The organism is Streptomyces sp. NPDC002463 (genome assembly GCF_042889835.1).
GTDB lineage: Bacteria > Actinomycetota > Actinomycetes > Streptomycetales > Streptomycetaceae > Streptomyces > Streptomyces nymphaeiformis.
In genome coordinates, this window is record NZ_JBIARL010000007.1 from 281,227 (window position 1) to 336,110 (window position 54,884).

At 72.0% G+C, this 54,884-nt stretch carries 53 protein-coding genes, 5 tRNA genes and 1 other RNA gene (1 of these 59 running past the window's edge); 20 read left to right on the forward strand and 39 right to left on the reverse strand.

The genetic code is table 11. From position 1 onward, the window contains the following. Positions 1–288 precede the first annotated feature (288 nt). The gene (locus ACFYX3_RS16965; RefSeq protein ID WP_389013736.1) at positions 289–783 is read left to right on the forward strand and encodes a hypothetical protein; all 495 of its coding nucleotides are present in this window, start codon (positions 289–291) and stop codon (positions 781–783) included. Between the two features lie 49 nt (positions 784–832). After that, positions 833–1,324, forward strand: a complete 492-nt coding sequence (locus ACFYX3_RS16970) for a hypothetical protein (RefSeq protein WP_389013739.1) — start codon at positions 833–835, stop codon at positions 1,322–1,324. Positions 1,325–1,387: 63 nt separating this feature from the next. On the opposite strand, the gene ACFYX3_RS16975 is transcribed toward ACFYX3_RS16970, so the two are convergent. The 9 genes from ACFYX3_RS16975 to ACFYX3_RS17015 all read right to left on the reverse strand — a co-directional run bounded on the left by ACFYX3_RS16975 (position 1,388) and on the right by ACFYX3_RS17015 (position 7,030). Further along, on the reverse strand, positions 1,388–2,173 hold the full coding sequence (locus tag ACFYX3_RS16975; RefSeq protein WP_389013742.1) for a hypothetical protein: 786 nt from the start codon (positions 2,171–2,173) through the stop codon (positions 1,388–1,390). Between the two features lie 50 nt (positions 2,174–2,223). Then, positions 2,224–3,156, reverse strand: coding sequence for an RNA polymerase sigma factor SigF (locus ACFYX3_RS16980; protein ID WP_389013745.1), 933 nt, complete (start codon positions 3,154–3,156; stop codon positions 2,224–2,226). 235 nt (positions 3,157–3,391) lie between these two features. Further along, positions 3,392–4,237, reverse strand: a complete 846-nt coding sequence (locus tag ACFYX3_RS16985; protein ID WP_359512652.1) for an RNA polymerase sigma factor SigF — start codon at positions 4,235–4,237, stop codon at positions 3,392–3,394. Positions 4,238–4,457: 220 nt separating this feature from the next. Further along, on the reverse strand, positions 4,458–4,751 hold the full coding sequence (locus tag ACFYX3_RS16990; protein ID WP_056564863.1) for a Dabb family protein: 294 nt from the start codon (positions 4,749–4,751) through the stop codon (positions 4,458–4,460). A 9-nt stretch (positions 4,752–4,760) separates the two neighbouring features. Next, positions 4,761–4,925 (reverse strand): hypothetical protein, encoded by a 165-nt coding sequence (locus ACFYX3_RS16995; protein WP_181924568.1) that lies wholly within the window; start codon positions 4,923–4,925, stop codon positions 4,761–4,763. Positions 4,926–5,324: 399 nt separating this feature from the next. Further along, positions 5,325–5,409, reverse strand: a tRNA-Ser gene (locus tag ACFYX3_RS17000). A gap of 67 nt (positions 5,410–5,476) precedes the next feature. Continuing rightward, complete coding sequence (gene tadA, locus ACFYX3_RS17005; RefSeq protein WP_389013942.1) at positions 5,477–5,941, reverse strand: tRNA adenosine(34) deaminase TadA; 465 nt, start codon at positions 5,939–5,941, stop codon at positions 5,477–5,479. A gap of 125 nt (positions 5,942–6,066) precedes the next feature. Then, positions 6,067–6,603: a hypothetical protein gene (locus ACFYX3_RS17010; RefSeq protein WP_376593052.1), complete on the reverse strand. Its 537-nt coding sequence runs from the start codon at positions 6,601–6,603 to the stop codon at positions 6,067–6,069. A 217-nt stretch (positions 6,604–6,820) separates the two neighbouring features. Continuing rightward, a complete protein-coding gene (locus ACFYX3_RS17015) occupies positions 6,821–7,030 on the reverse strand; it encodes a hypothetical protein (protein ID WP_389013750.1) in 210 nt (69 codons plus the stop codon). A gap of 92 nt (positions 7,031–7,122) precedes the next feature. On the opposite strand from ACFYX3_RS17015, the gene upp reads away from it, so the two are divergent. Further along, entirely contained in the window at positions 7,123–7,758 is a 636-nt protein-coding gene (gene upp, locus ACFYX3_RS17020) for a uracil phosphoribosyltransferase (protein ID WP_352025374.1), read from the forward strand. A gap of 88 nt (positions 7,759–7,846) precedes the next feature. Here the strand turns inward: upp and ACFYX3_RS17025 are convergent, their stop codons facing one another. Both ACFYX3_RS17025 and ACFYX3_RS17030 read right to left on the reverse strand, forming a co-directional pair. After that, the gene (locus ACFYX3_RS17025; protein WP_389013753.1) at positions 7,847–8,473 is read right to left on the reverse strand and encodes a LytR C-terminal domain-containing protein; all 627 of its coding nucleotides are present in this window, start codon (positions 8,471–8,473) and stop codon (positions 7,847–7,849) included. 112 nt (positions 8,474–8,585) lie between these two features. After that, on the reverse strand, positions 8,586–8,882 hold the full coding sequence (locus ACFYX3_RS17030) for a type II toxin-antitoxin system VapB family antitoxin (RefSeq protein ID WP_030209440.1): 297 nt from the start codon (positions 8,880–8,882) through the stop codon (positions 8,586–8,588). 96 nt (positions 8,883–8,978) lie between these two features. Between ACFYX3_RS17030 and ACFYX3_RS17035 the strand changes: the two genes are divergently transcribed. Further along, complete coding sequence (locus ACFYX3_RS17035) at positions 8,979–10,574, forward strand: helicase HerA-like domain-containing protein (protein WP_389013756.1); 1,596 nt, start codon at positions 8,979–8,981, stop codon at positions 10,572–10,574. Here ACFYX3_RS17035 and ACFYX3_RS17040 read toward each other — a convergent pair whose 3' ends face one another. The 4 genes from ACFYX3_RS17040 to ACFYX3_RS17055 all read right to left on the reverse strand — a co-directional run bounded on the left by ACFYX3_RS17040 (position 10,575) and on the right by ACFYX3_RS17055 (position 14,853). Then, complete coding sequence (locus ACFYX3_RS17040) at positions 10,575–12,128, reverse strand: M28 family metallopeptidase (RefSeq protein WP_389013759.1); 1,554 nt, start codon at positions 12,126–12,128, stop codon at positions 10,575–10,577. Between the two features lie 221 nt (positions 12,129–12,349). After that, positions 12,350–13,285, reverse strand: coding sequence for a prolyl aminopeptidase (gene pip / locus ACFYX3_RS17045; protein ID WP_389013762.1), 936 nt, complete (start codon positions 13,283–13,285; stop codon positions 12,350–12,352). A gap of 53 nt (positions 13,286–13,338) precedes the next feature. Next, complete coding sequence (locus ACFYX3_RS17050; protein WP_389013765.1) at positions 13,339–13,908, reverse strand: RBBP9/YdeN family alpha/beta hydrolase; 570 nt, start codon at positions 13,906–13,908, stop codon at positions 13,339–13,341. A 306-nt stretch (positions 13,909–14,214) separates the two neighbouring features. After that, complete coding sequence (locus tag ACFYX3_RS17055) at positions 14,215–14,853, reverse strand: TetR/AcrR family transcriptional regulator (protein WP_184931186.1); 639 nt, start codon at positions 14,851–14,853, stop codon at positions 14,215–14,217. A 191-nt stretch (positions 14,854–15,044) separates the two neighbouring features. Between ACFYX3_RS17055 and wrbA the strand changes: the two genes are divergently transcribed. After that, the gene (wrbA, locus tag ACFYX3_RS17060; RefSeq protein WP_389013769.1) at positions 15,045–15,653 is read left to right on the forward strand and encodes an NAD(P)H:quinone oxidoreductase; all 609 of its coding nucleotides are present in this window, start codon (positions 15,045–15,047) and stop codon (positions 15,651–15,653) included. A 64-nt stretch (positions 15,654–15,717) separates the two neighbouring features. On the opposite strand, the gene ACFYX3_RS17065 is transcribed toward wrbA, so the two are convergent. Both ACFYX3_RS17065 and ACFYX3_RS17070 read right to left on the reverse strand, forming a co-directional pair. Beyond that, positions 15,718–16,005 (reverse strand): metal-sensitive transcriptional regulator, encoded by a 288-nt coding sequence (locus ACFYX3_RS17065; protein ID WP_030685455.1) that lies wholly within the window; start codon positions 16,003–16,005, stop codon positions 15,718–15,720. Between the two features lie 80 nt (positions 16,006–16,085). After that, the gene (locus ACFYX3_RS17070) at positions 16,086–16,718 is read right to left on the reverse strand and encodes a TetR/AcrR family transcriptional regulator (RefSeq protein ID WP_389013772.1); all 633 of its coding nucleotides are present in this window, start codon (positions 16,716–16,718) and stop codon (positions 16,086–16,088) included. A gap of 64 nt (positions 16,719–16,782) precedes the next feature. Here ACFYX3_RS17070 and ACFYX3_RS17075 point away from each other — a divergent pair, with 64 nt between their 5' ends. After that, positions 16,783–18,195, forward strand: coding sequence for a DHA2 family efflux MFS transporter permease subunit (locus ACFYX3_RS17075; protein ID WP_389013775.1), 1,413 nt, complete (start codon positions 16,783–16,785; stop codon positions 18,193–18,195). 30 nt (positions 18,196–18,225) lie between these two features. Here ACFYX3_RS17075 and ACFYX3_RS17080 read toward each other — a convergent pair whose 3' ends face one another. The 3 genes from ACFYX3_RS17080 to ACFYX3_RS17090 form a co-directional block, all read right to left on the reverse strand. After that, positions 18,226–18,642 (reverse strand): YciI family protein, encoded by a 417-nt coding sequence (locus tag ACFYX3_RS17080; protein ID WP_389013778.1) that lies wholly within the window; start codon positions 18,640–18,642, stop codon positions 18,226–18,228. A gap of 134 nt (positions 18,643–18,776) precedes the next feature. After that, positions 18,777–19,952: a winged helix DNA-binding domain-containing protein gene (locus tag ACFYX3_RS17085; RefSeq protein WP_389013781.1), complete on the reverse strand. Its 1,176-nt coding sequence runs from the start codon at positions 19,950–19,952 to the stop codon at positions 18,777–18,779. Between the two features lie 16 nt (positions 19,953–19,968). Next, positions 19,969–20,760 (reverse strand): alpha/beta fold hydrolase, encoded by a 792-nt coding sequence (locus tag ACFYX3_RS17090; RefSeq protein WP_382655774.1) that lies wholly within the window; start codon positions 20,758–20,760, stop codon positions 19,969–19,971. A gap of 185 nt (positions 20,761–20,945) precedes the next feature. On the opposite strand from ACFYX3_RS17090, the gene ACFYX3_RS17095 reads away from it, so the two are divergent. Continuing rightward, on the forward strand, positions 20,946–21,815 hold the full coding sequence (locus ACFYX3_RS17095) for a helix-turn-helix transcriptional regulator (RefSeq protein ID WP_376593037.1): 870 nt from the start codon (positions 20,946–20,948) through the stop codon (positions 21,813–21,815). A 215-nt stretch (positions 21,816–22,030) separates the two neighbouring features. On the opposite strand, the gene ACFYX3_RS17100 is transcribed toward ACFYX3_RS17095, so the two are convergent. The 3 genes from ACFYX3_RS17100 to ACFYX3_RS17110 are packed head-to-tail and all read right to left on the reverse strand — an operon-like array spanning position 22,031 to position 24,957. Beyond that, positions 22,031–23,092 carry an aldo/keto reductase gene (locus tag ACFYX3_RS17100; protein ID WP_389013786.1) on the reverse strand — a complete coding sequence of 354 codons (1,062 nt, stop codon included), beginning with the start codon at positions 23,090–23,092 and terminating at the stop codon, positions 22,031–22,033. A 9-nt stretch (positions 23,093–23,101) separates the two neighbouring features. Beyond that, positions 23,102–23,965 (reverse strand): alpha/beta fold hydrolase, encoded by an 864-nt coding sequence (locus ACFYX3_RS17105; protein ID WP_389013789.1) that lies wholly within the window; start codon positions 23,963–23,965, stop codon positions 23,102–23,104. Between the two features lie 14 nt (positions 23,966–23,979). Next, positions 23,980–24,957 carry a DUF5937 family protein gene (locus ACFYX3_RS17110; protein ID WP_389013792.1) on the reverse strand — a complete coding sequence of 326 codons (978 nt, stop codon included), beginning with the start codon at positions 24,955–24,957 and terminating at the stop codon, positions 23,980–23,982. A gap of 87 nt (positions 24,958–25,044) precedes the next feature. On the opposite strand from ACFYX3_RS17110, the gene ACFYX3_RS17115 reads away from it, so the two are divergent. Continuing rightward, positions 25,045–26,283, forward strand: a complete 1,239-nt coding sequence (locus ACFYX3_RS17115; protein WP_389013795.1) for an MFS transporter — start codon at positions 25,045–25,047, stop codon at positions 26,281–26,283. Positions 26,284–26,293: 10 nt separating this feature from the next. Here ACFYX3_RS17115 and ACFYX3_RS17120 read toward each other — a convergent pair whose 3' ends face one another. The 7 genes from ACFYX3_RS17120 to ACFYX3_RS17150 form a co-directional block, all read right to left on the reverse strand. Further along, positions 26,294–28,549 (reverse strand): FtsX-like permease family protein, encoded by a 2,256-nt coding sequence (locus ACFYX3_RS17120; protein ID WP_389013798.1) that lies wholly within the window; start codon positions 28,547–28,549, stop codon positions 26,294–26,296. Beyond that, positions 28,546–29,220 (reverse strand): ABC transporter ATP-binding protein, encoded by a 675-nt coding sequence (locus ACFYX3_RS17125; protein WP_389013801.1) that lies wholly within the window; start codon positions 29,218–29,220, stop codon positions 28,546–28,548. The genes ACFYX3_RS17120 and ACFYX3_RS17125 overlap by 4 nt, the downstream gene beginning before the upstream one ends. A gap of 56 nt (positions 29,221–29,276) precedes the next feature. Continuing rightward, positions 29,277–29,738: a hypothetical protein gene (locus tag ACFYX3_RS17130; protein WP_389013804.1), complete on the reverse strand. Its 462-nt coding sequence runs from the start codon at positions 29,736–29,738 to the stop codon at positions 29,277–29,279. A gap of 1,164 nt (positions 29,739–30,902) precedes the next feature. Continuing rightward, positions 30,903–31,325 carry a PIN domain nuclease gene (locus tag ACFYX3_RS17135; RefSeq protein WP_389013807.1) on the reverse strand — a complete coding sequence of 141 codons (423 nt, stop codon included), beginning with the start codon at positions 31,323–31,325 and terminating at the stop codon, positions 30,903–30,905. Then, positions 31,322–31,537, reverse strand: a complete 216-nt coding sequence (locus tag ACFYX3_RS17140) for a type II toxin-antitoxin system VapB family antitoxin (protein WP_389013810.1) — start codon at positions 31,535–31,537, stop codon at positions 31,322–31,324. Before ACFYX3_RS17140 ends, ACFYX3_RS17135 begins: the two co-directional genes overlap by 4 nt. A gap of 113 nt (positions 31,538–31,650) precedes the next feature. Next, a complete protein-coding gene (locus tag ACFYX3_RS17145; RefSeq protein WP_389013813.1) occupies positions 31,651–34,080 on the reverse strand; it encodes a helicase-associated domain-containing protein in 2,430 nt (809 codons plus the stop codon). A 278-nt stretch (positions 34,081–34,358) separates the two neighbouring features. Beyond that, positions 34,359–34,443: transfer RNA gene (locus ACFYX3_RS17150), tRNA-Ser, on the reverse strand. Between the two features lie 118 nt (positions 34,444–34,561). Between ACFYX3_RS17150 and ffs the strand changes: the two genes are divergently transcribed. The 6 genes from ffs (at position 34,562) to ACFYX3_RS17180 (ending at position 43,330) form a co-directional block, all read left to right on the forward strand. Next, positions 34,562–34,660, forward strand: an RNA gene (ffs, locus tag ACFYX3_RS17155) — signal recognition particle sRNA small type. A 68-nt stretch (positions 34,661–34,728) separates the two neighbouring features. Further along, complete coding sequence (locus tag ACFYX3_RS17160) at positions 34,729–36,828, forward strand: DNA polymerase III subunit gamma and tau (RefSeq protein WP_389013816.1); 2,100 nt, start codon at positions 34,729–34,731, stop codon at positions 36,826–36,828. Between the two features lie 61 nt (positions 36,829–36,889). Further along, positions 36,890–38,143 carry a phosphoribosylamine--glycine ligase gene (gene purD / locus ACFYX3_RS17165; protein WP_382655755.1) on the forward strand — a complete coding sequence of 418 codons (1,254 nt, stop codon included), beginning with the start codon at positions 36,890–36,892 and terminating at the stop codon, positions 38,141–38,143. A 280-nt stretch (positions 38,144–38,423) separates the two neighbouring features. After that, positions 38,424–40,592 carry a hypothetical protein gene (locus tag ACFYX3_RS17170; RefSeq protein WP_389013820.1) on the forward strand — a complete coding sequence of 723 codons (2,169 nt, stop codon included), beginning with the start codon at positions 38,424–38,426 and terminating at the stop codon, positions 40,590–40,592. 196 nt (positions 40,593–40,788) lie between these two features. Then, complete coding sequence (locus ACFYX3_RS17175) at positions 40,789–42,249, forward strand: N,N-dimethylformamidase beta subunit family domain-containing protein (protein WP_376591724.1); 1,461 nt, start codon at positions 40,789–40,791, stop codon at positions 42,247–42,249. A 181-nt stretch (positions 42,250–42,430) separates the two neighbouring features. Continuing rightward, the gene (locus tag ACFYX3_RS17180) at positions 42,431–43,330 is read left to right on the forward strand and encodes a phosphoribosylaminoimidazolesuccinocarboxamide synthase (RefSeq protein WP_389013824.1); all 900 of its coding nucleotides are present in this window, start codon (positions 42,431–42,433) and stop codon (positions 43,328–43,330) included. Between the two features lie 43 nt (positions 43,331–43,373). On the opposite strand, the gene ACFYX3_RS17185 is transcribed toward ACFYX3_RS17180, so the two are convergent. From ACFYX3_RS17185 to ACFYX3_RS17220, 8 genes are all read right to left on the reverse strand, one after another. Further along, positions 43,374–43,449: transfer RNA gene (locus ACFYX3_RS17185), tRNA-Gly, on the reverse strand. A gap of 22 nt (positions 43,450–43,471) precedes the next feature. Further along, positions 43,472–44,080, reverse strand: coding sequence for a response regulator transcription factor (locus ACFYX3_RS17190; protein ID WP_352025351.1), 609 nt, complete (start codon positions 44,078–44,080; stop codon positions 43,472–43,474). A 64-nt stretch (positions 44,081–44,144) separates the two neighbouring features. Then, the gene (locus tag ACFYX3_RS17195; protein WP_389013827.1) at positions 44,145–45,401 is read right to left on the reverse strand and encodes a sensor histidine kinase; all 1,257 of its coding nucleotides are present in this window, start codon (positions 45,399–45,401) and stop codon (positions 44,145–44,147) included. A gap of 36 nt (positions 45,402–45,437) precedes the next feature. Next, positions 45,438–46,250, reverse strand: coding sequence for an ABC transporter permease (locus tag ACFYX3_RS17200; RefSeq protein ID WP_389013830.1), 813 nt, complete (start codon positions 46,248–46,250; stop codon positions 45,438–45,440). Then, complete coding sequence (locus ACFYX3_RS17205) at positions 46,247–47,182, reverse strand: ABC transporter ATP-binding protein (RefSeq protein WP_389013833.1); 936 nt, start codon at positions 47,180–47,182, stop codon at positions 46,247–46,249. Before ACFYX3_RS17205 ends, ACFYX3_RS17200 begins: the two co-directional genes overlap by 4 nt. A gap of 147 nt (positions 47,183–47,329) precedes the next feature. Next, positions 47,330–47,402: transfer RNA gene (locus ACFYX3_RS17210), tRNA-Gly, on the reverse strand. Positions 47,403–47,486: 84 nt separating this feature from the next. Continuing rightward, positions 47,487–47,558, reverse strand: a tRNA-Gly gene (locus tag ACFYX3_RS17215). A 135-nt stretch (positions 47,559–47,693) separates the two neighbouring features. Then, complete coding sequence (locus ACFYX3_RS17220; protein ID WP_389013836.1) at positions 47,694–48,035, reverse strand: Lsr2 family protein; 342 nt, start codon at positions 48,033–48,035, stop codon at positions 47,694–47,696. 365 nt (positions 48,036–48,400) lie between these two features. Here ACFYX3_RS17220 and purS point away from each other — a divergent pair, with 365 nt between their 5' ends. The 3 genes from purS to purL are packed head-to-tail and all read left to right on the forward strand — an operon-like array spanning position 48,401 to position 51,572. Then, positions 48,401–48,646, forward strand: a complete 246-nt coding sequence (gene purS, locus ACFYX3_RS17225; protein WP_017240564.1) for a phosphoribosylformylglycinamidine synthase subunit PurS — start codon at positions 48,401–48,403, stop codon at positions 48,644–48,646. Continuing rightward, positions 48,643–49,323 (forward strand): phosphoribosylformylglycinamidine synthase subunit PurQ, encoded by a 681-nt coding sequence (gene purQ, locus ACFYX3_RS17230; RefSeq protein ID WP_352025347.1) that lies wholly within the window; start codon positions 48,643–48,645, stop codon positions 49,321–49,323. The genes purS and purQ overlap by 4 nt, the downstream gene beginning before the upstream one ends. Continuing rightward, positions 49,323–51,572: a phosphoribosylformylglycinamidine synthase subunit PurL gene (purL, locus tag ACFYX3_RS17235; RefSeq protein ID WP_116159821.1), complete on the forward strand. Its 2,250-nt coding sequence runs from the start codon at positions 49,323–49,325 to the stop codon at positions 51,570–51,572. Before purQ ends, purL begins: the two co-directional genes overlap by 1 nt. 62 nt (positions 51,573–51,634) lie before the next feature. On the opposite strand, the gene ACFYX3_RS17240 is transcribed toward purL, so the two are convergent. Beyond that, positions 51,635–52,045 carry a nuclear transport factor 2 family protein gene (locus ACFYX3_RS17240; RefSeq protein ID WP_376591737.1) on the reverse strand — a complete coding sequence of 137 codons (411 nt, stop codon included), beginning with the start codon at positions 52,043–52,045 and terminating at the stop codon, positions 51,635–51,637. A gap of 65 nt (positions 52,046–52,110) precedes the next feature. On the opposite strand from ACFYX3_RS17240, the gene ACFYX3_RS17245 reads away from it, so the two are divergent. The 3 genes from ACFYX3_RS17245 to purF form a co-directional block, all read left to right on the forward strand. After that, positions 52,111–52,899, forward strand: a complete 789-nt coding sequence (locus ACFYX3_RS17245; RefSeq protein ID WP_389013842.1) for a sterol carrier family protein — start codon at positions 52,111–52,113, stop codon at positions 52,897–52,899. A gap of 39 nt (positions 52,900–52,938) precedes the next feature. Further along, the gene (locus ACFYX3_RS17250) at positions 52,939–53,748 is read left to right on the forward strand and encodes an META domain-containing protein (protein ID WP_389013845.1); all 810 of its coding nucleotides are present in this window, start codon (positions 52,939–52,941) and stop codon (positions 53,746–53,748) included. A gap of 216 nt (positions 53,749–53,964) precedes the next feature. Then, positions 53,965–54,884, forward strand: the 5' portion of a protein-coding gene (gene purF, locus ACFYX3_RS17255; protein ID WP_376591743.1) for an amidophosphoribosyltransferase. 607 nt of this gene lie beyond the right edge of the window; 920 of the gene's 1,527 nt are visible here — the first part of the coding sequence; it begins with the start codon at positions 53,965–53,967; its stop codon lies off the right edge, out of view.

Genomic DNA, 54,884 nt, shown 5'->3' on the forward strand with positions numbered 1-54,884 from the left:
GCCTGCGCGGGGGGCGGGGCCCTTGCCCCCCCCCCCCCCCCCCGCGCCGGGCCCGGGCCCCCCCCCCCGGCCCCCGGGGGGGGGCCCCCCCGCCGCCCCCCCCCCCCGGCCCCGCCCCTTCTCCGTGATGTACGGGACCCGGCCCCGCCCGATCTGTCCGACAGTTTCGGAATCAACTGTTCCGGACGGTTCCGCCACCCTTTCTGCCTGGTCGGTCCTCGGTGGCCCGAGAAGGATGAGACGGCAGTTGCACGTACCACCAAGCCATATATATGGAAAGGGTGAAACATGCTTCACCGCATGCTGGCCGCCTCCGCGGCGGCCGTCTGCCTGCTCGGTGTCGGGACGGTGCAGGCCGATGCGGCGACCGCCGCTCCGGTCGCCCAGGCGCAGGCCGACCTTCCGCCGGGCTGCGGCACGGGCCAGGAGTTCGAAGGCTTCCGCCAGCAGATCGTCCGGCGCGCCTACTCCGAGGTCCGTCTGATCTGGAACTACTGCGCCGTGGACAAGAAGGCGACGGGTATGGCCTTCGACATCAACGGCGGCAAGGTGAACGCCGTGTGGATCGACAAGGCCGCCACGGGTCCCAACCCGACCAGCTGGACCGGCCCGTACAACAAGAAGTTCCGTACCACCTTCTCGTTCATCGGCACCGGCGGCGTCGCCTACGGCAGCGACTGGATGCGCACCTGTGCCGACGTGACGACGCCGGCGGGCGCCAAGGTCGTCGAGTGCACCAACTGGTACCAGCCGAGCACGATGTTCACGCCCGTCCCCGACTAGAGGGGCATGTGCACGTAACACCAAGCGATAGAGAGGGAAAGGGTAAAACATGCTTCACCGCATGCTGGCCGCCTCCGCGGCGGCCGTCTGCCTGCTCGGTGTCGGGACGGTGCAGGCCGATGCGGCGACCGCCGCTCCGGTCGCCCAGGCGCAGGCCGACCTTCCGCCGGGCTGCGGCATGGGAGGGGAGTTCGAAGGCTTCCGCCAGCAGATCGTCCGGCGCGCCTACTCCGAGACCCGCCTGATGTGGAACTACTGCAACCAGCCCGTCGGTGCGCTGGGCATTGCGTCGGGCGTCAACGGCGGCAAGGTGACCGCCGCGTGGATCGACAAGGCCGCCACGGGTCCCAACCCGACCAGCTGGACCGGCCCGTACGGCAAGAAGGCTTCCGCCACCTACGGGACCTTCACCGACTACGTCGCCTACGGCAGCGACTGGATGCGCACCTGTGCCGACGTGACGACGCCGGCGGGCGCCAAGGTCGTCGAGTGCACCAACTGGTACCAGCCGAGCACGATGTTCAAGCCCGTCCCCGACTAGAGGTCGCCTGACCGAAGGTCCTGTATGACGGCCGGCCGGATCCTCCGGCCGGCCGTTCGTGTGTCAGGACCAGGCCGCCGTGACCTGTCGGGTGTCGACGGTCATCCCGAGCGGGACCCGCCACGACTCCACGCAGACGGTGTACGTCTGCGTCCGCGCCGCCCCGGCGGCGATCGGTGCGGGAAGGGGCTGGTTGCTGGTGACCGTGCCCCAGTCGGTGCCGAGCAGGCCGATGACGTGGGTCGCGAACGTGACCGTGCCCGAGGTGGCGGGGGAGCCGCCGGTGTTGCGGAAGGTCACGGTGACCCGCTGGCACCAGCGCTTGTCGCCCGCGGCGAGGTCGGGCGTGGAGACGGTGAGCACGGCGGGGCCGGGCGCGGGGGTCGGCGTGGGCGACGACGGGGGCGTGCCGGTGCCGGGCGTCGTGGGGCCCGGTGTCGTGGAGGGGGTACGGGGCGGGGTGCCGCCGCCTCCCCGACCGGGCGCGGTCGTCGGGGCCGTACCGGATCCCGTGCCCGTGTTCGTACGGGAGGACCCGGGGGCTTCGGGGGTCCCGGAGGCCGCCGAGGTCCCCGATGGGCCCGGAGAAGCCCCGTTCCGGCCCGTGGGAGGCGCCCCGGGCAGCCCGGACGGCCCCGGGGACGGGGAGGACGTGCTGGACGTCGTCCCGCTCTCCGAGGGCTCCAGGGGGACCAGGGTGACCACGCCCGAAGGGGCGACCGCGCCCTTCGGGGAGGGGCCGGCGCCGACCGCCGCGTACCCCTCGCCGTCTCCTCCGCCGCCGCACGCGGTCAGCGCCCCGCCGAGGCAGAGCGCCACCGCCACGAGTCCCGGCTTCCTGCGCCACATGCGCCCCAGTCTGGCTGACGTTGCGTCAACAGGCCGGGGTTTTGCGGAAGTCAGTCCGAGATGAGGCCTTCGCGCAGCTGGGCGAGGGTGCGGGTGAGGAGTCGCGAGACGTGCATCTGGGAGATGCCGACCTCCTCGCCGATCTGCGACTGCGTCATGTTCGCGAAGAAGCGGAGCATGATGATCTGCCGCTCCCGGGGCGGGAGTTTGGCGAGCAGCGGCTTGAGCGACTCGCGGTACTCGACGCCTTCGAGGGCCGAGTCCTCGTAGCCGAGCCGGTCCGCGAGCGAACCCTCGCCGCCGTCGTCCTCGGGCGAGGGGGAGTCGAGCGAGGACGCGGTGTACGCGTTGCCGACGGCGAGGCCGTCGACGACGTCCTCCTCCGACACCCCGAGCACGGCGGCGAGTTCGGGCACGGTGGGTGAGCGGTCGAGCTTCTGCGCGAGCTCGTCGCTGGCCTTGGTGAGGGCGAGGCGCAGCTCCTGGAGGCGGCGCGGGACCCGCACCGACCACGAGGTGTCGCGGAAGAAGCGCTTGATCTCGCCGACGACGGTCGGCATCGCGAACGTCGGGAACTCCACGCCCCGTTCGCAGTCGAAGCGGTCGATCGCCTTGATCAGGCCGATGGTGCCGACCTGGACGATGTCCTCCATCGGCTCGTTGCGGGAGCGGAAGCGGGCCGCCGCGTACCGCACGAGCGGGAGGTTGAGCTCGATGAGGGTGTCGCGGACGTAGGTCCGCTCCGGGCTGTCGGCGGCGACGCCCTCGGCGTCGAGGGCGCGCAGCCGCAGGAAGAGGGAGCGCGAGAGGGTGCGGGTGTCGAGGGCGCCGGGGGAGACGACCATCGGCGGGGGCGCGGTCTCGGTGGTCTCAGCGGTGTTCACGGTCTCCGTGCTGTCGGTCGCGGTCGGCGCGGTCGTCTGCGCGGGCACGGGAACGGGCGTGAGCGTGAGCACCTTCGAGCTGCCCAGTTCTGTGGACATGCCACCCCCTTGAGGTCGCGGACGGTCGCGGTGGCCGCGACCATCTGAGGAACGCAGCCTCCACCTGAATACCGGCGGCGGGGCTGCGGCAAACTCGGTTCCAGCAGAATGTCACATGTCGGCAACACGCTGTAGTGACTTGTCGACACGGAGAGCTGACATTTCCGCAGGAAACAAGGGGTGTGGGGCATTTGGGCCGTGTGAGAACTGCTCCGAACCGGTCTACCCGTTCCGGTTACGCCTCGATCCTGTTTGCGGATCTCAAGCGGGCGAAGCTGCGGGCGAGGAGCCTTGACACGTGCATCTGGGAGACGCCGAGCTCCTGGCTGATCTGAGATTGGGTCAGGTTGCTGTAGTAGCGCAGCATCAGGATCCGCTGCTCGCGCTCGGGCAGCTGGACGAGCAGGTGCCGGACGAGGTCGCGGTGCTCGACGCCGGCCAGGGCGGGGTCCTCGTAGCCGAGCCGGTCGAGCAGTCCGGGCAGCCCGTCGCCCTCCTGCGCGGCCTCCAGGGAGGTGGCGTGGTACGAGCGGCCGGCCTCGATGCAGGCGAGCACCTCGTCCTCGCCGATCCGCAGCCGCTCGGCGATCTCCGCGGTCGTGGGGGAGCGGCCGTGGGCGGTCGTCAGGTCCTCGGTGGCGCCGTTCACCTGGACCCAGAGCTCGTGCAGCCGGCGCGGCACGTGCACGGTCCTGACGTTGTCGCGGAAGTACCGCTTGATCTCGCCCACGACGGTGGGCATCGCGAAGGTGGGGAACTGGACGCCCCGGTCGGGGTCGAAGCGGTCGATCGCGTTGATGAGGCCGATGGTGCCGACCTGGACGACGTCCTCCATCGGCTCGTTGCGGGAGCGGAAGCGGGCGGCCGCGTACCGCACGAGGGGCAGGTTGGCCTCGATGAGCGCCCCGCGCACGCGATGGTGCTCGGCGGTGCCCGGCTCCAGGTTCTTGAGCTCCCCGAAGAGCACCTGGGTGAGGGCCCGGGTGTCGGCGCCGCGCGTGCTCTGGGGCCGCGGACGCGGAGCCTCCGGCCCGGCCGCCTCGTGCTGGGGCGGGACCTGAGGTGCTGTACTGGCCGGCACGTTCACGCCACCCCTTTGGCTGGTCTTGCTGGTCGACTGGGCAACTGGGTCAACTACGGTCAACTCATCCGTCAAAAGCGGTCATAGCATCACAAGACATGTCCACTGTGTGCAAGCACCGCATAGTGACGTGTTGAGGGCATGTTGGCGGAAAAAGGGGAGGTCACGCACGGAAAAGGCCCCCCGCCGCGACGGCAGGGGGCCTCGGGGTGACGGAGGACTAGAAGGCGTAGTCCGCGATCACCCAGGTGGCGAACTCGCGCCACTGGGCGACACCGGCCTGGTGCGCGGGGTGGTCCAGGTAGCGCTGGAGCGCGTCCGTGTCCTCGACGGCCGAGTTGATGGCGAAGTCGTACGCGATCGGCCGGTCCGTGATGTTCCAGTCGCACTCCCAGAACCTCAGCTCCGGAATCTGCCCGCCGAGCGCGCGGAACGCCTCGACACCGGCGACCACACGCGGCTCGTCGCGCGAGACGCCGTCGTTGAGCTTGAAGAGGACCAGATGGCGGATCACGGTGGGCTCCTAATTGACGAGCTCGGTCATGAACTGGCCGACACCCTGGGCGGCGCTGGAAATGCCCTCGAACCCTACCTGGACCAGGTCGGCGGCCCGGGCGGGGGAGTTGACGATCGTGTACAGCACAAAGACCACGACCGCGTAGAGCGCGATCTTCTTCGCCTGCGCCATCTGTCCAGCCCTCCCCTGTTCCCCCGCCGTACGACCGCGCCACTCTAACCGAGGCCTTATGGACCAAGGGCCCGGAGATCCGGGCCTTTCGCCGTCCCCCGGAAGGGTGACGGCAGAGCAGTATGGATGTCGAGCCCGGCGGATCTGGCAGGAATCCGCGGGACTCGAAGGAACCGGACCGCACTGCGGGGTCCGCGCCGCGAGCTTCCCCCCTGACCGTGGCGCAGGACTTGTCGGCCGGTTCTCATCGGGGGGAGCGGCTTGTCCCCCCGATGCCGTTCCCCCCGTCCTACGTGAGAAGGCCCCGGCCGCGTGACGAGCGCGGCCGGGGCCTTTCCCGTACGGACCGGAGATACGCCGAAGGGCCCGGCGCTGATGCGCCGGGCCCTTCGATCGAAGCGGTAGCGGAGGGATTTGAACCCTCGGTGAGTTTCCCCACACTCGCTTTCGAGGCGAGCTCCTTCGGCCGCTCGGACACGCTACCGAGAGAGAGCTTAGCCGAAGTTGGCCCTGGCATGAAATCCGTATCGAAGACCAGGTCGGAGCAGGGGTCAGCGGCTGCGGAAGAAGGCCGTCAACTGGGCCGCGCACTCCTCGCCGAGGACGCCCTGGATCACCTCGGGGCGGTGGTTCAGCCGGCGGTCCCGCACGAGGTCCCAGAGCGAACCGGTCGCGCCCGCCTTCTCGTCGAGCGCTCCGAACACCACCCGCTCGACGCGCGACTGGACGAGTGCGCCGGCGCACATCACGCACGGCTCCAGGGTCACGACGAGCGTGCAGCCCGTCAGCCGCCACTCGCCGGTCGCCGCGGCCGCCCGGCGCAGGGCGAGCACCTCGGCGTGCGCGGTGGGGTCGCCGGTGGCCTCCCGCTCGTTGTGCGCGCGGGCGATCACCGTGCCGTCCGGGCCGAGCACGACCGCGCCGACCGGTACGTCACCGGCCGGCGCGGCCGCATCGGCCTCGGCGAGAGCGAGCCGCATGACGTCCCGCCAGGGGTCCCGCACGGGGTCCCCCATGGGTTCCTGTGCCGGCTCCCCCACGGGTTCCCGTACGGAGTCCCCCAGGGGGTCCTGCGCGGAGTCCCGTACGGGATCGCCCGGCGGCTCGGTCGTCGGCTCGGGTGCGGGTACCGCGGCTGCCACTAGCGGACGGCCTCCAGGACCTCGGCCGCACCCAGCGCGTCCGCGATCTCCGAGAGCGCGTCGGTGTCGAGGGCGAGCAGGTCCTCCGCCGACATCCCGAGGTCGGCCAGGATCAGCCGGTCGCCCACCGGGGCGGCAGGGACGGCCTCGGCGGCGACGGAGCCCGCCTCGTCGTCCTCGTCCGTGTCGGCGTCGAGCGGCTCCCCGTCCTCGGTGCCGTCCAGGTCCAGCTCGTCCAGGTCGTCGACCAGGTCGTCCAGGTCGTCGCCGAGGATCTCCCGGGTGAGCATCTCCCCGTACGAGGAACGGGCGGCGGCGGCCCCGTCCGAGACGTAGATGCGAGGGTCTTCCTCACCCTCGATCCGGACGATCCCGAACCACGCGTCCTCCTGCTCGATGAAGACGATCACCGTGTCGTCGTCCGAGGCCTCACGGGCGAGCTCGGCCAGATCCGACAGGGTCTCCACGTCGTCGAGCTCCGTGTCGCTCGCTTCCCACCCGTCTTCGGTGCGCGCGAGCAGTGCGGCGAAGTACACCTGACTCTCTCCCACTGATCAGAGGTGTGACGTTCCGGCGGCGCGAGCCTGATGCCCCGCCCAATCGGCATCGTGACAGAAACGTCGCCGTCAGGAGAGGTCTTCGGCTCTTGCGTCGTGCATCAGTCTGAACGACCCCGCGATCGGGTGGGCGTGCGACCCCGGCGCACGAGGGGGGCGCATGGCCGGTTAGCGCTGTCCCGCTCCCCGTATGGCCTCACCAGCGGAAGGTCCGCATGCGCATGGCCTGGCGCATCCGGGCGGCCCGGGCGCGCCGCGGCTGCACGCGCTCGCGCAGCGCCTTGGCCTCGTTGAGCTCACGGAGGAACTGGGCGCGGCGCCTGCGGCGCTCCGCGTCGGTCTCCGGTGCCGGCGTGCGGGCCGCCCCCTCGGCGGCTTCCCCGGCCGGTTCTTCCAGGTCGGGCATCGGCCACACCACCCCATCGCTGGGTCCCTGTGCCCCCACTCTGCCCCGGCGCCGTGGGTCGACGCCAGTGCTCGGCGGGCTACTGTTGAGTCATGCGTCTCCACGTCGTCGACCACCCCCTGGTCGCCCACAAGCTCACCACCCTGCGCGACAAGCGCACGGACTCCGCGACCTTCCGCCGTCTCGCCGACGAGCTGGTCACCCTGCTCGCCTACGAGGCCACCAGGGACGTGAGGACCGAGCAGGTCGACATCGAGACCCCCGTCACGCCCACGACCGGCGTGAAGCTGTCGCACCCGCGTCCGCTGGTGGTCCCGATCCTGCGCGCCGGGCTCGGCATGCTCGACGGCATGGTCCGGCTGCTCCCGACGGCCGAGGTCGGCTTCCTCGGCATGATCCGCAACGAGGAGACGCTGGAGGCGTCGACCTACGCGACGCGGATGCCGGAGGACCTCTCGGGCCGCCAGGTGTACGTCCTGGACCCGATGCTGGCGACCGGCGGCACGCTGGTCGCGGCGATCCAGGAGCTCATCCGGCGCGGCGCCGACGACGTGACCGCGGTCGTGCTCCTCGCCGCCCCGGAGGGCGTCGAGGTCATGGAGCGCGAGCTCGCGGGCACGCCGGTGACCGTCGTGACGGCCTCGGTCGACGAGCGCCTCAACGAGAACGGCTACATCGTCCCGGGCCTGGGCGACGCGGGCGACCGCATGTACGGCTCCGCCGAATAGGCAACAGCCGGCTCCGCCGAATAGGCAACAGCCGGCTCCGCCGAACAAGCAACAGCCGGGTCCGCGGAGCAGGACCTGACGACAGGACCTAACGGCAGGGCTTCACAGCGGGCGCGGGCTTGGTCAGGGCGACCAGGGCCGCGTCCGCCGTCGTCTTCGGGGACAGCGTCTTGAACGCGGTCCCGATGATCAGGTCCACGTCCGCCGTCGCCCGGGTGTCCGTCTTGGTCGTGGCGCCCGCGAGCTGGGTGCCGAGGACCGGGAGGACGCCCTTGGTGGCGGTGGGCGCGCCGAGCAGCAGGCCGGCGCCGGGGACCTTCTTGTCGTAGGCGGTCGGCGCGTTGCCCACCTTGCCGATCTTGAACCCGCGCTTCTTGAGCTCGTCCGCGGTCGTCTTGGCGAGCCCGCTGCGCGGGGTCGCGTTGTAGACGTTGACCGTGATCTGCGCGGGCTTGGGGAAGGCGGCGGGCGCGGGGGTCGGCTTGGGCGCGGGTTTGCAGTCGGCCTGCTTCCCGGCCGTCGTCTTCGTTCCCCCGTCGCCGGAGAAGACGTCGACGAGCTGGAGCGTTCCCCAGCCGGCCGCGCCGAGCACGACCACGGCGGCGGCGGACGCGAGGACGATCCTGCGCCGGCGGTGGGGGCGGCGCATGCGGGGGTAGACATCCCCCGTGATGCGGTACTTTCCGCCCATGCCGGGGGGAGTGAGCATGCTCATGAACGCAGCGTAATGCCGCCCGTCGGCGATGCCTACTTGATGATCATGTGATCGCGTCCGGATGGGGGCGAACTGACCCCGAAAGGCTCAGCCGGCCAGGGAGCTCGACGGCTCAGTCGAGTTCCAGGACGCGGGCGTGCAGCACCTGGCGCTGCTGGAGTGCCGCGCGGACGGCGCGGTGCAGTCCGTCCTCGAGGTAGAGGTCGCCCTGCCACTTCACGACGTGCGCGAAGAGGTCGCCGTAGAAGGTGGAGTCCTCGGCGAGCAGGGTCTCCAGGTCCAGCTGGCCCTTGGTGGTCACCAGCTGGTCGAGGCGGACCGGGCGCGGGGCGACGTCCGCCCACTGCCGGGTGCTTTCCCGGCCGTGGTCGGGATACGGCTTTCCGTTTCCGATGCGCTTGAAGATCACACGGAAAGCCTACCGGGCGAGCGGTCCCCGGCGCAGCCACGCGCGGGCAGTGGGATGCTGGTGCGAACCGTGACAAACCGGAATTGGGGTGCCGTCATGAGCGTCAGCGAGCAGCCGCCGGAGGCCGAAGCGACCGGGACGGCCCCCACCTCCCTGGCGGGGCCCGCCGCCGAGATCGCCGCCGGGTACGCCTTCGACGGACCCGCACTCGAACTGGGGGCCCTGCTCTGGGACGGCGTCTGTCACCCGGACGCGCGCATCCGCATCCCGCTGCCCGTGCTCAACCGGCACGGTCTGGTCGCCGGCGCGACCGGCACCGGCAAGACGAAGACGCTCCAGCTGATCGCCGAGCAGCTCTCGGCGAACGGCGTGCCCGTCTTCCTCGCCGACATCAAGGGCGACGTCTCCGGGGTCTCGGCCCCCGGCCAGGACGGCGCGAGGGTCCGGGAGCGTGCCGGGGAGGTGGGCCAGGACTGGCAGGCCCGCGGCTTCCCCTGCGAGTTCTACGGGCTCGGCGGCACCGGCCCCGGCATCCCGGTCCGCGCGACGGTCACCGGCTTCGGCCCCGTGCTGCTCTCCAAGGTGCTCCAGCTCAACCAGACGCAGGAGCAGTCGCTCGGCCTGATCTTCCACTACGCCGACTCCAAGGGCCTGGAGCTCGTCGACCTCAAGGACCTGCGGGCGGTGGTGGCCTTCCTGGTCTCGGACACGGGGAAGGCCGAGCTCAAGGGGATCGGCGGCCTGTCGACGGTGACGGCCGGGGTGATCCTGCGGTCGATCACGGCCTTCGAGCAGCAGGGCGCGGGGGGCTTCTTCGGGGAGCCGGAGTTCGACACGGCCGAGCTGCTGCGGACGGCGCCGGACGGGCGGGGGATCGTCTCGGTGCTGGAGCTGCCGGCGGTGCAGGACAAGCCGCAGCTGTTCTCGACGTTCCTGATGTGGATGCTGGCGGACCTGTTCGGCGACCTCCCGGAGGTCGGCGACCTGGAGAAGCCGAAGCTGGTGTTCTTCTTCGACGAGGCGCATCTGCTGTTCAGCGGGGCCTCGAAGGCGTTCCTGGAGTCGATCACGCAGACCGTGCGGTTGATCCGCTCGAAGGGCGTCGGGGTGTTCTTCGTGACGCAGACCCCGAAGGACGTCCCCTCGGACGTGCTCGCGCAGCTCGGCAACCGGGTGCAGCACGCGCTGCGCGCGTTCACCCCGGACGACGCGAAGGCCCTGAAGGCGACGGTGCGGACCTTCCCGAACTCGCCGTACGACCTGGAGGAGGTGCTGACCGGTCTCGGTACGGGCGAGGCGGTGATCACCGTACTGAGCGAGAAGGGCGCCCCGACCCCGGTGGCGGCGACCCGGCTGCGGGCCCCCGAGTCGCTGATGGGCCCGGTGGACGCGGCGGCCCTGGACGCGGCGGTGAAGGCCTCCCCGCTGTACGGGCGGTACGCGGAGGCCGTGGACCGGGAGTCGGCGTACGAGAAGCTGACCGCCGAGCAGCGGGCGGCGGAGGAGGCGGCGCTGGAGGCAGCGGCCGCCGAGGAGACGAGGGCCCCTCGGAAGAAGCAGAAGGAGGAGCCCTCGCTCGCCGAACAGGTGGTGGGCAGCGGGATCTTCAAGACCCTGGCCCGGTCGGTCGGCACCCAGCTGGGCCGGGAGATCAGCCGCTCACTGTTCGGGACGGCCCGCCGGAGGCGGTAGCTACTGCGTCACCTCGTCGTGGTCGCCGTGCAGGCCGCCGCCGCTGCCCGCGTCGCCCGTGGTCGGGGTGGAGACGACCGGCTTGCGCAGGGAGGAGATGTCGTGGGCGTAGGTGCCCACGGCGTTGGCGATGACGTCGATGTTGGCGTCGAAGGCCGTCATGTCGATGTTGTCGAGGTCGTCGCCCTCGGCGTGGTAGTTCACGTCGTAGGCGACGCCCGCCGTGCCGCCGAACTTGGCCGCCTGGGCGGGTGTCTTGATGCCCTCGGCGCCGGTGAAGGTGCCGCCGGCGGGGATGCCGACCTTGATGAAGGGGCCGTAGTCGGAGCGGCCGGTGAAGTCGGTGCCCTCGTGCGGGACTCCGCGCCGGTCCATGAAGTCGGTGATGTCGCGCTCCAGTTGGGCGGAGCCCTCGGGGCCCGCGTCGGCGCCGACGCCGTCCGAGTTGTCGCCGTCGTACACGAACAGGCCGTAGTTCGGCGAGGCGATCATGTCGAAGTTGAGATAGAGCTTGATCTCCTTCCGGCCGAGGTCCGAGAGGGTGTTGACGTAGTGCTCGGAGCCGAGGAGACCGACCTCCTCCGCCGACCACCAGGCGAAGCGGACCTTGTTGCGGACCTTGTCCTTGGACTTGGCGAGTTCCAGGGCGGTCTGCAGGAGGCCGGCGGAACCGGAGCCGTTGTCGTTGATGCCGGGGCCCGCGGTGACGGAGTCGAGGTGGGAGCCGAGCACCACGGTGTTGGCGGCGTTGCCGCCCCTGGTCTCCGCGATGACGTTGTTGGTGGTGCGCTTCTCCTGGAGCTGGCGGATCTCGAAGGAGAGCGAGACCGGGCCCTTGGCGAGGTCGGCGGCGAGCTGCGTGCCCTCGGCCAGGCTGATGCCGCCGGTGGGGATCCGCCCGGATTCGGGGGCGCCGAGGGTGCCGGAGAGGGCGCCGTCGACGTTGTTGTAGACGATCGCGCCGGCGGCGCCGGCCGCGGCGGCGTTCTGCTGCTTGATCGCGAAGGAGCAGACGCCGCGCTTGATCAGCGCGATCTTCCCGGTGAAGGCGCCGGAGGCGAAGTCGCCCGGCTCGCAGCCGGTGGAGCCGTCGGCGTCGACGGGCACGGCCGCGAGCTCGGCGGTGATGCCGCCGACGGGGGTGGACTTCGTGTACGTCATCGCCTTGATGCCGAGCGTCCGGGGCGCGGGTGCGAGGACGGAGGCCTTCTCTTCGAGCGTCTGGGTGTAGATGAAGTCGAACTGCTGGTACCGGACGTCGTATCCGGCCTTCTTGAGCTGCGTGTACACATAGGCGGCCGAGGCGTCGTGGCCGAGGGTGCCGGCGGCGCGGTTCCCGCCGGCGGAGTCGGCTATCGCCTGGAACTTCTGCAGGTGCCTGTAGGCGTCCTGGGCGGTGGTCTCGCGGACCAGCTTCTTCGCCAGCCGGGCGGCATCGCGGGCGGGTGCGGCCGTGGGGTCCTGGCCCGCGGTGGCGGGGGAGGCGAGGACCAGGGGGGTGGCGAGGGCGGCTGCGGCGAGGATGGCCGCGGCTCGGCGCTGGGATGCGTTCACAGAGGTCCCTTCCCGGTACGGACGAGGTTGAGGGGAAGTTAGCGATATCGGGGGCATGCTGTGAACAGATCTGTCGCAATTCCTGTCAGGTCGCACAGGAATGCAATGTGGAATTATCAATTCCCGCTCTGTCAGGCGTCTTTCGCGCCCTGGTCGCCTTGGTGGCGGCCTTCGTCTCCCGCTTGTGCGCCCGCACCTCCGTGAAGCGGTGCGCGGGTGCGTCAGCCCTTCGCGAAGCGGTCGAGGGCCGTCAGGATCAGCCTCCCGGTCTCCTCGCCGCCCAGGTGCCCCCGGCCCTCGACCACGTGCAGCTCGGCGTCCGGCCAGGCGCGGGCCAGCTCCCAGGCGGTGGTGAGCGGCCCGCCCATGTCGAGCCGGCCGTGGATCAGGACCCCGGGGATGCCGGCGAGCCGGTGCGCGTCGCGGATCAGCGCACCCTCCTCCAGCCAGGCGCCGTGCGCGAAGTAGTGCGAGCAGATCCGGACGAAGCCGAGCCGGGTGTCGTCGACCCGGTCGGTGTACGGGGTGCCCATGCCCTCCGGCGCGAGGACCGCGTCCTCCCAGGCGCACCAGTCGGCCGCCGCCTTCTCCCGTGCGGCACGGTCGGGGTGGTTCATGAGGGCCGCGTACGCCCCGACCAGGTCGTCCGCGTGGCCCGCGCCCGCCCGGAAGCGCTCGTGGGCCTCCGGGAAGAAGCGGCCGACGCCCTCGTACAGCCAGGCGGTCTCGGAGCGGCGGGTGGTCGTGACGGCGGCGATCACGATCTCCGACACGCGCTCGGGGTACGCCTCCGCGTACGCCAGGATCAGCGTGGAGCCCCAGGAGCCGCCGTACAGCAGCCACTTGTCGATCCCGAGGTGCTCCCGCAGCCGCTCCATGTCGGCCACCAGGTGCGCGGTGGTGTTCACGGACAGGTCGGCGGCCGGGTCGCTCGCGTGCGGGGTGGAGCGCCCGCAGCCCCGCTGGTCGAAGAGGACGAGCCGGTACGCCTCCGGGTCGAAGTACCGGCGGCTGCGCGGGGAGGATCCGGAGCCCGGCCCGCCGTGCACCACGAGCGCGGGCTTGCCGTCCGGGTTTCCGGAGACCTCCCAGTGGACGAGATTGCCGTCGCCCACGTCGAGCAGGCCCTGGTCGTACGGTGCGGTCTCGGGATGCATCCGGCCGACGCTACCGTGCTGGGGTGCCACGGGTCGCGGTGTTTTCCCGCCCTCTACGGCCTCGTGTTCGCCCGCACCCGCACGGCGGGGTCCTCGCACCATTCCAGGAGCGAGGGCCACTCCCCGTACCCCGAGTCGGGGTTGAGGTGCTCGCCGGCCGGTACGAGGTCCAGGTCGAGGCCGAGGGGGATGCCGTAGTGCAGGTCGGCGCCCTCGGGACAGTACGGGTCCCCGTCCCCGTACACGAGCCGTGCCTTGAGCCCCGCCTCCGTGAGGTCGAGGCCGTCGGCGAAGGCGGCGATCTCGGGGATCGAGGCGGTGACCTGCGGGGAGGGCGGGGAGACCAGGAGGACCCGGTCGGCGTCCGGCCGCCGGTCCCCGGCGTGCAGCCAGAGCAGCACCGACAGGCTGTGCGCGAGGACCACGAACTCGCCCTCGGCGGGGCGCCGCCCGTGCTCCTCCAGGGCGTCGAGCCACTCGCCGAGGACGGGCGCGTCGGGCGAGGGCAGCTGGGGGTAGCGGACCTCGTGGCCGCGCTCGCGCAGCTGCCCGGCGAGCCAGTGCTGCCAGTGGGCGGGCGGGCGGTGGTTCTGGAAGCCGTGCAGGATCAGATACGTGGTCATGGCAGGATCCTGCGACGGCGAGGGCCGCCGGTCCACCACCGTCCACGGAGCGGTCCAGGGCCCGTCTTTCGGATCATGCCGGGCTCGCGGGGCCTGGCACGCGCGCTCGCCGCGTCGTCGTCGGTCGGCAACTCCCCCGTAGCCCTTCGGGCACGGGAGGTGCCCCCGCCGCGTCGACTCCCTCCTCCGCCTTGCGATCGCGCTCGGCATCCGAAGGATGGATCAGGGAGCCGAGACGGAGCGATCGAAGCGAGTGCAGTGTGCCGGGCCCCGCTCCCTGATCCGGCCTGATCCGAAAGACAGGCCCTAACCCCGCAGGGTCAGCAGCTCCTTCACGCCCGCCTTGAGCCGGGCGGCCGACAGTTCCTGCTCGACCGTCAGGTGGTGCATGACGTCGGGCGAGAACGGCGCGAGCGCGAGGTGCGCGAGGAGGGTGCTGTCGCTGCCCGGCCTGAGCTGCCCGATGAGCAGGGCCATGTGCGTGTGCATCACCCGGTAGGCGCCGCTGTGGTAGCGGGCGCGGGGCGCGGCGGAGTGCGCCGCGAGCAGCAGGGCGCGCTGGGCGCCGACACGGTCGACGAGCGCGTCGAGGAAGGCGTCGAGCCGTTCGGCGGCGGGGGCGCCGGGGCCCAGCGGGGGAGGGCCGCTCATGTACGCCTCCTGGAACTGGCGCTCGCGGTCGTCGAGGAGCGCCCAGAGCAGCTGGGAGACGTCGCCGAAGCGGCGGTAGACGGTGCCGACGCCGATGCCGCTGGCGTGGGCGACCTGGTTCATGGTGACGGCGTCGGGGCCGTCCTCGGCGACGATCCGGGCGGCCGCGTCGAGGATCCTGCGCCGGTTGCGGGCCGCGTCGGCGCGCTCGGGGGCGGGCTCGTCGAGGGTGGGGAGCAGGCTGAGTACCGGCACCGCCGCCCTGTCTCCGGCCTGCGGGTTCTCCGTGCTCATCTGCCGACTCCTGTCCCTGAGCCCCGTTCCCCCGCGGTTCGTCTGCTGTCGCTTCCTGTAGTGAGCATACCCGTTCCCCTTGCGAACCGGATAGTGATCCGCTTAGGCTCGATGCAGCAAGGAAGCGGAAAGCATTCCGTTTCGCTCGGAAGTCTGGCACGTTCGGCAAGTTCGGCTGAGGAGAGTCCGCCATGTCCGTCAAGGTCGCCGTCATCTACTACTCGGCCACGGGTAGCGTCCACCAGCTCGCCCAGGCCGTCGCCGAGGGCGCCGAGAAGGCCGGTGCCGAGGTCCGCCTGCGCCGGGTGCCCGAGCTCGCCCCCGACGCCGCCATCGACGCGAACCCGGCCTGGCGCGCCCACGTGGACGCCACCGGCGACGTGGAGGTCGCGACCCTGGAGGACCTGGAGTGGGCGGACGCGTACGCGCTCGGCTCCCCGACCCGCTTCGGCAACGTGTCCGCGCAGCTGAAGCAGTACGTCGACACGACGGGCGGCCTCTGGCAGCGCGGCGTCATGGCGGACAAGCCCGCGACCGCCTTCACCAGCGCGCACAACGTCCACGGCGGCAACGAGTCGACGCTGCTCGCGCTCTACAACACCTTCCACCACTGGGGCTCGGTCATCGTCTCGCCCGGCTTCACCGACCCGGCGGTCTACGCGGCCGGCGGCAACCCCTACGGCACCGCGCACCCGGGTGCCAACGGCGCCCCGGCGGAGGAGGTCCTCGCGGCCGCCCGCTACCAGGGTCAGCGCCTGACCCGTATCGCCAAGCGCCTGAAGGGCCTGGCGGACGACTGACGGCCGGATGCGGAAGTACCCCCGGAGGCCTCGCCTCCGGGGGTACTTCCGCATCCGCCCCCGGCTAGGCCAGCGACAGGAACAGCTTCTCCAGGCGGGCCCGCATCGCCTCGGGGTCCTCGCCGTTCTTCCGCCCGCCCTCGATGTCGGTCAGGCACTGCTGGAGCCCGGTCGCGATGATCGCGAACCCGGCCCGGTCGAGGGCCCGGGAGGCGGCGGCCAGCTGTGTGACGACCTCCTCGCAGTCCCGTCCCTCCTCGATCATCCGGATCACACCGGAGATCTGGCCCTGGGCCCGGCGCAGCCGGTTCAGGACCGCCTTGAGCTCGGCGCCCGCGAGATCGAGTTCCATTGCCACTCCTCCACAGATACCCCAGGGGGTAAATTTACTCCCCGGCTCGGGGTCCCGTCGAAGACCAAGGATGACACCCGTCAGGGCGTGTAGCGGCGGAGGAACATCTCCACCCCGTCCACGACGAGCCGTTCGCTCAGCTCCTGGGTGAGTTCCGTCCCGTACTGCTCGAACACCATCTGCGGGAAGACGAGCAGCGAGTACAGCTGGAGCACCGCGACCTCCAGGTCCGGGATCACGAGCCGGCCCCGGTCGGCGAGGGCGCGCAGGGCGTCCGCGACGGCGGGATGGTGGCCGGCCGGGCCGTGCGCGCGCCAGGCGCGGCCGAGCTCGGGGAAGCGGTGGAGCTCGGTGGCGACGAGGGTGCGCAGGGCCCGGCCCTCCTCGTCGGCACGGACGGCCCGCGCCCAGGCGCGCCCGGCCTCGGTGAGGGCGGCGCGCAGGTCCTCGGCGTCGGCGAGGGCGGAGAGGTCGGGGCCGTCGGTCTCGCCGTGCAGCGGTTCGTCGAGGGCGCCGGCGACGACGGCGGTGAAGAGGGCTTCCTTGCTGCCGAAGTGGTTGTAGACGGTGACCTTGGAGACGCCCGCCTCGGCGGCGATGGCGTCCATGCCGACGCCGAAGCCCTCGCGGAGGAAGAGATCGCGGGCGGCCCGCACGACGGCCTGGCGCTTGCGCGCGGCGCGGGGGCCGGTGGGGGCGGGCTTGGGTTCCATGGCCGGAGCCTACCAAGCGAACTGTACTGTTGAGTTCAACTGTACTGTGCCGTACAGTTCAGTTATGGCCCTCGACACTGCCCTCGCAGACGTCCGTTCCCGCCGCTGGACCGCCCTCGCGCTGATCTGCGCGGCCCAGTTCATGCTGATCCTCGACGTCACCGTCGTGAACGTCGCCCTGCCCGCCGTCGCCGCCGACCTGGACCTCGGGCGCACCGCCCTGACCTGGGTCGTCACCGCGTACACCCTCTGCTTCGGCGGCCTGATGCTCCTGGGCGGACGCCTGGCGGACGCCCTGGGCGCCCGCCGGATGCTCCTCACCGGCCTGGCCCTCTTCACCGCCGCATCGCTGATGTGCGGCCTGGCCCCGAACGCCACGGTCCTCCTCTCCGGCCGCGTGGCCCAGGGCATCGGCGCCGCACTGCTCTCCCCGGCGGCACTCGCCCTCGTCACCCTCACCTTCCACGGCCCCGAACGGGCCCGGGCGCTCGGCGTCTGGGCGGCCGTCGGCGGCACCGGCTCCGCCGTCGGCGTCCTCCTCGGCGGCGCCCTCACGTCCGGCCCGGGCTGGCCGTGGATCTTCTACGTGAACGTCCCGACGGGCCTGGCACTCCTGGCCGTACTCCCGAAACTGCTCCCGAAGGACCCCGCGCCGACGGTCACCCGGCACCTGGACGTCCCGGGCGCCCTCCTCGTCACCACCGCCACCGGCGCGCTCGTCTACGGTCTCGTCCAGGCGGGCGACTCGGGCTGGACGGCCCCGGCGACCCTGCTGCCGCTCGTGGGCGCGGTCGTGCTCTACGCGACCTTCGCCACGGTGGAACGAAGGACCCGCACCCCGCTCATGGACCTGAGGATGCTGACCAGGCGCCCGGTCGTCGCGGGCTCCCTGCTCATGCTGGTCGCGACCGCGCTCCTGATCGCGTTCTTCTTCCTGGGCTCGATGCGGCTCCAGCACGTCGACGGCACGGACGCCTTCCGCACCGGACTCCTCTTCCTCCCGGTCGCCCTCACCACGGCGATCGGCGCACACCTCGGCTCCCACCTGGTCACGAAGGCCGGCCCGCGCGCCTGCGCCACCGGCGGCATGGCCCTGGCGGCCGCCGGCTGCGCGCCCCTCGCGTTCCTCGACCCCACCGCCGACCCGTGGACGACCCTCCTGCCGGCCCTGGCCACGGCGGCCCTGGGCCTGGGCGCGGTCTTCGTCACGGCGACCACGACGGCCCTCGGCCTGATCCCCGCGCACGAGGCCGGGCTCGCCTCCGGCATCGTCAACACCTTCCACGAGGTCGGCGGCACGATCGGCGTGGCCCTCGCCTCCACCCTCGCCCTCACCACCACACCCCCCACCCCGTCCGGCTTCACCACGGCCTTCACGGCCTGCGCCCTGACGGCCGCGGCGGCAGCCCTGACCTCCCCCTTCCTCATCCCCCGAGGCAGGCCCCACACGACCGGCGGGGCCCACGGGATGCACTGAGACCGGCCCGTGCGCGGGCCCGGCCACGACTCAGTCCTGGCTCGGGCCCGTCTCGTCGATCGGGCGGATGACCACCGGGTACTCCGGGGAGCCGGGCGGGACCGGGCAGCGGGCGACCTGGGCGGCGATCTCCGTGACGCGGTCCAGGGAGGCGCAGTCCAGGACCCAGTAGCCGGCGAGGACCTCCTTGGTCTCGGCGTACGGGCCGTCGGTGACGACCGGTTCGCCGTCGGCGCCCACCGTGACGAAGCGGGTCGTGGACGGGGCGGCGAGGCCCTGCGCGTCGACCATCTCGCCGCGCGCGGACACCTCCTCGTTGATCGCGTTCATGTGGTCGAACATCGCCTTGAGCTGCGTCTTGTCCCAGGAGGGGTACTGCGCGGTGCCGCGCCCCACCATCGCCTCGTAGTCGGCCTGCGCGCCCTGCACCATCACCAGGTACTTCATGACTCCTCCTCGCTCGTCGGGCTGTACTGCCTCTCGCAGCAGAGTCGGAGCCGGGGCACCGTTCTCGACACCGCGCGGGCGGAAACCGGGAAAAAGGGGGAATTCGCCCGATCGGCCGCCTGCGGGCGCAAGGCCTACCCCGCGCTGAGCTCCCGCTCCAGCGGTGTCCGGAAGCGGGGCGTCACCCGGACGTCACCCAGCCATCCGGTCAGCCGTTCCGTCTCCGCCGCGATCGCCCGCTCCGCCTCCGCGCCCGCGTCGGCGAGGAGCCGGTGGGCGATGGCGCCGTCCGGGCGCTGCGCCCAGCCGCCGACGATCCGGCCGTTCCACCACACCGTCGGCCCGATGTTCCCGCTGCGGTCGAAGAGCGCCGCCCGGTGGGCCGGGTCCAGGTACCAGTCGCGGGCCTGCCAGCCCATCGCCGTCGGGTCGAGCGCGGGCAGCAGCGCCGCCCACGGCTCCGGCTCCGGTACGGGCTCCACGTCGTCCGGCAGGACGTGACCCGTCCCCTCGTCCAGCGTCACCGGCAGCGCCCCGACCTCCGCGAGCGCCTTCCGCACGTCCGTGACCTTCCACCCCGTCCACCAGGTCAGATCCGCCTCGGTCGCCGGCCCGCACGACCCGAGCCAGTGCCGCATCAGCTCCGCCCGCGCCTCCGCAGGGTCCAGCGCGGGACGGGCCTCGGCGAGCGCCCACCGGAAGCGGCTCGACGTCCACGTCCCCTGCGGCCGGCCCCGTACGATCCGCCCCTCCATGCCGAGCACCCGCAGCACCCGGCTCGCCACCGACTGCACGCCCTCCTGGCGGGTGCCGGGTCCGTACACGTACGTCGACCTCAACCTCGGTACGGCCTCGCCGAGTTCGGCCCCCGTCGCCTCTCCCCGTACGGACAGCTCCGCGAGGACGAGACGCTCGGTCCCCTCGAGCCAGGCCCCGTCGAAGTCGCTGCCGGCCGCCAAGTGCTTGAGGAGCGTGGTCCGTTCGCGGACGGCGGCGGCCCGGGTCGTCGAGGCCTGGACGGCGGCGGCGAGGGAGGACGGGAGGACGAACACCGTGTGCCGCATGCCGTGCATCCGGACCAGCGCCCCGTCCTCGTACAGCGCCCGCTCCACCGCCCCGACCGGCTCGACGCCCCCGCGGAGCCGCGCCGCCACCGCGAGGAACACGCTCGCCGGATCCGTCCCGTGCAGCGCCACGAGCGCGCCCCCGACCTCCGCCGCCGACCCCGCCCGTACGCTCCCCGCCAGCCGGTGCCGCACCCCGAGCCGGGCCCGCCGCTCCGCCGCGTCGATGAACCTCGTGTCTCCCATGGGCCCCATGATGGCGTCAGGCGCCCAGGAACCCGGTCACCGTCTTCACGAACTCGTCCTCCTTCTCGAAGAACATGACGTGACCGGCGTCGATCTCCGCGTACGTGCTGCGGGCGATCGCCGCGTGCAGCTCCCGGCTGTTCTCCACCGGCACGGTGATGTCCTGCGTACCGCCGATGACCAGCGTCTCCGCCGTGATCCGGGGCAGCAGCGCGCGGATGTCGACCGTCAGGTCGAGCGCCACGTGCCGCAGGGTGCCCGGCGTGGGCGGCATGTTCGGGACGAGGGCCTCGACGCCCTCGCGGCCGATCGAGTTGAGGAAGCCGCGGCTGAACCCGGTCATCGTCACGCTCCGCCCGAAGCCCGCCGGGTCGAACTCGCCGAGCCGCTGCCACAGCGTGAACAGGTTCCGCAGGTACTCGTCGCCGTTCGTGTACGCCCATCCCGCGACCAGCACGAGCCGCTCGACCAGATCCGGGCGGAGGGCGGCGACGGCCGCGGACACCGGGGCGCCCATCGAGAACCCGAGGAGGTCGACCGGGCCGAGGCCCGCGTCCTCGATCACCGCGACGACCTGCGCGGCGAGCGTCTCGACGGTCAGCGCCCCGCCGTCGTCGACGGTCCGGTCGGCACCGGACAGGTCCAGGGTGATCACCCGGCGGTCCCCGGTGAAACGGGGCGCGGTCTGGCCCCAGTTGATGACGGCGCCGCCGGAACCGGTGCCGTGCACGAGGAGGAGCGCGGGCCCGGCGCCCGAGCCTTCGATGTCGTAGTGGACGCGGGCGGTGCCGACGGTGACGGTGGCCATGATCTCTGCTCCAGGCGGATCCGGGCTCCCCGGTGGGGAGGCGGTGGCTGACCCCGGCCGTTCCCCGGTGGGGAGGCGGTCGGTGGCTGACACCGAGGACTCTGCCGACCCCCGGAAGCGCCCGGGAGAGCCCTTCCGAGCCTGGGACCGCCGATCCCTGGATACGGCCGCCCGCACCCGGCACCATGATCGGCATGACGACCGACCGCACCGACCGCATCGACCGGCGCGAACTCGCCGACTTCCTGCGGCGTTCCCGCGAACGGGTCCGCCCCCAGGACGCGGGCCTCCCGGCCGGACCCCGGCGCCGTACGCCCGGACTGCGCCGCGAGGAGGTCGCCCAGCTCGCCGGCATGTCCGCCGACTACTACATCCGCCTGGAGCAGGCCCGCGGCCCGCAGCCCTCGCCGCAGATGCTCGCCGCGCTCGCCCGCGCGCTGCGCCTCGACAACGACGGGCGCGACCACCTCCACCTCCTCGCCGGCCACCGGCCGCCCGCCGGCGCCACGGCCGGCGACCACGTCGCCCCGGGCCTCCTCCACCTCCTGGACCAGCTGGAGACGACCCCCGCGCAGATCCTGAGCGACCTCGGGGACGTCCTCGCCCAGAACGCGATGGCCCAGTCCCTGCTCGGCGGGGTGTGCACGGTCTCGGAGCACGGGCGGAACGTGGTGTGGCGCTGGTTCGCCGACCCGGCGAACCGCGCCGCGTACCCGGCCGAGGAGCACGCGTACTACAGCCGCCTCCACGTCGCCGACCTGCGCGCCGCCGTCGGCCGCCGCTCCGGCGACCCGGCCTCCCTGCGCCTGGTGGAACGCCTGCGCGGGGCGAGCGAGGAGTTCACGGAGCTGTGGGAGCGGCACGAGGTGGCGGTCCGCCGGCACAGCCGGATGCGGGTCGCGCACCCGGTGATCGGCGCGGTCGACCTGGACTGCCAGGTGCTGCTCGCCCCGGAGGGCGAACAGCGCCTCGTGCTCTACACCCCGCCGCCGGGCACGGACGCGGGGGAGCGCCTGGCCCTGCTGCGGGTGGTGGGCACGGAGCAGTTCGCCTAGGGCCTGCCTTTCGGGTCAGGCCGGGCTCGCGGGGCCTGGCACGTGCGCTCGCCGCGTTGTCGTCGGTCGGCAACTCCCCCGTAGCCCTTCGGGCACGGGAGGTGCCCCCGCCGCGTCGACTCCCTCCTCCGCCTTGCAATCGCACGTACCAGGCCCCGCTCCCCGATCCGGCCTGATCCGAAAGACAGGCCCCAGCGGGCACTCGCCCAGCGCGCTCAGAGGGCGGCGGCGCGCTCCCCCAACGGCCGCCGCCGCAGCGCCGGATCGGTGAGGGCGGGAGGCCGCCAGACGCCGTCCGGCTGGTACAGGTTGGTCCCCGGCGGGACGATCGCGTCGATCCGGTCGAGGGCCTCGTCGGTGAGGACGACCGGCGCGCCCTTGAGGAGCCCTTCCAGCTGCTCCATCGTCCGGGGCCCGATGATCACGGACGTGACGGCCGGGTGGGCGGCGGCGAAGGCGATAGCGAGCTCGGGCAGGGAGCACCCGATCTCGTCGGCCAGCGCGACGAACTCCTCGACGGCGTCGAGCTTGGCGGCGTTGACGGGCAGCGAGGGGTCGAAGCGGTGCGGGGTGAGCGCGGCCCGCCCGCTGGTCAGGTCGATCGCCTGCCCCTTGCGGTACTTGCCCGTGAGGAAGCCGGACGCGAGCGGACTCCAGGTCAGCACCCCCATCCCGTACTTCTGGGCGGTGGGCAGCACGTTCGCCTCGACGCCGCGCGCGAGCAGCGAGTACGGCGGCTGCTCGGAGCGGAAGCGGCGCAGCCCGCGCCGCTCGGCGACGGCGTGCGCCTCGACGATCTCCTCGGCGGGGAAGGTGGAGCAGCCGAAGGCCCGGATCTTCCCCTGGGTGACGAGGTCGCCGAGGACGTCGAGGGTCTCCTCGATGTCGGTCCGGTGGTCGGGCCGGTGGACCTGGTACAGGTCGATCCAGTCGGTGCCGAGCCGCTTGAGGCTGTTCTCGACGGCGAGGGTGATCCAACGCCGCGAGGATCCGCCCCTGTTGGGGCCCTCGCCACCCACCGGGAAGTACACCTTGGTGGCGAGGACGGTCGCCTCGCGGCGCCGCGGGTCGCGCAGCGCCTTGCCGACGATCTCCTCGGACTCGCCGCCCGAGTACATGTCGGCGGTGTCGACGAAGTTGACGCCCTGGTCGAGGGCGGCGTGAATGATCCGGACGGACTCCTGGTGGTCCGGATTGCCGACGGCTCCGAACATCATGGTGCCGAGGCAGTAGGTGCTGACGTCGATCCCGGTCCCGCCGAGTATCCGATAGCGCATGGCGGCACTCTAGGAACTGGAGTGCACTCCAGCGCAAGGGGCGGAGACATCCGGCGGTCCCGCGAACCCGAGAATCGCCCCGCTCAGCACCTCGGGCCGCTCCAGATGCACGTCGTGCCCGGCGCCGGGCACGCTCATCCCGTGGAGACCGGCCCGGATCCGGACCATCTCGGCGTACTCGTCCCCGCCGATGATCCCGCCCTGCGCGCCCTCTCCGAGAACGGCGAGGGCAGGACAGCGGACGGCGGCCCACTCGTCCCAGAAGGCCCGACGGCCGTTCTCGTCCAGGGACCGCACCATGACATCGACCTCGAACCGCGGCCAGAATCCCCCGTCCCGTTCCTCGAGTCCGTCGGCCCACCCTTCCCCCACGGCCCGCTTGCCGTTCCCGAGGTACTCGACGGCCGCCTCCCGTGAGGGGAAAGGCACCGGCCAAGCCCGAAGCCAGCCCCCGATCAGATCCCCCATACCCGGGTCGCCGGGCCCGGGCCCGGCCTCGACGAGGACGAGTGCGCGGGGGAGCCTGGGATGGGCGGCGGCGGTGAGGAGCGCGGTGTGCCCGCCGAGCGACTGTCCGACCAGCAGGGGCCGTACGAGGCCGAGTTCCTCGACGACGGCGACGACATCGGCGACGTACGCGGCACGCGAGACGTCCACCGGGTGCCGCTCGCTGCGGCCGTGCCCGCGCTGGTCGAGGGCGACGACCCGGTGACCGGCCTCGCGGAGCAGCCGGGCGACGGCGTCCCACTCGCCGGACTGCCCGGCGAGCCCGTGGAGGAGGAGGGTGTCGGGCCCGGATCCGCCCCAGTCGCGACAGGACAGCCGTACGCCGTCGCGTACGAGGGTGGACTCGGTCCAGTCAGCAGAGGTCACCCGCCCATCCTCCCTCACGGGTGGAGGAGTTGATCGGCGACGGCGGTGCGGGCGTAGAGGACGGAGCGGCCGCTGCGGTGGGCGGTGACGAGGCCGGCGTTGCGGAGGGCGATGAGGTGCTGGGAGACGCCGGCGGCGGACATGCCGCAGTGGCCGGCGAGCTGGGTGGTGGAGGCGGGGGTGTCGAGCTCGGTGAGGAGCAGGGTGCGGGAGCGGCCGAGGACGGCGGCGACGGCGTCCACGGCGTCGGCGGTACGGGGCTCCCAGACGCTCCCGAAACCGCGGGCCGGGTAGGCGAGTTGGGGTGGATCGGGGTGGACGGAGCGGGTGAGGACGCTGGGCCAGGCGAAGACGGAGGGGATGAGGAGCAGCCCGGAGCCTGCCTGGTCGCGGGTGAGGGCGCAGTGCCGCCGTACGAGACGCAGGGTGCCGTCGTCCCACCGTACGGTCTCGTGGAGCTCGCTCAGGACCCGCGCGGAACCGTGCTCGGCGACCTGCCGGGCCCGGTGGAAGACATCGGCCTCCAGGACCTTCTGGATGCGGGCCCAGTAGGGGGCGAGGGCGAGCTCCCAGTACGTCTCGATCTCGTCGGCGATCCTGGGCAGGACGGCCTCGGGGTCCTCGCGCAGCAGCCGGAGCCGGGGTTCGCGGCCGCCGTCGCGCTCCAGCGCGTCGAGGTCGTCGCGTACGTCGTCGGCGCGGGCGCGGCGGATGGCGTCGAGCTCGGCGGCGAGGGTGGGGAAGGGCCCGTCGGGTGTGGGGTTGAGGAAATCGGCGAGGTACCCCTGAGCGGGTACGAGCGCGGCGAGCCAGCCGCGATCGAGCCCGGCGCGGACGAGCCGGGGACGCACCTGGGCGGCCCAGCGGCCGTGCGGGGCGGAGTCGGGACGGTGGGCGACGATCCGGTAGCTGGTGACGACCTCCCACATGGGGGAGACGGCGAAACGGGTCTGGGCGAGATCGGCGGCGGAGAAGCTGAGGCCGGCGTCCATGGGGTCTCACGTCCTGGGGGAGGCGAATGGATTCGGTCAGAACTTAATCATTGGAGGGGGTCGAGAGGAAGGAAGCAAGCTCCCGGCATGCGAACGAAGCGCCTCTCCCGGTCCTCCTCGTCCCCCTCGACCTCTTCCTCCTCGGCCTTCGAGGGCCTCCCGTCCGTGGTCTGGACGATCTTCGCGGGAACGATCGTCAACCGCCTCGGCTACCTCGTCACGCCGTTCCTGGTCTTCTTCCTCGCCTCGCGCGGAGTGACGGGCGCGGACACCACGTACGTCCTCGGCGCGCTCGGCGCGGGCAACCTGATCGGCCCGGCCGTGGGCGGCGTCCTCGCCGACCGCATCGGCCGCCGCCCCACGATGCTGATCGGCCTGATCGGCGCGGCGGCGGCGCAGGGCGCGCTGTTCCTGGCCCCCGGGGTGTGGACGATGGCCGCGGCGGCGCTGCTGATCAGCGCGGCCGGCAGCACCGTCTCCCCGGCGGCGTACGCCCTGCTGGCCGACGCCGTCGACAGCGAACGACGGCAGCGGGCGTACGCGCTCTTCGGCTGGGGCGTGAACATCGGCACGGCCGTGGCGGGCGTCCTGGGCGGCTATCTCGCGGCGCAGGGGTACTGGCTGCTGTTCGCGGTCGACGCGGGCTCGATGCTGCTGTACGCGCTGGTGGTGGCGGTCCGCCTGCCGGAGCCGAAGCGCCCGGACCAGGAGCGGCGGCCGAACGACGGCATCGGCTACGGAGTGGTCCTTCGCGACCGCCTGGCCCTGCTCCTGCTCCCGCTCTTCGGCGTCCAGCTGTTCGTGTACTCGCTGACCGAGGTCGCGCTCCCGCTGGCCGTCCGCGACAGCGGCCTCTCCCCGGCGGTGTACGGGGCGATGGCGGCGGTCAACGCGATCATGGTGGTCGTGCTCCAGCCGTTCGCGACGGCATGGCTGGCCCGGCTCCCGCAGCTCGCGGTGCAGAGCGCGGGCAGTGCGCTGATCGCGGTGGGGGTCGCGCTGACCGGCCTCGCGGACAGCATCGCCGGCTACACGGTGTCGGTGGTGATCTGGTCGCTCGGCGAGGTCGTCGTCGCGGGCATCGCGGCGGGCATCTTCGCCAACCTGGCCCCGGCGCACGCCCGCGGCCGCTACCAGGGCGCGTACAGCTGGACCTGGGGAACGGCCCGCTTCGGCGCCCTCACGCTGGGCGTGACGACGTACACGACGCTCGGCCCGACGACCCTGTGGTGGATGGCACTGGCGGCGGGCCTGACGACGGCGGCGACGACGCTGGCCCTCCGGAAGAGGGTGGAGGCGCGCACGAACCACACGCTGGCGGCATGAGGAGCGCCGACTAGTCGCGCCGAATGTGCTCGGGATCGATGTGCCGCCGCACCATGGGGAGGGAGGCGACCGCGGCGGCGAGCATGACCCCGAGGGCGGAGGCGAACAGCAGGGGCAGCCCGTCCCAGTCCCAGTGCACCGCGCCACCCCCGGTGATCAGATAACTGGACTCGGCAAGCCACCCGGTGACGATCGCCGCCCCCAGCCCCACCGCCAAGGGCAACAACACCTGCACCACCTGCACCACCCGCAACGTCCCGGCCCGAGCCCCCAACAGGGCGAGCGCGGTCACCTGCCCCCGCCGCTCCATGGCCCGATCGGCCACGGACACGACGAACGCGGCAACCCCGATGACGAGCCCGAGCACCATCCCCACGACCAGGAGACTGCGGATGACGGTCAACTGGGCGAGGGAGTCGATGACGATGCCGACGGGCTCGACGGACGCGGTGGGGGCAACGGCCCCGATGCCGTCGAGAACGGCACGGACAGTGGTGGGGTCGGAAGGACTGACGAGAACGAAGTGGGCATCCGCCAGCTGCGCGCCCCGGGGGAGCAGCGAGGGGGGGATGAGCAGGCTCGGTCCCGCGAACTCCGAGGGGTCGTACGCGCGAATGGAGACGGTCTCCCTGGGCACGGGGACGATCAGCTTCCGTCCGTCGGCGAGCAGGAACGGGAAGCTGCGGCCGGGGCGGGCGTCTTCATTGAACAGGAAGGTCGGATCCTCGATCCGCAGCACCTTGTCGTCGACGCAGCCGTGTGTCGTCCTGGTGAAAGCAGCCAGCTGAGCACACGTGGCGACGACGGCCTGGACCCTGGGCGGGTTCCCCTCCAGGGTGGACACCCATGACTCGGCGGCCAGCCCGTGGGCCTGAACCCCACGTACCGCGGTCATCCGTGCGCGCTGCTCCGCACTCAACTCCGACATCGGAAGGCTGTACTCCTGGACCGGAGCCGTCCGCCGGCTGACCTGGTCCAGCTCGATGAGCACGCCCTGGGTAAGCGAGGCTCCGAACACCAGCAGCACGAGACCGGTGACCACGCGCAGCGCGCTTCCCGGATCGACCTCCGTGCGTCGCATGGCCAGCGACAGCGGCAGCGACTTCGCCGTGGACGCCAGGCGCTTCGAGAGCCACGAGGTGATCGGCGCCAGACCGAACGCAAGCCCCGCCCCGGTCATCAGCACGGCACCGGGAACCAGCACCCCACTGCCCGACCCGCCTGACGGATCCCGCCCCATCGCACTGAGCGCGCAGTAACCGCCGATGACCCCGAGCCCGGGGATCAGCAGCAAGGTCCCGTACTTCCTCGGGGGCTTCCTCTCACCGGTCCGGCGGACGCTGATGGGCGACTGGGCCGCCCGGCGTGCACTGAACTGCCCCACGACCCACGCGAGGGCCGGGCACCCCAGCAGACACACGGCGACGGTCGTCCACTCGGGCAGTCCGTCGGCCGGGTACCAATGCAGCCCTGGCAACCCGACCCGCGCCATGACCTCGTTGACCCCGAGATAACCGACGAGCCCGGCCACAGCCCCGACGAACGCGGCGACCACACCCTCTCCGGCATTGACCCGGAGCGTGTCCTTCACGCTGAGCCCGACGAGCCGAAGCGCGGCGAGCCGACGGGCACGGGACTCCCCGGAGAGCCGCGCGCAGACGGCCAGGAAGATGACGAGGGGGAGCAGGACGATGCATCCGAGTGTGAATCGCAGGATGTCGAGGGTGGAGGGGTCGATCAGCTCATGCTGCGTGGATGGCGTTCCGAAGTCACCGAGTGGTGCCGGCTCTCTCAGCTGATCGGGGCGGGTGCCGATGTAGGCATACAGCTCGTCCGGCCCGGCTAGCCCGGCCGGGGCGATTGTGCTGATCACGCGACCGGGGACAAGCCCTGCAGCGAGTGGGGTGGTTGCCAGGATCTCGCCCAACTTCGGCGAAACGATCGCTTCGCCCGCGCGAGGGAGTGTCTTGATTCCCGGGGGGACGGGGGTAGCACCGGAACCTGTGTGAGCGATGAAGACCCGCCGTAGCGGTTGCGAGCCGTAGGGATCCAGGAATTCTTGGTAGACGACATTCCTGTTCGAACCCGGAATGATGGCTCGACTTGTCACCCGGGCATCGTTGGCAGCGACGATCGTCGGAATGGTGAGTGCGGCAGCAAGGCAGGAAACCCCCAGCGCGGACCCGAGCATCATGAGGAGGAATCGGGCCCACGCCCTGCGTCCACCGCCCCACAGCAGACGCAGGCCAAGGGTGAACGCGTTCACACCGCCATCCGTTGGGCCAGCACGCCATCCGACATCGTGTATCGGCTATCGGCCCTCGCGGCGACATCGGCATCGTGCGTGACGATGACTACGGCAGTCTTTTGTCTTCTCGCCAGCTGAAGGAATTCGTCCAGCACGGCAGCCGCGTTGGCGCTGTCGAGCGCCCCGGTCGGCTCGTCCGCGAACACCACGTCCGGCCGGTGGACCAGGGCCCGCGCCACTGCCACACGCTGACTCTGGCCTCCCGACAGCTTCGACGTCCTGCGCCGCAGCAGATCGCCCAACCCGAGCCGCCCAAGGATCTGGCCGGCCATGGCGTGGGCGTGGGACTTGCTGATCCCGGCGAGCCGGAGAGGAAGCGCCGCGTTCTCCTCGACGGTCAGCTCCGGCAGTAGCTCGCCGTACTGGAAGATGAAGCCCAGACGCGTACGGCGCAGCGCACTGAGCTCCCCGTCGGGAAGAGACGAGAGCTGTTGTCCGTCGAAGGTCACTGTGCCGCTCGAGGGCGGCAGAACCCCGGCGAGGCAGTACAGAAGGGACGACTTGCCCGACCCGCTACTACCCATGATGGCGGCCACTTCGCCGCGATTGAGCGTGAACTCGGCCCCACACACAGCCTGCTGGGTTCCGTAGAAGAGGTCCACGCCCTCGGCGCGGAGGATGACGTCCATCGTGGTGCCCACTCCTATGGGGGGCGGGAGCCGCCGGCAGGCAGCTCCCGCAAAGGTCAACTGCTCTGCGGCCGCTTGAAGTGCTGTGTCGGCGAGCAGTTGTCCGGGTGCATAGAGCCTCGGTTCTGGCAAACGCGTACGTCCGCCGTGTTCGTGTACCGGCTGGCGCCGTCGTGGATGAGCTTGTCGATCCAGACGGTCTTCTTCTGCACACCGTCGAAGCGATTCCAGCCGTAGCCGTGCACCTTTACCAGCAGATACACGTTGTGGTTGTCCTTGACGCCGATGTCGCGCAGCTCGCCCTTGATGTGGAATGCGCCCTGCTGTACTTCCGCGGGCTCCCACCGGTACCTCGCTTCCGCGAAGCGCGCGCCGGTCGTCTTGAAGATCGGCACTTCGTGCCACGAGTCCGCGACCGCCACCCCCATCCCGCCCACGAACAACCCCGCAGCCACCACCGCTGCTGCCAACTTCCTCATCGCTATCCCCTGGTTGAGACGAATGTGCCGACTGGTCATCACAGAAAGTATCTGCATCACTACAGACCGGGTAGCGAAGGAACGTCCCTCCCGGCGATCACCCCCCGATCCGGTGAACAGCCCCTGCCGGGCGCCCCCTTCAGCCTTCCGGGCCACCCCGCAGCGCGCTTGCTGACGCGCCGTGGTGCCCTGTAGCCCGCCACGCTTGAGTGGATCGGCGGTAACGGCCGGACAAGGGGACGCGACGGATCCGGAGTTGGCGGCTACGGCCATGGCGGGAGGGCGCCAAGCGCCTGATGGGGAACCTCTGGCAGCAGGTCCATCGCGAGCGGGCCGAGAGCGTGGAGGCCGATCTGCTCGCCGCCCGTCAGGCTCAAGACGCGGAGTTGCAGCGCATGGTGGTGAACTGAGGGCCGGGGCCGCCGAGGGTCGGGTCGGTGCGGGGCCCGTCGACATGCGGATCCGGGCATCAGGTCATGCCCGGATCCATCAGGCAGGCAGGGATCAGCACATCACCGAGCGGTGACCTCGCCCGAGCAGTCGACGGAGCCGTACGTCCATCTGCAAGGCGCCGCCTCCGGCGACGGGCGGAACCATCTCGCCGTGCGGGATCGGTTCGTCGCGGAGGGTGATCTGTGCCTGTGTCGCCGGGACGGCGCGCGCAGCGTCCGTGGGACCGGCGACGGCGGACCGGGGGACCCGGTACGGCCTCGTGCGGTGCGGCGGACGCTCGCTGGTTCTTCGGTAGGGAGCGCGCGACCCCGCCGCTGACCGGGCGTCTCGGCGAGCGGGTGCGGGCGGTCGGTGGGTCCCTGGCCGTGGCCGCCTCGTCCGGTGCCGGGGAGCCGTCTCGATGGCCGGCCTGCTGGCCCGCCGCCCGGCCCCTGAAGGCCTCGGCCGCGTAGATCGCGAAGCCGCTCGCGCATCAGGCTGCGCGACCTCGGCTGACGCGCGCCGCGTCCGTGAACGTCGAAGGGCCCCACCGCGAACGGTGGGGCCCTTCGACAACGTGCCCGGTGAGGCACTGGCGGAGGATACGAGATTCGAACTCGTGAGGGGTTGCCCCCAACACGCTTTCCAAATGTTCGTACGGGGGTCCGGCGGGGGTCATGAGCGTCCTGACCTGCGGCGGAGGGTTCGGGGTGGGCCCGTCCGGACAGGCCCGGACAGGGGCGAATGAGACCAGGACTGAGACCGTGAAGGTCACTTGCCGACGTCAGGCCCGTACCACTGGAGGGCTTGCCCGGTGACGGCGGCGATGTACTCGAAGTCGCGGTCGCGGTGCAGGAGCGTGAGGCCCTGGAGCTCGGCGGTGGCGGCTACCACCAGGTCGACCGCCCCTGCGCTGCGGTGCTGACCTCGTTTGGTCAGGGCTTCCTGGACCTGCCAGGCCCGGCTGTATGCCCGGTCGTCTACGGGGACCCACCCGAAGACGAGACGCAGGTCTTCGATTCCCTGCGCGCGGTCGTCGGCGGAGCGGGCGCTGTAGAAGAACTCGAGTTCGGTGATCGGGCAGGTCGCGATGAGACCCGCCGCTGCGGCCTGGTCCCATCCGTACTGCTCGGCGTCACCGCGCAAGAACCGGGCGAGGGCGCTGGTGTCGATGAGGAACTGGGCCGAGTTCACCGACGGTAGTTCCTCTTGTCCTCGAAGAGGTCAAGATCGAAGGCCCCCTCGCCTGCTGCCGCGCGCAGGCGAGTGAGCGCGAGTGCTCTGCGCCGGTTCTCCAGTACCTCGCGCAAGGCGGTGTTGACGGTCTCCTTCTTGGTGCCCGTACCGAGGGCTTTTGCTACCTCGGCCAGCAGCTCGTCGTCGAGATCGATCACTGTGCGGCTCATCGGTGCACCTCGCTGTATATCTATAGGTGCACCAAGTGTATCAAGATAGATGTATGAAGGTGCCTGGACGCCCAACAGCGACGCTCCCACCGAGCGCTACGCGCCCCGGGGCTTCAGCCGTGCCCCACCGGCATGACCCCGTGGATGCGGGAGAGGGTGAAGACACGCTCGGCGTCCCGTAGGTGGCACCAGGCTTCGAGGTAGGGCGGGTCGAGGTCGAGGCGGCTGAGAGTACGGACGGTGTGGCTTCCCGAGGCGGCGACGTATGCGACCCGGATGGCCGTACCGGCGTCGATGGCGTGGGCGAGCTGGCGGACGTCGGTGTACGTCAGCTGCTTCGCGTACCCGGCGACGATCTCTTCGGTGTCCGTATGGAAGGGGCCCCCGGACCCGAAGGGGTCGGGCTCCGGAGCCGTCAGCGGGGCGGTCAGCAGTCGGGTGGCCATGGCGCACGAGTCGACGGCTGCCGATGCTTCCGCCGCTCGGTGCGCCGTGCGTTCGGGGCCCGTCCGCGCCCTGGTCTTCCGTGGGGCCGGAATGGCGGCGGCCCTTTGGGGTGGGACCTTCTCGATACGTATGGTCCCGTCAGCGGCCTCGGCGACGGGGGCATAACCCTGGGCCCGGAGCGCGGCGAGGGTCTGGTCGGGCGGCCTGCCGCTGACGAGCACGGTCGGGGCGAGTTGCCGCAGCCCGAGCGCGGCAAGCCCCCGGTGGGCGGCGAGTTCGGCCAGGAGGGCCGGTTCCTCGCCGTGGACGACGCAGGCGGCGGGGGCGATGCGCACGTGGCCGTGCCGGCGAGCGGTGTCGGCGATGAGATAGGACAGAGGCTGCGGCAGAGCCCCGCCGGCGATGGCGGTCAGCTCGGCCGAGATCTCGTCCGCTGTGCGGCCGGCGTCCAGGGCCAGGCGGACGCTGTCCGCGCTGAACCGCCACACGGAAGCTGTTCCGCTGACCTCCCGGTCGGCGGTCGAATCCAGGAGCTCGGCGACACGTACGGACGGCATGCCGGCGATGACGGCCGTGAGGTCGCCGCCGAACCGGGCCGTTCCGGTGGCCTCGGGCAGCAGCCGCCGGCAGGCGGTGGTCAGCCCTTCCACGTCATCGGCCAGCAGAGCGGCACCGAGGGGAGAGAGTGCGCCTCGGGCGATGACACCGAGCAACTCGGCCTCGCGGATCGCTGCGGCGAACGGTGTCTCGTCCTGGGAGGACGGGTGGGCGAGCGGGCGGTGCCACGTCACCAGCGGGACCAGGTCGGGGGCGACCTTCACACCCTGCCCTTCCGGGAGCGTCGCCGCCGCGGCGAGCAGCCCGTGTCGAGCCTGCAGGCAGCCGTCGCAGGGAGGCGTCCCGACCACCGCCGGCAGCGCCTTGTTGTCCTCGTCGCGGGCCTGGGAAGGGGTGAGTCCCAAGCTCCACCATGCCTGAAGCAGCTCCGCGAACCGTTCCGCGGGTTCCTGCGCCGTCCAGGTGTCGTATTCCTCGGTGGGTGCGACGCGGTCGCCGTCGACCGCCAGTAGCCCGGCAGAGTAGGCCGTCTCCAGGGTGATGCGTACGACAGCGCCGTCGGCCTGCGCCGCCTTGGCGATTCTGGCCAGTTCACGTGCGCCGATCCCACCGGACTTGAGCTTGGCCGGCGGAGCGGACGAGGAGGCGGACAGGACCGAGGCGGCCTGTGCCGCGAACGCCGCAGCCGCCGCCATCGCCTCCCGGTCCACTTCCACGGCGGCGACGGACACCGGCTCGACGACGGGCGGGAAGGGCTCGAACGGGGCCGACCAGCCGGGCCCGCGCAGCGCGAGTGTCACCTCGGCGGGCATACGGGACGGCCCGTACTCATGGCGGTTCCGGACCAGGAGCCCCCGGTCCAGGGCCCATCGCTCGCCCGGTGAGTCGGCCCCGGGGGCTCCGAACACGACGAACTCCGTGTGTCGCGGTGCGGACTTCGCCCGGCGCTCAAGCAGCCGGCGGGTGGCCGAAGGAGCCTTGGCGATCACTGCGGCGACGCGTTGCTGATCGCCATGGTGTTCCAGGACGGCGGTCGTGCGCTGTTGCCGCGTGCCGGGCGGCTTGATGCCCAGTGCCACGAGCATGCCGCGCAGCTCCTCGGAGGTCACACCCTCCAGCAGCTCGTCCAATGGAGCGTCAAGACCCAGTGGCGCGTCCCACGCCTGCCGCAGCGGTGCGGCCATGTGGAGGCTTCCGTCGCTGTCCGGCCAGACCAGAGCCTGATCGGCCAGAGCCTCCAGCACGGCGTCCAGCGCCCGAGCGGCAGAGGGTGCCGTCGTTCCCAGCGCCCTCGCCAGGGCGCCGCGCGACAAGGGCGTTCCCAAGGCGGCCAGGGCCTCGGCCACCTGGAGGTACGGCAGGGCCAGCTGCGGCAGGACGAGCGCAACCGAGCCGGGCCGCAGAAGGCGTTCCGCCAGCTCCTCCATGGAACGTGGCTCCGGTGGCGCCACGGCGTCCTTCCGTATCCCGAGTACGCGTGCCAGCCGCGGGGCGTCGAGGCCGGCCAGCCAGGCCGTCAGCGTGGATCGGGACGTCATGGGGAACACCTCGCGAGGCCGGGAACACGGCTCGGGCCGGAGCAGGCCCGGGCGGAGCCAAGGATGGCGCATTCGACGGGTTCTCCGTCGGCACTCGGTGGGGAGTTCACCCACGGAGAGCGAGCTGCTGATGGGTCGGAGCGCGGATGATCCTGGCATGTTGTGCGAAATGTCGTGAATGCCGGAGATAAACGAGACTGTAAATGAGACCAGGGCATGCCGAAGAGCCCGGCCGCTGAAGCGGTCCGGGCTCTTCGTTTCGCCTGTTCAGGCGGCTGCGGAGGATACGAGATTCGAACTCGTGAGGGGTTGCCCCCAACACGCTTTCCAAGCGTGCGCCCTAGGCCTCTAGGCGAATCCTCCGTGGAGAACATTACATGACCGGAGAGGGTGCTCGCGCACGTCATCCGGGGCGGGGGTCGGTCGGAGGATCCAGGTCGGGGAGGGGGGACGGGCGGGGTCCCGGATCGGGTACGCTGGGCGGAGCCCCTCACGCGGTGCTATCTGACTGAACTCCCCCAGGGCCGGAAGGCAGCAAGGGTAGGTCGGCTCTGGCAGGTGCGTGGGGGGCGCTTGCGTTCCCCGGGCGGTTCCCCGGCCCAGCGCCGTTTTCCCGGGTTGTCGGTGGGCGCCTATAACCTCGTATACGTGTCGTCTCTCGCGCTGTACCGCCGCTATCGCCCCGAGTCCTTCGCCGAGGTCATCGGGCAGGAGCATGTCACCGACCCGTTGCAGCAGGCCCTGCGGAACAACCGGGTCAATCACGCGTACCTGTTCAGCGGGCCGCGCGGGTGTGGCAAGACGACCAGTGCGCGGATCCTGGCGCGGTGTCTGAACTGTGAGCAGGGGCCTACGCCCACTCCGTGCGGCGAGTGCCAGTCCTGTCGGGACCTCGCGCGGAACGGGCCGGGGTCCATCGACGTCATCGAGATCGACGCCGCTTCGCACGGTGGCGTGGACGACGCCCGTGACCTGCGGGAGAAGGCCTTCTTCGGGCCCGCCTCCAGCCGGTACAAGATCTACATCATCGACGAGGCCCACATGGTCACCTCGGCGGGCTTCAACGCCCTCCTGAAGGTGGTCGAGGAGCCGCCGGAGCACCTCAAGTTCATCTTCGCCACGACCGAGCCCGAGAAGGTCATCGGGACCATTCGGTCCCGGACCCACCACTACCCCTTCCGGCTCGTGCCGCCCGGCACGCTGCGGGACTACCTCGGTGAGGTGTGCGGGCACGAGGGCATTCCCGTCGAGGACGGGGTGCTGCCGCTGGTCGTCCGTGCCGGCGCCGGGTCCGTGCGTGACTCGATGTCCGTGATGGACCAGCTGCTCGCCGGTGCCGCCGACGACGGTGTGACGTATGCCATGGCGACCTCTCTTCTCGGGTATACGGACGGGTCGCTGCTCGATTCCGTCGTCGACGCCTTCGCGGCCGGGGACGGCGCCGCCGCCTTCGAGGTCGTCGACCGGGTCATCGAGGGCGGCAACGACCCCCGCCGGTTCGTCGCCGACCTCCTCGAGCGGCTGCGGGACCTCGTGATCCTCGCCGCGGTGCCCGACGCCGCCGAGAAGGGGCTCATCGACGCCCCGGTGGACGTCGTCGAGCGCATGCAGGCGCAGGCCTCGGTGTTCGGGGCCGCCGAGCTGAGCCGGGCCGCCGACCTCGTCAACGCCGGGCTCACCGAGATGCGCGGCGCCACCTCGCCCCGGCTGCAGCTGGAGCTGATCTGCGCGCGCGTGCTGCTGCCCGCCGCCTTCGACGACGAGCGCTCCCTCCAGGCGCGGCTCGACCGTCTGGAGCGCGGGGCGGCCGCCGCGCCCGCGCCCGTCTTCACGCCCGGACCTCCGGCGCCCGCCATGGCGTACGTGCCCGGGCCGGAGGCCCACACCCCGATGGCCCCGCCCCCGCCGGCCCCGGCCCCCGCGCCCGTGCAGCAGCCCGCGCCCGTGCAGGCCCCCGTGCAGGACGGGCCCCGGCCCGGGGCCTGGCCCGGTGCCGCCACGCCCGGCAGCGGTGCGCCCGGCGCCTGGCCCGGCGCGTCCGCCGCACCCGCGGCGCCCGCCGCCCCGGCCCCCGCGCCCGTACAGGCACAGCCCGCTCCGGCCGCCCCGGGCGGCAGTGGCGGGGACACGTCCCAGGTGCGGAACCTGTGGCCGCAGATCCTCGACGCGGTCAAGAACCGGCGCCGCTTCACCTGGATCCTGCTCAGCCAGAACGCCCAGGTGGCGGGCTTCGACGGCACGACCCTCCAGCTCGGCTTCCTCAACGCCGGCGCCCGCGACAACTTCGCGAGCAGCGGCAGCGAGGAGGTCCTCAAGCAGGCCCTCGCCGAGCAGTTCAACGTGAACTGGAAGGTCGAGGCGATCATCGACCCCTCGGGCGGCTCCGCGCCCCCGCCCGCCGCCACCGGCTTCGGCGGCTCGGGCGGCACCGGCGGCTTCGGTGGTGGCGGTGGCGGCTTCGGTGGCGGTCGGCCCGCCGCGCCCGCATCGCCGCCCGCCTCCGCGTTCCAGCAGGCTCCGCCGCCCGCCCCCGCACAGGCGCAGCCCGCTCCCGCCCCGGCGTTCCAGCAGGCCCCGCCGCCGGCCTCCGCGCCCGCGTACACGCCTCCGGCACCGCAGCCCGTCGCGCCCGAGGACGACGTCCCGGAGGAGGACGATCCGGACCTCGTCGACTCCGCCCTGTCCGGGCACGACCTGATCGTGCGCGAGCTGGGAGCCACGGTTGTGGAGGAATACACGAACGAGTAGGGGCGTCTCGCTCGGTGGCCCGCACAAGGGGCACCCCGCCCCGCGGGCTACCCTGGCAGGCGTGAAGGTCCTCGTCATCGGCGGCGGCGCCCGCGAACACGCCCTGTGCCGCTCTCTCTCCCTCGATCCCGACGTCACCGCTCTGCACTGCGCGCCCGGCAACGCCGGAATCGCCGAGGTCGCCGAGCTGCACCCCGTCGACCAGCTGGACGGCGCGGCCGTCGCCGCGCTCGCCACCGAGCTGGGCGCCGAGCTGGTCGTCGTCGGCCCGGAGGCCCCGCTCGTCGCCGGCGTCGCCGACGCCGTCCGCGCGGCCGGCATCCCCGTCTTCGGTCCGTCGCAGGAGGCGGCGCAGCTGGAGGGCTCCAAGGCCTTCGCCAAGGACGTCATGGCGGGTGCGGGGGTCCCCACCGCCCGTAGCTACGTCTGCACCACCCCGGCCGAGATCGACGAGGCGCTCGACGCCTTCGGCGCTCCGTACGTGGTCAAGGACGACGGTCTCGCCGCCGGCAAGGGCGTCGTCGTCACCGAGGACGTCGAGCAGGCCCGGGCGCACGCGCTCGCCTGCGAGCGCGTGGTCATCGAGGAGTACCTGGACGGCCCCGAGGTCTCCCTCTTCGCGATCACCGACGGTACGACCGTCCTCCCGCTCAAGCCCGCGCAGGACTTCAAGCGCGCGCTCGACGGCGACGAGGGCCCGAACACCGGCGGCATGGGCGCCTACTCGCCGCTGCCCTGGGCCGACCCGAAGCTGGTCGACGAGGTCCTGGAGACCGTCCTGCAGCCGACGGTCGACGAGCTGCGCCGCCGCGGCACGCCGTTCTCCGGCCTCCTGTACGCGGGTCTGGCGATCACCAGCCGCGGCGTGCGGGTCATCGAGTTCAACGCGCGCTTCGGCGACCCCGAGACGCAGGTCGTCCTGGCCCGTCTGAAGACCCCGCTCGCGGGCGTCCTGCTGAACTCCGCCAACGGCACCCTGGACGACCAGGCCCCGCTGAGCTGGAGCGACGACGCCGCCGTCACCGTGGTCGTCGCCTCCCACAACTACCCGGGCACCCCGCGCACGGGCGACCCGATCGAGGGCCTGGACGAGGTCGCCGAGAAGGACGCCCCGCACGCGTACGTGCTCCACGCCGGTACGAAGCGGGGCGAGGACGGCGCGGTCCTGAGCGCCGGCGGACGCGTCCTGTCGGTCACCGCCACCGGTTCGGACCTGGCGCAGGCCCGCGAGCGCGCGTACGCGGCAGTCGGCCGCATCCGCCTTGACGGTTCGCAGCACCGTACGGACATCGCGCGGAAGGCCGCGGAGGCCTGATCCCGCCGGATTCCAGCTGAATCAGTCCGATTCCTCTTGTGGCCGTGTGGTGCGGAATACGTGAACCACACGGCCACAAGCGCGCCATCACCTTTACCCAAAGCCATTCCATCGAGTGACGGCTCGGCCATACGGATGACGCCCGCCAAAGCCCCAACTAGGGTGCGGCGAAGGCATTCCGGCACTTGGCCCACCGGCATTGCGATGTCAGTGGCGGGTGCCACAGTGGGGGAGTGAGCAACACCGCCACAGGCAGTCCCGTCGAGGACAGGAGGGGGTGATGAACGGCGTGTCCGGTACCGGTTCCGTTGTCGGCGAGGAGTGGGGTGCGCGCGCCGCGCACTCCCGGGCCCTCGCCGTCCTCCGCGTCCGCGGCAGGGCACTGGGCCTCGCGGTGCTCCCCGCCGCCGTGGCCGTCGTGCTGTACGCGGGCGGGGTCACCGGCCACTTCACCGGTACGGCCTGGGACACGGCCCGCTGGATCGTGACGGTCCTCGCCGTCGTCGTCCTCCTCGCCGCCGCGGCCGTCGCCCTCGTCGTCGCCCGGGCCCGTCCGGCGGCCACGCCGACCGTGGAGCTCGCCGAGACCGCGGCCCCCGATCTGTACCGGCTCGTCCGTGACCTGGCCGACCGGCTGGGCGTCCCGGCGCCCGCCGCGATAGCCCTGACCCCGGACTGCGACAGCTGGCTGGAGGACCGCACCCACCGAGCCCACCGCCTCCGCCGGACCTCCGGTGGCGCTCCGGTCCTCGTCATAGGCTCGCCCTTCCTGTGGTGGATGCGCGTCGGCGAGCTGCGGGCGGTCCTCGCGCCCGTCGTCGCCGGTACGGGACCCGCCGCCCACCCCGACATAGCCGCCGCCCGCCGCTTCGTCCGCGGCCTGGACGCCGCCGTCGCGGTGCCGCAGGTCCCCGGCCTCGACCCGGTCCGCCGGCTCGGCGCCCGCGGCGTCGGGCAGGTCGCCCGCGTGCTGCTGCGCGCCTGTCGCGGGCACGCCGGCGAGATGGAGCGCGGGGTCGCCGCCGCGGGCTCGGAGCGCGCACAGGCCGTGGACTACGGCGTACGGATCGTCGCCCAGGAGCAGGTCGGCCTGGCCTACGCGGGCTGGGACCGCCTCCTCACCCGGGTCGCGCTGCCCGCCTGGCGCATGGGCCGCTGGCCCGCCAAGCTCGACGCGGGCGTGGTCTCCGCGCTGACCGAGCTCTCCCGCCGGGACCGGCTCGCGGAGGGCTTCTCCTCCCGGCTCGGCGAGCGCCCCGCCTGCGACCTCCTGGAGGAGCCGGGCGCCGTCGACGAGGCCACCTCGCTGCTCGCCGCCCGCCTCTTCCACGGCGGCCCGGCCGAGCCCGGCCCCGACTGGGCCCCGGTGGAGTGGAGCCAGTACCCGGAGGAGGTCGTCGACCGCAAATGGCGCACCGACGCGGCCCGCCTCCACCGGGTCCTCGACGACCTGGGCGTGCCGGCCACCGGCACCGACCTCGGTTCCGACGACGCGCCGGGCCCGACCCTGACCCGAGTGATGGCCCATCTGGCGACGCCGCGACCGGAGGCGGCCGAAGGCCGGGAGTCCGACGCGGACGGGGCATCCGGTGCGGGCCCGGCGGTCGGCACGGGTGCCGAGGCCGGCGCCCACCTCACCGGCGAGGCAGCCCCCGGCGCCGCTGCCGCCACGGACCCGGCCCCGGAAGCCGATTCCGGCACCGGAACAGACCCGGCCGCCCCTGGCACGGGCCTCGGCTCCGGCACAGACTCCGGCTCCGGCACGGGCCTCGGCTCCGGCGCGGGCCTCGGCTCCGGCACAGACTCCGGCTCCGGCGCGGGCCTCGGCTCCGGCACAGACTCCGGCTCCGGCACAGACCTCGGCTCCGCCACGGGCCTCGGCTCCGGCACAGACTCCGGCTCCGGCGCGGGCCTCGGCTCCGGCACAGACTCCGGCTCCGGCACAGACCTCGGCTCCGCCACGGGCCCCGGCCCCGAGACCGACCCCGCCGTCGACGCCGATCTCGACCTTCTCGTCGAGGACGACGACGAACCGGTCAACCCCGCCGCCGAGGCCCTCGCCGGGGCGCTCGGTGCGCTGGTCGCGCGGGAGGACGCGGCACGGGAGGCCCGGGTCGCCGCGGCGGCCGCGGAGAGCGCGCGTGCCGTCGAGCAGGGGAGCGGGCCCGACGGGCTCCTGCCGCTGTTCCCGCTCCAACCGCCCCGTACCGGCCGAGACCTGCTCGCCGACCATGTGACCGCGATGGTCTGCTGCGCGGCCGTGGACACCGCCGAGGCCGCCCCCGGCCTCGACTGGCTCGACGGCCCCGCCCTGCTCGTCGGCGGCGAGCGTGCGGCCGACCTCGGACCCCGGGTCCTCGCGCTCGTCGAGGACGGCGACCCGGAGCCGCTGCGGGTCTGGCTCAGCCGCACCGGGGTGCGCCCGGAGAAGCCCGTACGCCTGGTCTGAGGCCCCTCCCGAGCGGGCCCCAGGCGGAGTCCTGTCTTCCACTCTCGCCAATTCACGACGAACGGTGACGGAGTGCGTGCGTTATGTGATGTGCTGGAGACCGTCACTGACAGAGGCACGAAGACAGCGTCAAGAACGAGCGGCACGAGCCACCGGCACTGACCGGCCGACCGGGGGAGTCGAGGGAGGGGCGCACATGGGGGCGGAGCAGATCAGACGGTGGGAGTCGGGTGCGCTGGCGCACGCCGTCTCCGATCCCTTCGGACAGGGCCCGCTGCCCTGGCTGCGCGGCTCGGAGAACTACTTCGACGACACCGGGCAGATGGTCCCCTGGTACGCGGACGAGATCCTGGCCCGCGGCGGCAGCGGCGGCCCGCGCACCGCGGACGACGTCCGGCGCCAGATCAAGGGCTTCGCCTCCGGCGGCGCCGTCGCGCCGGGCGAGTCGATCGACTTCCACATCACCGTGGACCCGCCGCAGCAGTTCTCGGTCGACGTCTACCGGATCGGGCACTACGGCGGCGACGGCGCCGCGAAGATCACCACCAGCCCGCGGCTCTCCGGGATCGTCCAGCCGGCCCCGCTCACCGCCGACCGCACGGTCTCCTGCCACCACTGGTGGCAGTCCTGGCGGCTCCAGGTCCCCTCGTACTGGTCGATCGGCGCGTACGTCGCCGTGCTCACGACCGCCGACGGACACCGCTCGCACATCCCCTTCACGGTCCGCGACAACCACCCGGCGGACCTGCTCCTCGTCCTCCCGGACGTGACCTGGCAGGCGTACAACCTCTACCCGGAGGACGGCCACACCGGCGCGAGCCTCTACCACGCCTGGGACGAGGAGGGCCGGCTGCTCGGCGAGGAGGAGGCGGCCGTCACCGTCTCCTTCGACCGGCCGTACGCGGGCGCGGGGCTGCCCCTGCACGTCGGCCACGCCTACGACTTCATCCGCTGGGCCGAGCGCTACGGCTACGACCTGGCGTACGCGGAGACCCGCGACCTGCACGCGGGCAGGGTCGACCCCAGCCGCTATCGGGGCCTCGTCTTCCCGGGCCACGACGAGTACTGGTCGGCGCCGATGCGCCGGACCGCCGAACTCGCCCGCGACCAGGGCACCTCGCTCGTCTTCCTCTCCGCCAACACCATGTACTGGCAGGTGGAGCTGGCCCCTTCGCCGTCCGGGGTGCCGGACCGCCTCCTCACCTGCCGCAAGCGGCGCGGCCCCGGCCGCCCGGCGCTGTGGCGCGAGGTCGACCGGCCCGAACAGCAGCTCCTCGGCATCCAGTACGCGGGCCGGGTGCCCGAACCCCACCCGCTGGTCGTGCGGAACGCCGACCACTGGCTGTGGGAGGCCACCGGCGCGGGCGACGGCGACGAGCTCCCGGGCCTGGTCGCGGGCGAGGCCGACCGCTACTTCCCGCGCACGGCGCTGCCCGAGCACCAGGGCCGCATCCTGCTCGCGCACTCGCCGTACCGGGACGGCGAGGGGGCCCTGCGCCACCAGGAGACGAGCCTCTACCGGGCCCCGTCCGGCGCCTGGGTCTTCGCGTCCGGCACCTTCGCCTGGTCGCCGGCGCTCGACCGGCCGGGCCATGTCGACGCCCGTGTCCAGCGCGCCACCGCGAACCTGCTGGACCGGATCTGCAAAAGGGACTGAGGCAAGAGGGACTGAGGCAAGAGGGACTGAGGCAAGAGGGACTGACGCGAGAGGGACTGACGCGAGAGGGACCCGGCCAGGCGGAGGGACTGAGCGCGGGCTCACAGGGTCCAAGGACGGGATCCGTCCTGACGTGCGAGAGAATCGGACTCGCTCCTGGATCAACCTACGCGGAGGAACCGTGTCCGGATTCGTAGAAAAGCCCGAGCCCGTCCAGGTCCCGGGCCTCACCCATCTCCACACGGGCAAGGTCCGCGACCTGTACCGGAACGAGGCGGGCGACCTCGTCATGGTGGCGAGCGACCGCATGTCGGCGTACGACTGGGTCCTGCCCACCGAGATCCCCGACAAGGGCCGCGTCCTCACCCGGCTCTCCCTGTGGTGGTTCGACAAGCTCGCCGACCTGGTCCCGAACCACGTCCTGTCGACCGAGCTGCCCGCCGGCGCCCCCGCCGACTGGGAGGGCCGCACGCTCATCTGCAAGTCGCTGGACATGGTCCCGGTCGAGGCCGTCGCCCGCGGCTACCTCACCGGCTCCGGCCTGCTCGAGTACAACGAGTCCCGCACGGTCTGCGGCCTCGCGCTTCCCGAGGGCCTGACCGACGGCTCCGAGCTGCCCGCCCCGATCTTCACCCCGGCCACCAAGGCCGCGGTCGGCGACCACGACGAGAACGTGTCGTACGAGGAGGTCGCGAGCCAGGTCGGCGCCGAGACGGCCGCACTGCTGCGCCAGACGACCCTCGCCGTCTACTCCCGGGCCCGTGACATCGCCCGCGAGCGTGGGATCATCCTGGCCGACACCAAGTTCGAGTTCGGCTTCGAGGGCGACACGCTCGTCCTCGCCGACGAGGTCCTCACCCCGGACTCGTCCCGCTTCTGGCCGGCCGCCGAGTGGGAGCCGGGCCGCGCCCAGCCCTCGTACGACAAGCAGATCGTGCGGAACTGGCTGACCTCCCCGGCCTCCGGCTGGGACCGCAAGAGCGAGCAGCCGCCGCCGGCGCTCCCGCAGGAGGTCGTGGAGAAGACCCGCGCCAAGTACATCGAGGCGTACGAACTCCTCACCGGCCAGGCCTGGTCCTAGGGAACGAGAAAGCCCCCGGTCGATTCGACCGGGGGCTTCTTCATGGAGCGGACGACGAGATTCGAACTCGCGACCCTCACCTTGGCAAGGTGATGCTCTACCAACTGAGCCACGTCCGCATGCGCCGTAGCGCGCTGCTAACTATACCCATCCTTTGGAGCGCGCGAGACGCACCGCGGTGTGACGGTTCTCCGCGCCGAGCTTCGCGGCGGCCGAGGAGAGGTAGTTGCGGACGGTTCCGGGGGAGAGCGAGGTGCGTCGGGCGATCTCCGCGACGGGGGCTCCGTCGGCCGCGCATTCGAGCACTTCGGCCTCGCGCGCGGTCAGCGGAGAGTCCCCGGCGGCGATGGCGTCGGCCGCCAACTCCGGGTCCACATAACGGTTTCCGGCGTGGACGGTACGGATCAGCTCGGCGAGCCGCTGGGCGCTGACGGTCTTCGGGAGGAAGCCGCGGACGCCCGCGGCGAGGGCCCGCTTGAGGTGCCCGGGGCGGCCGTGACTCGTCACGATCATGGTGCGGCAGGAGGGGAGTTCGTCCCGGATCGATGTGGCGACCGTCACACCGTCCGCCCCTGGCATCTGGAGATCGAGCACCGCGACGTCGGGGCGGTGGGCCCGGGCCATGGCGAGCGCCTCGGGCCCGGTGGCGGCCTCGGCGACGACGACGAGGTCGTCCTCCAGGGCGAGCAGGGCGGCGAGCGCGCCCCGGATGAGGTGCTCGTCGTCGGCGAGCAGCACCCGCACGGTCATGGGGTTCGTTCCTCCTGGATCCCGGAGTTCATGGGGTTCGCGGTCGTACGGGGGCGACGGACGGTCACGGAGCGGTGGGACGCACGTCCTCCGCGATGTGACGCGGCAGCGGCACGCGCGCCGTCACGCGGAACCCGTCCGGTCCCGAAGGGCCCGCGTCCAAGGTGCCGTCCACCGCGCCGAGCCGCTCCCGCAGCCCGGCGAGCCCGGAGCCCGCGCCGGCCGCCGACCCGTCCCGTACGGCCGGGACCGCCGCCTCCGCGCCGTCGTTCTCGACGGTGAGCAGCACCCCGCCGGCCTCCGCCCGCAGGGCGATCGCGCAGCGCCGCGCGTCGCCGTGCCGCAGGACGTTCGTCGTCGTCTCGCGGACGACCCAGGCGAGCGCGGACTGCACCCCGGCGGGCAGGTCGAGGGCGGGGGCGTCGACGGCGCAGTCGATGCCGGCGGCGTCGAGGACCCCGCGGGCGCCCTCCAGCTCGATCCGCAGGTCGGCCTCCCGGTAGCCGCGGACGACCTCCCGCACCTCCCGCTGGGACTCCTGGGCGATCCGCTGGACCTCGACCATCTGGTCCACGCCCTCGGGGCGGCCGCGCCGGGCGAGCTGGACGGCCAGTTCGCTCTTGAGCGCGATCACCGAGAGGTTGCGGCCCATGACGTCGTGCAGGTCGCGGCCGAAGCGGAGCCGCTCCTCGGCGACGGCGAGCCGGGCCTTGAGGTCCCGGGAGCGTTCCAGCTCCTGGACGACGTCGAGCAGCCAGGAGGAGAAGCCGCAGGCGGAGGCGTAGGCGCCGCCGCCGACGAGGACGCCGACCAGGGTGACCAGGCCCTCCGGGGCGCCGTGGCCGAAGGCGGTGACGGGCAGCGCGGCGGCGACGGCGGTGCCGGCGACCGCGTACGCCATGTGCCGCACCCGGTCCAGGCAGAAGACGAGCGCGCCGGTGGTGAAGACCGAGGTGCCGACGAGCACGCTCGCGACGACGGAGGCGTCGGTCAGCACCCCGGCCGCCCAGAGGCCGGAGACGACGAGGTTCGCGAGGACGGTGGCGCCGGCGAGGGCGGCGGCGAGCCGGACGGGGCGAGGCCGCGTGCCGGTGGTGTGGTCGAGGGCGCGGGAGACGAGCACCCCGCAGAGCACGGCGTGGACCAGGACCCACAGGGCCAGGCCGAGCGCTCCGCCCGTGCCGAGCCCGCTGCGCCCGCCGCTGCTCAGCGGGGCGCCGCCGAACGCGAGGATCTCGACCGGGGCCATGAGGTGGAAGGTCCACCGGGTGTACAGCTCGACCTTCCCGGCGACGCTGCGCCGTGACCACCATCCCGTCATCGCGGACATCGTGTCCCGTCCCCCTCCGGTCCCGTCCTAGCGCCGGGGCTCCCAGCGGAACCAGCGGCGGACCGCCCACCCCGTCAGGACGCCCCACGCCACTGTATTGAGCGCGGCGGTGAGCAGGCCGTCCGCGTGGGCGGTGCCGAGCCAGCCGGCCCGTACGAACTCCATGGCGCCGCTGAGCGGGAGCAGTTGGGCGAGGTCGGCGGCGAGGCCGGGCAGGGCGTCGCGGGGGACGAAGAGGCCGGAGCCGAAGGAGGAGAGGAGGAAGAGCGGCAGGGTGGTGAGGCCGACGCTCTCGACGGTGCGGGTGACGGTGGTGGTGAGGGCGGCGAGCCCGGCGAGCAGCACGATCGCGGCGGCGAGGCCGAGGACGAGCAGGTCGGGGCGGGCGGGGGCGTCGGCGCCGAGGAGCGTGAAGCCGCCGACGGTGAGGACCGCGCACTGGACGAGGGCGATGGCGGTGGCGGGCAGGGCGGTGCCGGTGAGGATCTCGGTGTCGGTGGCCTCGCCGGTGCGCAGCCGCTTGAGGACGAGTTCCTCGCGGCGGGCGACGAGGCTGGAGGTGAGGCTCATGTAGACGACGAGCAGCAGGACCATGCCGGTGCCGCCGATGAGGATGGCGGCGCCGGGGGAGATTCCGAGGGTGGCTTCGTCGACGTTCTTGAGCGAGGACCGCAGTACGAAGATCATCAGCAGCGGCATGGCGGCCGCGACGAAGAGGTTGTTGCGGTTGCGGCCGAGGAGGGTGAGTTCGGCCCGGCCGAGGGCGGTGAGCCGGGTGAGGGTGGTGGATCGCCGGCCGGCGGTGGGGACGGGTGTGCTCTGCGTGGTCGGCGCACTCATCGGGTCACGTACTCCTTCGGGCCGGCGGGGGCGTCCCCCGTGCGGGAGGCGATGTCGAGGAAGGCCTCTTCGAGGGAGGCGGAGCGGGCGTCGAGCCCGTCGAGCCGGACGCCGTGGTCGTGGGCCCAGCCGAGGAGTTCGGTGAGGTCGTCCTGGAGGGCGTGGGTGCGGATCTCGATCCGGTCGCCGTCGGCGGCGGCCTTCAGCCCGAGCGGCAGCCGGGCGGCGGACACGCCGGCGGGGAGCGTGAAGCGGATCCGGGCGGGCTGGGCGGCGGTGACCTCGGCGGGAGTGCCGGAGAGGACGATCCGGCCCCGGTGCATGATCGCGAGCCGGTCGGCGAGCGCCTCGGCCTCCTCCAGGTAGTGCGTGGTGAGCAGGACGGTGGTGCCGCCGGCGCGCAGGGCGCGGACGAGTTCCCAGGTGTCGCGGCGGCCCTCGGCGTCGAGTCCGGTGGTGGGCTCGTCGAGGAAGAGGACCTCGGGGCGGCCGAGGAGGGCGCAGGCGAGGTCGAGGCGGCGGCGTTCGCCGCCGGACAGCTGCTTGATCCGCACCTTCTCGCGGCCGGCGAGACCGACGGCGCCGAGGGCCTCGCCGGCGGGCCGGGCGCCGCTGGTGCAGCCGGCCCACATCCGTACGGTCTCGATGACGGTGAGGTCGGAGGGGAAGCCGCCCTCCTGGAGCATGACGCCGATGCGCGGGCGGACGACGGACCGCTCGCGGTGCGGGTCGTGTCCGAGGACGCGGGCGGTGCCGCCGGTCGGGGCGGCGAGGCCCTCCAGGAGTTCGACGGTGGAGGTCTTGCCGGCGCCGTTGGTGCCGAGCAGGGCGAAGACCTCGCCCCGGGGCACGGAGAGGGAGATGCCGCGCACCGCCTCGAAACCGCCGTCGTAACTGCGGCTCAGGCCGGTCGCCTCGATCGCTGGAGTCATGGCTCCAGGGTTTCGCCGCTTTCCGCGCCCGGGCAGTGCGCGCCGTCACCGGTCCCGCTGACAAATGTCATGGGGGAGCGAGGAGAGAGGGAGTGGGGATACGACGAAGGCCCCGGTTCCTGAGAACCGGGGCCTTCGCACTCCCTGAGCGGACGACGAGATTCGAACTCGCGACCCTCACCTTGGCAAGGTGATGCTCTACCAACTGAGCCACGTCCGCATTGCTACCGGTCAGCTTTCGCTGCTCGGTGCGAGCACCACTCTACCTGATCCACCGGAGTGGTCGGTAACGCGTTTCTCGCAGAGCGGGTGACAGGGATTGCACACTGCGCCTTCCCCCTGGAAGGGGGCTGTTCTGCTACTGAACTACACCCGCACGCTGCTGGGGACTCGGCTTTTTCGGCCTCGCCCCTCGGCGTGATCCAGACTCTACCGGATCATGGGGGGTGCAATGCAAATCGCCTCCGGCCCCGGTCGGAGCCGGGGGTGCGCCCCCCCGGTGGCCGACCGGTCAGCTCGCCGCGCGGAAGGCCTCGTAGACGCGCCTCGGGATCCGGCCGCGGGCGGGCACGTCCATCTTGTTGGACTGGGCCCAGGCGCGGACCGCCGCCGGGTCGGGGGCGAGGGCGGTGTGCGTGTACGAGGCCGCGGAGGTGCCGCGGCCGGCCGTCACACGGGCCGGCAGCTTGCGGCCGGCGGCGAGGTAGGGCGCGAGGGCCTTGCGGAGTTTCTTTGCATTGGCAGCATTCAGGTCGATCTCGTACATCTTCCCGTCGAGGCCGAACGCGACCGTTTCAGCCGCTTCTCCGCCGTCGATGTCGTCGGAGAGAGTGACCACCACACGCTGAGCCACGGATATCGGTCCTTTCCTGCGGCCGCCGGGGCCGGTAGGGCGCTTGTGGCGCCCCTGACGTGCGGCGATGCCGACCGTACGGCTGTGCCGGGACAATGCTGCTTTCTTCTGGATTCCTTTGTACAGCGGCAGGCGTCGCATTGTGAAGCCCTGCCAATTGTTTCAGCGTGTCCCGGTGCAATGCGGTCCGCAATATTTCACTGGAATTTTGCGGGGAGTGTGTGTCGGGCGCGTGGAGGGTGTTCGTGTGACGCACACCGCTCTGAACCGGGCTTTTGTAGGATCCTTCAGATCTCTACCCGCGTAGAATTTGGAGGCAGGTACGCTGAGGGAACCGCCCACGCAACACACCACCGGGAGTGCCAGTGGCACGCGTCGTAGTCGACGTCATGCTCAAGCCGGAGATCCTCGACCCTCAGGGGCAGGCGGTGCAGCGTGCACTGCCTCGCCTGGGATTCGCCGGAATCGCCGACGTCCGTCAGGGGAAGCGCTTCGAGCTGGAGGTGGAGGGACCGGTCGACGACGCCGCCCTCGCCCGCATCCATGAGATGGCCGAAACCTTCCTTGCCAACACCGTGATCGAAGACTTCATCGTGAAGGTGGAGTCGTGACCGCACGCATCGGCGTCGTCACGTTCCCCGGAACGCTCGACGACCAGGACGCGCTGCGTGCCGCCCGCCTCGCGGGCGCCGAGCCCGTGTCGCTCTGGCACCGGGACAAGGACCTCAAGCAGGTCGACGCCGTGGTCCTCGCCGGCGGTTTCTCCTACGGCGACTACCTGCGGGCCGGAGCCATCTCCCGCTTCTCGCCGGTGATGGAGTCGATCATCGAGCAGGCGAAGGCGGGCATGCCCGTCCTCGGCATCTGCAACGGCTTCCAGATCCTCACCGAGGCCCACCTGCTGCCGGGCGCGATGCTGCGCAACAACCACCTCCACTTCATCTGCCGCGACCAGAAGCTGCGGGTGGAGAACGCGGAGACCGCCTGGACCTCGGACTACACCGAGGGCCAGGAGATCGAGGTCCCGCTCAAGAACATGGACGGCCGGTACGTCGCCGACGAGCGCACGCTCGACGAGCTGGAGGCCGAGGGGCGGGTGGCCTTCCGCTACCTGGACATGAACCCCAACGGCTCGCTGCGCGACATCGCGGGCATCACCAACGCCGCGGGCAACGTGGTCGGCCTCATGCCGCACCCGGAGCACGCCGTCGAGCCGCTGATCGGCACCGGCAAGACGGACGGCCTCGGTTTCTTCACCTCGATCCTCAAGAAGCTGGTCAACGCCTGATGAGCCTCGACACCGTCAAGCACGCGAGCGAGACGCCGGACAGCGAGCAGCCCTGGAAGGAGCTCGGCCTCAAGGAGGACGAGTACGCGCGCATCCGCGAGATCCTCGGCCGCCGTCCCACCGGCGCCGAGCTCGCCATGTACTCCGTCATGTGGTCCGAGCACTGCTCCTACAAGAGCAGCAAGGTCCACCTGAAGCAGTTCGGCGAGAAGACCCCCGAGAACGACGCCATGCTCGTCGGCATCGGCGAGAACGCGGGCGTCGTCGACGTCGGCCAGGGGTACGCGGTCACCTTCAAGGTCGAGTCGCACAACCACCCCTCGTACATCGAGCCCTACCAGGGCGCGGCCACCGGCGTCGGCGGCATCGTCCGCGACATCCTCGCCATGGGCGCCCGCCCGGTCGCGGTCGTCGACCCGCTGCGCTTCGGCGCGGCCGACCACCCCGACACCAAGCGCGTGCTGCCCGGTGTCGTCGCCGGCATCGGCGGCTACGGCAACTGCCTGGGCCTGCCGAACATCGGCGGCGAGGTCGTCTTCGACTCCTGCTACCAGGGCAACCCGCTGGTCAACGCCGGCTGCATCGGCGTGATGAAGCACGAGGACATCCACCTCGCCAAGGCCTCCGGCCCCGGCAACAAGGTCATCCTGTACGGCGCCCGCACGGGCGGCGACGGCATCGGCGGCGTCTCGGTCCTCGCGTCCGAGACCTTCGACGACACCAAGCCGGCCAAGCGCCCCGCCGTCCAGGTCGGCGACCCCTTCCAGGAGAAGCTCCTCATCGAGTGCACCCTGGAGATCTTCAAGGAGAAGCTCGTCGCGGGCATCCAGGACCTCGGCGGTGCCGGGCTCTCCTGCGCCACGTCCGAGCTGGCCTCCGCCGGTTCCGGCGGCATGCGGGTCGACCTGGAGAAGGTGCACCTGCGCGACGCGACGCTCTCTCCTGAGGAGATCCTCATGAGCGAGTCGCAGGAGCGCATGTGCGCGATCGTCGAGCCCGAGCACGTCGACCGCTTCCTCGAGATCTGCGAGAAGTGGGACGTCATCGCGGTCGTCATCGGTGAGGTGACGGACGGCGAGCGCCTGGAGATCTTCTGGCACGGCGAGCAGATCGTCGACGTCCCGCCGCGCTCCGTCGCCCACGAGGGCCCGACCTACCACCGGCCGTTCGCGCGCCCGGACTGGCAGGACGCGCTCCAGGCCGACGACGCCGGCAAGCTGCCCCGGCCGCAGGACGGCGCCGAGCTGAAGGACCAGGTCCTCAAGCTCGTCTCCTCCCCGAACCAGGCCTCGAAGTCCTGGATCACGGACCAGTACGACCGGTTCGTGCAGGGCAACACGGTCCTGGCGCAGCCCGAGGACGCGGGCATGGTCCGCATCGACGAGGAGACCAACCTCGGCGTGGCCATGGCGACCGACGGCAACGGCCGGTACGCCAAGCTCGACCCGTACACGGGTGCGCAGCTCGCGCTCGCGGAGGCGTACCGCAACGTCGCCGCCTCCGGTGCGAAGCCGCTGGCGATCTCGGACTGCCTGAACTTCGGTTCGCCCGAGGACCCGGCCGTGATGTGGCAGTTCGCCGAGGCCACCCGTGGTCTCGCGGACGGCTGCCTCCAGCTGGGCACCCCGGTCACGGGCGGCAACGTCTCCCTCTACAACCAGACCGGTGAGGTCGCGATCCACCCGACGCCCGTCGTGGCCGTCCTCGGTGTGATCGACGACGTCAACCGCCGTACCCCCATCGCCTTCGCGGAAGAGGGCCAGCTCCTCTACCTGCTGGGCGACACCAAGGAGGAGTTCGGCGGGTCCGCCTGGTCCGAGGTGATCCACCAGCACCTCGGCGGCATGCCGCCGGCCGTGGACCTCGACCGGGAGAAGCTGCTCGGCGAGATCCTGATCTCGGCCTCGCGCGACGGCATGATCGACGCGGCGCACGACCTGTCCGACGGCGGTCTCGTGCAGGCGGTCGTCGAGTCCTGCCTGCGCGGCGGGAACGGCGCGCGCCTGGTCGTCCCCGAGGGCCTGGACGCCTTCACGTTCCTCTTCAGCGAGTCGGCGGGCCGTGCGGTCGTCGCCGTCCCGCGCAGCGAGGAGCTCCGCTTCACCGACATGTGCGGTGCGCGGGGTCTGCCGGCGACCCGGATCGGTGTCGTCGACGGCGACGCGGTGGACGTGCAGGGCGAGTTCACGCTCTCCCTCACGGAGCTGCGCGAGGCGCACGAGGCGACGATCCCGGGCCTGCTGGTCTGATCGGTCCCCGTGTCCGTACGGAACGGAGCCCCCGTCCTGGAAAGGGCGGGGGCTCCGTCGTGTCAGCCCGTGCCCCAGAACGAGTCCGTCTCCACGATGTCGGCGACGCACTCGTCGATGTCGGAGATCTTGTCGCCGACGAGCGTGAAGAACAGTCCGCCGTCCATCTCGATGCCGCGGTCGCCGCGCTCGGCGAAGAAGCGGTGCGTGGAGATGACGTGGCCGCGGCCGTCCACGTACACGCCCTTCAGCTCGACGCGGATCGTGCCGCCGCTCAGCTCGCCGAGCATGCGGTAGTAGCCGCCGAGGATGTTGTCCCGGCCCTTGTAGTGCCCGGAGATCTGGCTCTCGCCGGGCACGTGCTGGGTGCAGTCGCTGGTCATCATCGAGGCCAGCGTCTCCATGTCGGCCTTGCCGAACGCCTCGTAGCCCCGGCGCACCAGAGCGGCATGGGGGTGCTCGTGATGGGTCATGGTCCCGTCGCCTGCTTTCGCTGCGATTGGCTCCTTCCCTCCAGTCTCGGGGCTAGCCTCGGGCCATGCCACCTGCCAAGAAGCGCGCCCGCAGCTACGACTCCGCCAAGACCAGGGCGGCCGTCCTCGCCCAGTTCCGGCACGTACGGGAGGCGGTGACGGCGCTGACGCCCGAGCAGCTGGACGGGCCGACGCGGCTCGGGGAGTGGACCGTACGGGACCTTGCGGCACATCTGACGATGGTGCTCGCCTCCCTGACCCGGAGGCTCGCGGAGCCGGAGCCGGAGAAGCGGGAACTCGCCCTGGTCGACTGGCCCCTGGCGACGGCGACGGCGGCGGGGAGCATCGACGAGGACACCCGGGCGATCGACGCGGGCGACCTGCCGGCGCTCTGCGCGGAGACCCTCGCGGGGTACGAGGAGGCGATCGGGGCCGTCTCCGACGAGCGGCTCGTCCCGACGCGCTTCGGCGCGATGCGGCTCGGGGACTTCCTCGTGACCCGGACCGTCGAGCTCGTCGTCCACACCGACGACCTGAACGCGGCGACCGGCGCCGACGTCCCGTACGACCGCCAGGCCCTCGCCGCCTGCACCCGGCTGCTCGCCGACGCGCTCGCGCAGAAGGCGCCGGGCGGGGCGGTCGAGGTGCGGATCCCGCCGTACGCGGTGGTGCAGTGCGCGGAGGGGCCCCGGCACACCCGGGGCACCCCGCCGAACGTGGTGGAGACGGACCCGCTGACCTGGCTCAGGCTCGCCACGGGCCGTACGGAGTGGGCGGCGGAGCTGGACGCGGCCCACGTGAGCGCGAGCGGCGAGCGGGCGGACCTGAAGGACCTGCTGCCCCTCATGGGCTAGCCGCAGGAACCGTACGGCCGCTCCCTCCGTCCCACCGGCATGCCGAAGCCACGCGCACTCGCCGTCCTGGTTCCCCTCCTCCTGCTCACGGCCTGCGGTACGGAGGGAGGCGCCGGTTCCGGCGGCGCGGACACCGTCTCCCCGGACCTGCCGGTCGCCGGCACGTACTGGACGGTCGACGCCGTCACGGTCGACGGCGTCAGGTCCGTCGCGCCCGGCGGCGCGCGCGTCGACTTCAAGGAGGACGACCTCGGGGGGAACAGCGGCTGCAACACCTTCGGCGCCGCCCTTGCGATCCGGGGCGACACCCTCATCGTTTCTCCGGCCGAGATGACCGGCATGGCCTGCTCCGGCGACCGGGGGCGCTTCGAGACGGAGTTCCTCAAGGCCTTCACCGGCTCGCTGAAGGGGACGATGAAGGGCGACGGCCTGCGGCTCGCCTCGGCCGACGGGCGCAACAGCGTGGAGCTGACCGCCGAGCCGGCCGTCCCGCTGCTCGGCACCACCTGGAAGATCGACGGACTGGTCTCGAAGGACACGGCCTCCTCCCTGCCCGCCGGCAGCGGGGCGAAGGCGCGGTTCACGGTCGGCGCCGACGGCCGGGTCACCGGGAACCTGGGCTGCAACAACTTCTCCGCGCACGCCCGCGTCGACGAGAAGGCCCGCACCCTCACCGTCGAGGGCCCGGCGGCGACGACCCGGATGATCTGCACGCCCCCGCAGATGACGCTGGAGACGCGGCTGTACGAGCTCCTCGACGGGCCGCTGACCTATCGGCTGAACCACCGAACGCTGACCCTCACCGACGCCTCGGGAGAGGGCCTCACGGCGACCCCGACCGCCCGCTGAGCGGCCGCCGACTGCGGCGTCCGTCACATCGCGGGACCGCCCCGGCCCTGGTACGAGCGTCCGCTCTCCGGGGCCCGGGGGCCGGAATCCCTTACCCCGCCTGCTTCGTAGGCCTCTCCAAGCGGGAGTTGATCATTTCGTGCGATCGCACGAGGGCCGCCACCTCCACATTTCCTCAATTCGGACCAGTGGTCGAGCCCGTCTACACTCGGAAACGTGCCACGCGGAGACGGTCGACTCAATCACGATCTGCTCCCCGGTGAGAAAGGCCCCCAGGACGCTTGTGGCGTCTTCGGTGTCTGGGCTCCGGGTGAAGAGGTCGCAAAGCTCACGTACTTCGGGCTCTACGCCCTCCAGCATCGGGGCCAGGAATCCGCGGGAATCGCGGTAAGCAATGGCTCCCAGATCCTCGTCTTCAAGGACATGGGACTCGTCTCCCAGGTCTTCGACGAGACTTCTCTCGGTTCCCTCCAGGGTCATATCGCGGTCGGTCACGCCCGCTACTCGACCACCGGGGCTTCCGTGTGGGAGAACGCGCAGCCGACGTTCCGGGCGACCGCCCACGGCTCGATCGCGCTCGGCCACAACGGCAACCTGGTGAACACGGCGCAGCTCGCCGAGATGGTCGCCGACCTGCCCAAGAGGGAAGGCCGCGCGACCCAGGTCGCCGCCACCAACGACACCGACCTGGTCACCGCGCTCCTCGCGGGCCAGGTGGACGAGGACGGCACGCCGCTCACCATCGAGCAGGCGGCCGCGAAGGTCCTCCCCGAGGTCCGGGGCGCCTTCTCCCTCGTCTTCATGGACGAGCACACGCTCTACGCGGCCCGTGACCCGCAGGGCATCCGCCCGCTGGTCCTCGGCCGTCTGGAGCGCGGCTGGGTCGTCGCGTCCGAGTCCGCCGCCCTCGACATCTGCGGCGCCAGCTTCGTCCGCGAGGTCGAGCCGGGCGAGATGATCGCGATCGACGAGAACGGCATCCGCACCTCGCGATTCGCGGAAGCGAAGCCCAAGGGCTGTGTCTTCGAGTACGTGTACCTGGCCCGCCCGGACACGGACATCGCCGGGCGGAACGTGTACCTCTCCCGCGTGGAGATGGGCCGCCGCCTCGCCAAGGAGGCGCCCGTCGAGGCCGA

Excerpts from the sequence above, each read along its gene's own strand:
- ACFYX3_RS17090 (WP_382655774.1), bottom strand. The coding sequence starts at position 20,760 with ATGGCCACCGTCACCGTCGGCACCGCCCGCGTCCACTACGACATCGAA.
- ACFYX3_RS17075 (WP_389013775.1), top strand. The coding sequence starts at position 16,783 with ATGGCCCTCGACACTGCCCTCGCAGACGTCCGTTCCCGCCGCTGGACC.
- ACFYX3_RS17070 (WP_389013772.1), bottom strand. The coding sequence starts at position 16,718 with ATGGAACCCAAGCCCGCCCCCACCGGCCCCCGCGCCGCGCGCAAGCGC.
- ACFYX3_RS17245 (WP_389013842.1), top strand. The coding sequence starts at position 52,111 with ATGCCACCTGCCAAGAAGCGCGCCCGCAGCTACGACTCCGCCAAGACC.
- ACFYX3_RS17055 (WP_184931186.1), bottom strand. The coding sequence starts at position 14,853 with ATGAGCACGGAGAACCCGCAGGCCGGAGACAGGGCGGCGGTGCCGGTA.
- upp (WP_352025374.1), top strand. The coding sequence starts at position 7,123 with ATGCGTCTCCACGTCGTCGACCACCCCCTGGTCGCCCACAAGCTCACC.
- ACFYX3_RS17240 (WP_376591737.1), bottom strand. The coding sequence starts at position 52,045 with ATGACCCATCACGAGCACCCCCATGCCGCTCTGGTGCGCCGGGGCTAC.
- ACFYX3_RS17100 (WP_389013786.1), bottom strand. The coding sequence starts at position 23,092 with ATGCGCTATCGGATACTCGGCGGGACCGGGATCGACGTCAGCACCTAC.
- ACFYX3_RS16970 (WP_389013739.1), top strand. The coding sequence starts at position 833 with ATGCTTCACCGCATGCTGGCCGCCTCCGCGGCGGCCGTCTGCCTGCTC.
- ACFYX3_RS17175 (WP_376591724.1), top strand. The coding sequence starts at position 40,789 with ATGGGGGCGGAGCAGATCAGACGGTGGGAGTCGGGTGCGCTGGCGCAC.
- ACFYX3_RS17025 (WP_389013753.1), bottom strand. The coding sequence starts at position 8,473 with ATGAGCATGCTCACTCCCCCCGGCATGGGCGGAAAGTACCGCATCACG.
- ACFYX3_RS16995 (WP_181924568.1), bottom strand. The coding sequence starts at position 4,925 with ATGGCGCAGGCGAAGAAGATCGCGCTCTACGCGGTCGTGGTCTTTGTG.
- ACFYX3_RS17140 (WP_389013810.1), bottom strand. The coding sequence starts at position 31,537 with ATGAGCCGCACAGTGATCGATCTCGACGACGAGCTGCTGGCCGAGGTA.
- ACFYX3_RS17050 (WP_389013765.1), bottom strand. The coding sequence starts at position 13,908 with ATGACCACGTATCTGATCCTGCACGGCTTCCAGAACCACCGCCCGCCC.
- ACFYX3_RS16965 (WP_389013736.1), top strand. The coding sequence starts at position 289 with ATGCTTCACCGCATGCTGGCCGCCTCCGCGGCGGCCGTCTGCCTGCTC.
- ACFYX3_RS17125 (WP_389013801.1), bottom strand. The coding sequence starts at position 29,220 with ATGGACGTCATCCTCCGCGCCGAGGGCGTGGACCTCTTCTACGGAACC.
- wrbA (WP_389013769.1), top strand. The coding sequence starts at position 15,045 with ATGTCCGTCAAGGTCGCCGTCATCTACTACTCGGCCACGGGTAGCGTC.
- ACFYX3_RS17035 (WP_389013756.1), top strand. The coding sequence starts at position 8,979 with ATGAGCGTCAGCGAGCAGCCGCCGGAGGCCGAAGCGACCGGGACGGCC.
- ACFYX3_RS17080 (WP_389013778.1), bottom strand. The coding sequence starts at position 18,642 with ATGAAGTACCTGGTGATGGTGCAGGGCGCGCAGGCCGACTACGAGGCG.
- pip (WP_389013762.1), bottom strand. The coding sequence starts at position 13,285 with ATGCATCCCGAGACCGCACCGTACGACCAGGGCCTGCTCGACGTGGGC.
- ACFYX3_RS17200 (WP_389013830.1), bottom strand. The coding sequence starts at position 46,250 with ATGAGTGCGCCGACCACGCAGAGCACACCCGTCCCCACCGCCGGCCGG.
- ACFYX3_RS17205 (WP_389013833.1), bottom strand. The coding sequence starts at position 47,182 with ATGACTCCAGCGATCGAGGCGACCGGCCTGAGCCGCAGTTACGACGGC.
- ACFYX3_RS17015 (WP_389013750.1), bottom strand. The coding sequence starts at position 7,030 with ATGCCCGACCTGGAAGAACCGGCCGGGGAAGCCGCCGAGGGGGCGGCC.
- ACFYX3_RS17250 (WP_389013845.1), top strand. The coding sequence starts at position 52,939 with ATGCCGAAGCCACGCGCACTCGCCGTCCTGGTTCCCCTCCTCCTGCTC.
- ACFYX3_RS17065 (WP_030685455.1), bottom strand. The coding sequence starts at position 16,005 with ATGGAACTCGATCTCGCGGGCGCCGAGCTCAAGGCGGTCCTGAACCGG.
- purL (WP_116159821.1), top strand. The coding sequence starts at position 49,323 with ATGAGCCTCGACACCGTCAAGCACGCGAGCGAGACGCCGGACAGCGAG.
- ACFYX3_RS17085 (WP_389013781.1), bottom strand. The coding sequence starts at position 19,952 with ATGGGAGACACGAGGTTCATCGACGCGGCGGAGCGGCGGGCCCGGCTC.
- ACFYX3_RS17145 (WP_389013813.1), bottom strand. The coding sequence starts at position 34,080 with ATGACGTCCCGATCCACGCTGACGGCCTGGCTGGCCGGCCTCGACGCC.
- ACFYX3_RS17115 (WP_389013795.1), top strand. The coding sequence starts at position 25,045 with ATGCGAACGAAGCGCCTCTCCCGGTCCTCCTCGTCCCCCTCGACCTCT.
- ACFYX3_RS16975 (WP_389013742.1), bottom strand. The coding sequence starts at position 2,173 with ATGTGGCGCAGGAAGCCGGGACTCGTGGCGGTGGCGCTCTGCCTCGGC.
- ACFYX3_RS17195 (WP_389013827.1), bottom strand. The coding sequence starts at position 45,401 with ATGACGGGATGGTGGTCACGGCGCAGCGTCGCCGGGAAGGTCGAGCTG.
- ACFYX3_RS17130 (WP_389013804.1), bottom strand. The coding sequence starts at position 29,738 with ATGACCAGTCGGCACATTCGTCTCAACCAGGGGATAGCGATGAGGAAG.
- tadA (WP_389013942.1), bottom strand. The coding sequence starts at position 5,941 with ATGGGGGACCCCGTGCGGGACCCCTGGCGGGACGTCATGCGGCTCGCT.
- ACFYX3_RS17190 (WP_352025351.1), bottom strand. The coding sequence starts at position 44,080 with ATGACCGTGCGGGTGCTGCTCGCCGACGACGAGCACCTCATCCGGGGC.
- ACFYX3_RS16980 (WP_389013745.1), bottom strand. The coding sequence starts at position 3,156 with ATGTCCACAGAACTGGGCAGCTCGAAGGTGCTCACGCTCACGCCCGTT.
- ACFYX3_RS17110 (WP_389013792.1), bottom strand. The coding sequence starts at position 24,957 with ATGGACGCCGGCCTCAGCTTCTCCGCCGCCGATCTCGCCCAGACCCGT.
- ACFYX3_RS17095 (WP_376593037.1), top strand. The coding sequence starts at position 20,946 with ATGATCGGCATGACGACCGACCGCACCGACCGCATCGACCGGCGCGAA.
- ACFYX3_RS17170 (WP_389013820.1), top strand. The coding sequence starts at position 38,424 with ATGAACGGCGTGTCCGGTACCGGTTCCGTTGTCGGCGAGGAGTGGGGT.